General features: G+C 73.0%; 51 protein-coding genes and 1 pseudogene (2 of these 52 cut by a window edge). 29 read left to right on the top strand and 23 right to left on the bottom strand.

Annotated features, from left to right (window positions below):
- The 4 genes in view from AB0G84_RS07095 to AB0G84_RS07080 are tightly spaced (at most 16 nt apart) and all read right to left on the bottom strand, a layout consistent with a single transcriptional unit that may run on beyond the window.
- On the bottom strand, positions 1-429 hold the 5' portion of the coding sequence (locus tag AB0G84_RS07095; protein WP_361316560.1) for a SpoIIE family protein phosphatase. Its footprint begins 582 nt before the window's first position; only the first 429 of its 1011 coding nucleotides appear in the window; it begins with the start codon at positions 427-429; its stop codon lies beyond the left edge, outside the window.
- The gene (locus AB0G84_RS07090; protein ID WP_361316884.1) at positions 426-866 is read right to left on the bottom strand and encodes an ATP-binding protein; all 441 of its coding nucleotides are present in this window, start codon (positions 864-866) and stop codon (positions 426-428) included. The genes AB0G84_RS07095 and AB0G84_RS07090 overlap by 4 nt, the downstream gene beginning before the upstream one ends.
- 16 nt (positions 867-882) lie before the next feature.
- A complete protein-coding gene (locus tag AB0G84_RS07085; protein ID WP_361316557.1) occupies positions 883-1296 on the bottom strand; it encodes an STAS domain-containing protein in 414 nt (137 codons plus the stop codon).
- On the bottom strand, positions 1293-2171 hold the full coding sequence (locus AB0G84_RS07080; protein WP_361316554.1) for an STAS domain-containing protein: 879 nt from the start codon (positions 2169-2171) through the stop codon (positions 1293-1295). Before AB0G84_RS07080 ends, AB0G84_RS07085 begins: the two co-directional genes overlap by 4 nt.
- 599 nt (positions 2172-2770) lie before the next feature.
- On the opposite strand from AB0G84_RS07080, the gene AB0G84_RS07075 reads away from it, so the two are divergent.
- The 4 genes from AB0G84_RS07075 (at position 2771) to AB0G84_RS07060 (ending at position 5448) form a co-directional block, all read left to right on the top strand.
- Positions 2771-3127, top strand: coding sequence for an STAS domain-containing protein (locus AB0G84_RS07075; protein WP_361316552.1), 357 nt, complete (start codon positions 2771-2773; stop codon positions 3125-3127).
- A gap of 67 nt (positions 3128-3194) precedes the next feature.
- Entirely contained in the window at positions 3195-3536 is a 342-nt protein-coding gene (locus tag AB0G84_RS07070) for an STAS domain-containing protein (protein WP_361316550.1), read from the top strand.
- 109 nt (positions 3537-3645) lie between these two features.
- The gene (locus AB0G84_RS07065) at positions 3646-4032 is read left to right on the top strand and encodes an ATP-binding protein (protein ID WP_361316548.1); all 387 of its coding nucleotides are present in this window, start codon (positions 3646-3648) and stop codon (positions 4030-4032) included.
- A 738-nt stretch (positions 4033-4770) separates the two neighbouring features.
- Positions 4771-5448, top strand: a complete 678-nt coding sequence (locus tag AB0G84_RS07060) for a hypothetical protein (protein WP_361316546.1) — start codon at positions 4771-4773, stop codon at positions 5446-5448.
- A 91-nt stretch (positions 5449-5539) separates the two neighbouring features.
- Here the strand turns inward: AB0G84_RS07060 and AB0G84_RS07055 are convergent, their stop codons facing one another.
- Positions 5540-7804, bottom strand: coding sequence for an ATP-binding domain-containing protein (locus AB0G84_RS07055; protein ID WP_361316881.1), 2265 nt, complete (start codon positions 7802-7804; stop codon positions 5540-5542).
- Between the two features lie 407 nt (positions 7805-8211).
- Here AB0G84_RS07055 and AB0G84_RS07050 point away from each other — a divergent pair, with 407 nt between their 5' ends.
- The 5 genes from AB0G84_RS07050 to AB0G84_RS07030 all read left to right on the top strand — a co-directional run bounded on the left by AB0G84_RS07050 (position 8212) and on the right by AB0G84_RS07030 (position 14384).
- Entirely contained in the window at positions 8212-10026 is a 1815-nt protein-coding gene (locus AB0G84_RS07050; protein WP_361316544.1) for a TIGR03767 family metallophosphoesterase, read from the top strand.
- Positions 10027-10231: 205 nt separating this feature from the next.
- Entirely contained in the window at positions 10232-11203 is a 972-nt protein-coding gene (locus AB0G84_RS07045; protein WP_361316542.1) for an alpha/beta hydrolase, read from the top strand.
- Positions 11196-12365: an acyltransferase gene (locus tag AB0G84_RS07040; RefSeq protein ID WP_361316878.1), complete on the top strand. Its 1170-nt coding sequence runs from the start codon at positions 11196-11198 to the stop codon at positions 12363-12365. The genes AB0G84_RS07045 and AB0G84_RS07040 overlap by 8 nt, the downstream gene beginning before the upstream one ends.
- Positions 12366-12375: 10 nt before the next feature.
- A complete protein-coding gene (locus tag AB0G84_RS07035) occupies positions 12376-13716 on the top strand; it encodes a sensor histidine kinase (RefSeq protein WP_361316539.1) in 1341 nt (446 codons plus the stop codon).
- The gene (locus AB0G84_RS07030; RefSeq protein ID WP_361316536.1) at positions 13713-14384 is read left to right on the top strand and encodes a response regulator transcription factor; all 672 of its coding nucleotides are present in this window, start codon (positions 13713-13715) and stop codon (positions 14382-14384) included. The genes AB0G84_RS07035 and AB0G84_RS07030 overlap by 4 nt, the downstream gene beginning before the upstream one ends.
- A gap of 34 nt (positions 14385-14418) precedes the next feature.
- On the opposite strand, the gene AB0G84_RS07025 is transcribed toward AB0G84_RS07030, so the two are convergent.
- A complete protein-coding gene (locus tag AB0G84_RS07025) occupies positions 14419-16011 on the bottom strand; it encodes a N,N-dimethylformamidase beta subunit family domain-containing protein (RefSeq protein ID WP_361316534.1) in 1593 nt (530 codons plus the stop codon).
- A gap of 156 nt (positions 16012-16167) precedes the next feature.
- Here AB0G84_RS07025 and AB0G84_RS07020 point away from each other — a divergent pair, with 156 nt between their 5' ends.
- Positions 16168-17418: an aromatic acid exporter family protein gene (locus AB0G84_RS07020; protein WP_361316531.1), complete on the top strand. Its 1251-nt coding sequence runs from the start codon at positions 16168-16170 to the stop codon at positions 17416-17418.
- Between the two features lie 48 nt (positions 17419-17466).
- Here AB0G84_RS07020 and AB0G84_RS07015 read toward each other — a convergent pair whose 3' ends face one another.
- Entirely contained in the window at positions 17467-17949 is a 483-nt protein-coding gene (locus AB0G84_RS07015) for a MarR family winged helix-turn-helix transcriptional regulator (RefSeq protein WP_361316528.1), read from the bottom strand.
- Between the two features lie 112 nt (positions 17950-18061).
- Between AB0G84_RS07015 and AB0G84_RS07010 the strand changes: the two genes are divergently transcribed.
- Positions 18062-18808, top strand: coding sequence for a dienelactone hydrolase family protein (locus AB0G84_RS07010; protein ID WP_361316525.1), 747 nt, complete (start codon positions 18062-18064; stop codon positions 18806-18808).
- Positions 18809-18985: 177 nt separating this feature from the next.
- On the opposite strand, the gene AB0G84_RS07005 is transcribed toward AB0G84_RS07010, so the two are convergent.
- From AB0G84_RS07005 to AB0G84_RS06995, 3 genes are all read right to left on the bottom strand, one after another.
- The gene (locus tag AB0G84_RS07005; RefSeq protein ID WP_361316522.1) at positions 18986-19858 is read right to left on the bottom strand and encodes a CoA ester lyase; all 873 of its coding nucleotides are present in this window, start codon (positions 19856-19858) and stop codon (positions 18986-18988) included.
- Positions 19859-19863: 5 nt separating this feature from the next.
- Complete coding sequence (locus AB0G84_RS07000; protein WP_361316519.1) at positions 19864-20937, bottom strand: CoA ester lyase; 1074 nt, start codon at positions 20935-20937, stop codon at positions 19864-19866.
- A gap of 270 nt (positions 20938-21207) precedes the next feature.
- Positions 21208-22494, bottom strand: a complete 1287-nt coding sequence (locus AB0G84_RS06995; protein ID WP_361316516.1) for an MFS transporter — start codon at positions 22492-22494, stop codon at positions 21208-21210.
- A 101-nt stretch (positions 22495-22595) separates the two neighbouring features.
- Here AB0G84_RS06995 and AB0G84_RS06990 point away from each other — a divergent pair, with 101 nt between their 5' ends.
- Both AB0G84_RS06990 and AB0G84_RS06985 read left to right on the top strand, forming a co-directional pair.
- Positions 22596-23504 carry a LysR family transcriptional regulator gene (locus tag AB0G84_RS06990; protein ID WP_361316513.1) on the top strand — a complete coding sequence of 303 codons (909 nt, stop codon included), beginning with the start codon at positions 22596-22598 and terminating at the stop codon, positions 23502-23504.
- A gap of 147 nt (positions 23505-23651) precedes the next feature.
- The gene (locus AB0G84_RS06985; RefSeq protein ID WP_361316511.1) at positions 23652-24506 is read left to right on the top strand and encodes an endo alpha-1,4 polygalactosaminidase; all 855 of its coding nucleotides are present in this window, start codon (positions 23652-23654) and stop codon (positions 24504-24506) included.
- Positions 24507-24909: 403 nt separating this feature from the next.
- Here AB0G84_RS06985 and AB0G84_RS06980 read toward each other — a convergent pair whose 3' ends face one another.
- Positions 24910-25251, bottom strand: coding sequence for a hypothetical protein (locus AB0G84_RS06980; RefSeq protein ID WP_361316508.1), 342 nt, complete (start codon positions 25249-25251; stop codon positions 24910-24912).
- A 206-nt stretch (positions 25252-25457) separates the two neighbouring features.
- Complete coding sequence (locus AB0G84_RS06975; RefSeq protein ID WP_361316876.1) at positions 25458-26432, bottom strand: helix-turn-helix transcriptional regulator; 975 nt, start codon at positions 26430-26432, stop codon at positions 25458-25460.
- Between AB0G84_RS06975 and AB0G84_RS06970 the strand changes: the two genes are divergently transcribed.
- On the top strand, positions 26332-26814 hold the full coding sequence (locus AB0G84_RS06970; protein ID WP_361316893.1) for a hypothetical protein: 483 nt from the start codon (positions 26332-26334) through the stop codon (positions 26812-26814). The genes AB0G84_RS06975 and AB0G84_RS06970 overlap by 101 nt on opposite strands.
- Before the next feature lie 213 nt (positions 26815-27027).
- Here AB0G84_RS06970 and AB0G84_RS06965 read toward each other — a convergent pair whose 3' ends face one another.
- Together AB0G84_RS06965 and AB0G84_RS06960 are read right to left on the bottom strand one after the other, a co-directional pair.
- The gene (locus AB0G84_RS06965; RefSeq protein WP_361316505.1) at positions 27028-28245 is read right to left on the bottom strand and encodes a histidine kinase; all 1218 of its coding nucleotides are present in this window, start codon (positions 28243-28245) and stop codon (positions 27028-27030) included.
- Positions 28246-28424: 179 nt separating this feature from the next.
- On the bottom strand, positions 28425-29678 hold the full coding sequence (locus AB0G84_RS06960) for a S28 family serine protease (RefSeq protein ID WP_361316503.1): 1254 nt from the start codon (positions 29676-29678) through the stop codon (positions 28425-28427).
- 489 nt (positions 29679-30167) lie between these two features.
- Here AB0G84_RS06960 and AB0G84_RS06955 point away from each other — a divergent pair, with 489 nt between their 5' ends.
- From AB0G84_RS06955 to AB0G84_RS06945, 3 genes are all read left to right on the top strand, one after another.
- Positions 30168-31547 carry a M64 family metallopeptidase gene (locus AB0G84_RS06955; protein ID WP_361316501.1) on the top strand — a complete coding sequence of 460 codons (1380 nt, stop codon included), beginning with the start codon at positions 30168-30170 and terminating at the stop codon, positions 31545-31547.
- Positions 31548-31699: 152 nt separating this feature from the next.
- A complete protein-coding gene (locus tag AB0G84_RS06950) occupies positions 31700-32587 on the top strand; it encodes an aminoglycoside phosphotransferase family protein (RefSeq protein WP_361316498.1) in 888 nt (295 codons plus the stop codon).
- A gap of 166 nt (positions 32588-32753) precedes the next feature.
- Positions 32754-33050, top strand: coding sequence for a hypothetical protein (locus AB0G84_RS06945; protein WP_361316495.1), 297 nt, complete (start codon positions 32754-32756; stop codon positions 33048-33050).
- Positions 33051-33314: 264 nt separating this feature from the next.
- Here the strand turns inward: AB0G84_RS06945 and AB0G84_RS06940 are convergent, their stop codons facing one another.
- Positions 33315-35588, bottom strand: coding sequence for a DUF4132 domain-containing protein (locus tag AB0G84_RS06940; RefSeq protein ID WP_361316492.1), 2274 nt, complete (start codon positions 35586-35588; stop codon positions 33315-33317).
- A 226-nt stretch (positions 35589-35814) separates the two neighbouring features.
- Between AB0G84_RS06940 and AB0G84_RS06935 the strand changes: the two are divergent.
- Positions 35815-36156, top strand: a pseudogene (locus AB0G84_RS06935) (SDR family NAD(P)-dependent oxidoreductase); the annotation flags it as partial.
- Positions 36157-36299: 143 nt separating this feature from the next.
- Here AB0G84_RS06935 and AB0G84_RS06930 read toward each other — a convergent pair.
- Entirely contained in the window at positions 36300-37511 is a 1212-nt protein-coding gene (locus AB0G84_RS06930) for a CPBP family glutamic-type intramembrane protease (RefSeq protein WP_361316489.1), read from the bottom strand.
- Between the two features lie 225 nt (positions 37512-37736).
- Positions 37737-39575 (bottom strand): glycoside hydrolase family 15 protein, encoded by a 1839-nt coding sequence (locus tag AB0G84_RS06925; RefSeq protein ID WP_361316487.1) that lies wholly within the window; start codon positions 39573-39575, stop codon positions 37737-37739.
- A 464-nt stretch (positions 39576-40039) separates the two neighbouring features.
- Here AB0G84_RS06925 and AB0G84_RS06920 point away from each other — a divergent pair, with 464 nt between their 5' ends.
- The 3 genes from AB0G84_RS06920 (at position 40040) to AB0G84_RS06910 (ending at position 42145) form a co-directional block, all read left to right on the top strand.
- Positions 40040-41014 (top strand): trypsin-like serine protease, encoded by a 975-nt coding sequence (locus tag AB0G84_RS06920; RefSeq protein WP_361316484.1) that lies wholly within the window; start codon positions 40040-40042, stop codon positions 41012-41014.
- A gap of 230 nt (positions 41015-41244) precedes the next feature.
- Positions 41245-41739, top strand: coding sequence for an ion channel (locus AB0G84_RS06915; protein ID WP_361316481.1), 495 nt, complete (start codon positions 41245-41247; stop codon positions 41737-41739).
- 61 nt (positions 41740-41800) lie between these two features.
- Positions 41801-42145, top strand: a complete 345-nt coding sequence (locus AB0G84_RS06910; RefSeq protein WP_361316478.1) for an MmcQ/YjbR family DNA-binding protein — start codon at positions 41801-41803, stop codon at positions 42143-42145.
- A 29-nt stretch (positions 42146-42174) separates the two neighbouring features.
- Here the strand turns inward: AB0G84_RS06910 and AB0G84_RS06905 are convergent, their stop codons facing one another.
- Positions 42175-42336 (bottom strand): hypothetical protein, encoded by a 162-nt coding sequence (locus AB0G84_RS06905; protein ID WP_361316475.1) that lies wholly within the window; start codon positions 42334-42336, stop codon positions 42175-42177.
- Between the two features lie 482 nt (positions 42337-42818).
- Between AB0G84_RS06905 and AB0G84_RS06900 the strand changes: the two genes are divergently transcribed.
- The 3 genes from AB0G84_RS06900 to AB0G84_RS06890 all read left to right on the top strand — a co-directional run bounded on the left by AB0G84_RS06900 (position 42819) and on the right by AB0G84_RS06890 (position 45807).
- Complete coding sequence (locus AB0G84_RS06900) at positions 42819-44045, top strand: beta-ketoacyl-[acyl-carrier-protein] synthase family protein (RefSeq protein ID WP_361316472.1); 1227 nt, start codon at positions 42819-42821, stop codon at positions 44043-44045.
- Between the two features lie 252 nt (positions 44046-44297).
- Entirely contained in the window at positions 44298-45488 is a 1191-nt protein-coding gene (locus tag AB0G84_RS06895; RefSeq protein WP_361316469.1) for an SDR family oxidoreductase, read from the top strand.
- Positions 45481-45807, top strand: a complete 327-nt coding sequence (locus tag AB0G84_RS06890) for an acyl carrier protein (protein ID WP_361316467.1) — start codon at positions 45481-45483, stop codon at positions 45805-45807. Before AB0G84_RS06895 ends, AB0G84_RS06890 begins: the two co-directional genes overlap by 8 nt.
- A gap of 85 nt (positions 45808-45892) precedes the next feature.
- On the opposite strand, the gene AB0G84_RS06885 is transcribed toward AB0G84_RS06890, so the two are convergent.
- Entirely contained in the window at positions 45893-48199 is a 2307-nt protein-coding gene (locus AB0G84_RS06885; RefSeq protein WP_361316464.1) for an MMPL family transporter, read from the bottom strand.
- Between the two features lie 185 nt (positions 48200-48384).
- On the opposite strand from AB0G84_RS06885, the gene AB0G84_RS06880 reads away from it, so the two are divergent.
- A complete protein-coding gene (locus tag AB0G84_RS06880; protein ID WP_361316461.1) occupies positions 48385-48801 on the top strand; it encodes a hypothetical protein in 417 nt (138 codons plus the stop codon).
- A gap of 41 nt (positions 48802-48842) precedes the next feature.
- Here the strand turns inward: AB0G84_RS06880 and hemC are convergent, their stop codons facing one another.
- A complete protein-coding gene (gene hemC, locus AB0G84_RS06875; protein WP_361316458.1) occupies positions 48843-49778 on the bottom strand; it encodes a hydroxymethylbilane synthase in 936 nt (311 codons plus the stop codon).
- A gap of 136 nt (positions 49779-49914) precedes the next feature.
- On the opposite strand from hemC, the gene AB0G84_RS06870 reads away from it, so the two are divergent.
- A complete protein-coding gene (locus AB0G84_RS06870) occupies positions 49915-50571 on the top strand; it encodes a DinB family protein (protein WP_361316455.1) in 657 nt (218 codons plus the stop codon).
- Between the two features lie 153 nt (positions 50572-50724).
- Here the strand turns inward: AB0G84_RS06870 and AB0G84_RS06865 are convergent, their stop codons facing one another.
- Positions 50725-51432 (bottom strand): class F sortase, encoded by a 708-nt coding sequence (locus AB0G84_RS06865; protein ID WP_361316452.1) that lies wholly within the window; start codon positions 51430-51432, stop codon positions 50725-50727.
- A gap of 128 nt (positions 51433-51560) precedes the next feature.
- Entirely contained in the window at positions 51561-51989 is a 429-nt protein-coding gene (locus tag AB0G84_RS06860; protein ID WP_361316449.1) for a hypothetical protein, read from the bottom strand.
- Positions 51990-52037: 48 nt separating this feature from the next.
- On the opposite strand from AB0G84_RS06860, the gene AB0G84_RS06855 reads away from it, so the two are divergent.
- The gene (locus AB0G84_RS06855; protein ID WP_361316446.1) at positions 52038-52574 is read left to right on the top strand and encodes a hypothetical protein; all 537 of its coding nucleotides are present in this window, start codon (positions 52038-52040) and stop codon (positions 52572-52574) included.
- Positions 52575-53596: 1022 nt separating this feature from the next.
- Here AB0G84_RS06855 and AB0G84_RS06850 read toward each other — a convergent pair.
- Positions 53597-54322, bottom strand: coding sequence for a Mut7-C RNAse domain-containing protein (locus AB0G84_RS06850; protein ID WP_361316443.1), 726 nt, complete (start codon positions 54320-54322; stop codon positions 53597-53599).
- Positions 54323-54913: 591 nt separating this feature from the next.
- Between AB0G84_RS06850 and AB0G84_RS06845 the strand changes: the two genes are divergently transcribed.
- Both AB0G84_RS06845 and AB0G84_RS06840 read left to right on the top strand, forming a co-directional pair.
- A complete protein-coding gene (locus AB0G84_RS06845) occupies positions 54914-56110 on the top strand; it encodes a cytochrome P450 (RefSeq protein ID WP_361316440.1) in 1197 nt (398 codons plus the stop codon).
- A 284-nt stretch (positions 56111-56394) separates the two neighbouring features.
- A protein-coding gene (locus AB0G84_RS06840) for an aspartate/glutamate racemase family protein (protein ID WP_361316873.1) crosses the window boundary here: on the top strand, positions 56395-56400 show its start. It continues 693 nt past the right edge of the window; only the first 6 of its 699 coding nucleotides appear in the window; its start codon is at positions 56395-56397; its stop codon lies beyond the right edge, outside the window.

Here is a 56400-nt window from a genome sequence, read left to right as displayed (position 1 = left end):
CTGACGCTCCGCCGCCCGCTCCCCCGGGTCGAGCCGAGCCCAGGCCAGGGTTCCCGACGGCGCCACGCTGCGGATCGCGAAGGCCGTGGCGATCCGGCTGACCGCACCCAGGCCGGCGCCCAGGGTGTGGGTGGTGGTGTAGCCGTCGGCGAGGCACTGCTGGAGTTCCGGCATCCCCGGGCCCCGGTCGGCGGCGAAGATCTCCACGCCGTGGCCGAGCGGGGTCCGCTGGATGAACAGGGCGCCGTCGACCGCGTGTTTGGCCAGGTTGCTGCCGAGCTCGGAGGCGATGACCGCGGCCTGGTCGGGCAGCGGGCCGGGCAGCTCGCAGCGCCGGGCGACCGCCCGGGCGGTCTCCGCGGCCACGTGCACCGCGCTGTAGTGGTCGATGGGGATGCACGCGGTGGGCGGCGTGACGGGGAAGGTCACCGGTCGGCCCACCGGGTGGCGATCACCGTCGTCCCTCCACCGGCCGCGGTACGGATGTCGAACTCGTCCATCAGCCGCCGTGCGCCGCCGAGGCCGTGTCCGAGGCCGGAGCCGGTGGTGTAGCCGTCCGCGAGCGCCGTGGCGACGTCGGCGATACCGGGTCCGGTGTCCGCGACGGTCAGCCGGAGCCCCACACTGCCCCGCTTGGTCGGATAGTCGATGGTCAGCGTGCCCCCGCCACCGTGGACGTACGCGTTCCGGGCGAGCTCGCTGGCGGCGGTCACCACGCGGGTCTGGTCGACGATGCTGAAGCCCACTCGACGCGTGGCCGCGCGCACGGCGTGCCGGGCCAGCAGCAGATCCTGTTCGCTGCGCACGGGATGCGTCGAGGTCACGGCGTCGGCATCGGCATCGGCATGCTCGTCGTCACCGAGCACCGCGGTTCCACCGGGATCACCGAAGCCGGTCACGGCGCCCCTCTCCACCCGGTGGTCCGCTCTGGTGCCAGCCCAGGGTCGCCATGCCCTGTTCGGCGTTGAGCGCGGTCTCCACGCCGGTCAGCTGGAGCCCCAGCTCGACCAGGGTGATCGCCACCGGGGGCCGCATGCCCGCCACGATCACCCGGGCGCCCAACAGGCGTGCGGTGGTGGTGAGTTCCATCAGCGTGCGGGCCACGAAGGAGTCGATGATCTCCAGCCGCGAGATGTCGATCAGGACACCGCGGGCCCCTTCGGCGGCGATGCTCGTGGTGAGCTCGTTGGTGAAGAGGACGGCGCCCTTGTCGTCGAGTTCGTTCAGGAGTCCGGTGACCAGGACGTCCCCCAGCCGCAGGATGGGGACTCCGGTCGTCGCCAGCGGGCTGGTCATTGGCCCGCCCCGGGGGCGGCCAGGGCCGGAGCGGCGTCGGTGAGCTGGACCGCGGTGGCCAGCGCGTCGGCGAGGGTGGCCCGGGTCAGGATGGTCGACAGGTCGATGCCGAGCTGGGCGATGGTCTGCGCGATCGGCGGGCGGATGCCACTGATCACACAGTCCGAGCCCATCAGTCGGACGGCGTTGACCGTCTGCATCAGGTGCTGGGCCACCGCGGTGTCCACCGTGGGGACGCCGGTGATGTCGATGATGGCGACCAGCGCCTCGTGTTCCTGGATGGCCTCCAGGAGGTTCTCCATGACGACCTGGGTGCGGGTGGTGTCCAGGGTGCCGATCAGCGGGACGGCCAGCACCTGGCGCCACAGCCGCACGACCGGCGTGGACACTTCGAGCAGCTGTCGGCTCTGCCGACGGATGATCTCTTCCCGGCCGTCGACGTAGGTCTCGAAGGACAGCGCTCCGGCGATGTCCAGCAGACGGTTCGTCAAAACGGCCGCCGCAAAGAGCTCGTCGGTGTCCCGGGTGTGCCGCTGGACGGCTTCCAGCAGGGCTTCCTTCAGGGCGAGCACCGCCAGTGACGTGACGGTGGGGCTCACTCCGCGCTGGGCCCGGCGCAGTGACAGTTCGGTCACCGCCTGCCGCAGCTCGCGGTGGGCGGTGAACACCCGGTCCACCGGGAGGTCCCCCTCCAGCCCCTCGCGCAGCGCGCTCAGCAGCCCGTCGGCCTCCTCGCGCAGTGCGCTCTCGCCGACCCCTTGCCCGGAGGCCGCCTGCGCCAGCTGCAGCTGGACCCAGCGATCGGCGATGTCGTCCGCCTCCGCGCGCAGCGCCCCCGCGATACGGTTGCGTGCCGTCGCCTCGGTGGTACTCAACCCACAGTCCCTTCTTACGGATTGCCGGAGCGTTTCGTCCCTCGGCAGATTGCCGGGGCGGTTCGCCCCACGGCGTGCGATCCGTGCGGCCCGGTCACAGCCGCACACGATCTTCATCTGCCGCCCGGCAAATGTTAGCGAGTGCAGTCAAGTATCAGGATGCCCAGTTCACGCCGGTCCGATCGCAAGACGGAACGTTTTCCCGCGGGTCGGGGACGGAACGGGCCTTCTTGGTACGAAGAGCCGTTCCCACCGTACGCACGGTGGAGCCGAACGGCGGGCGGCGGGTGCCCACTGCACCCTCGAAAGGGAGACGGCACCCGTCCGATCGCTGACCCGAGGGTGCAGGGGGCCGCACACCGACCGCCCCCACCCCTCTGCCGATTCACCCCGAAACATCCGATACCCGTGGTTTTCTTCACCCGTTCGGCATGCCGGAAGGGACCTTCCCGGGCTCCGGGCGCCCCGGCGAAGATCACGATGATGCCTCGCTCCTCCTGCCGAGGTGCCGAGCGGCCGCCGTTCCTTCTATCGTGGGCGGCTATCCGGCCGTCCGGACCGCTGTCCACGCCTCATCCCGACGTTCACCAAGGAGCGCCGTGCCACCACAGTCGGAGGCCACCCCGCCAGCGCAGATCGCCGTGCGGCAGGACCGGGAGGCTCAGGTCATCTCCGTCGCGGGCCATCTGGACCTGGACACCGTCGGGCCGCTCGACGAGGCCCTGCAACGGGCCGCGAGCGAGGGCCCGCACCCCGTCGTCATCGACCTGTCGGGGACCGATTTCGCCGACTCCTCCGCGGTGAACGTCCTGCTGCGGGCGTACTCCACACTCGGGACCGGGCTGCGCCTGGTCGCGCCGTCCCCGTTCCTGCAGCGGCTGTTCACCCTGACCGGACTCGACGGGGTGCTGCCGCTGTACCCGAGCGTCCCGAAGGCAGTGGGCGCCGACGCCTGAACGGGCCTGCACCGCCCCGGTACCTCGCGGGACGGAGCCGCTTCCCGTGCATGGCATGCTGGCAGCCATGCCTGCTGACTCTGCGGCCGTGATCACCCACTCCGTCGAGGACGAGGTGTGGGTGATCCGGATCACCGGAAGCCTCGACCACGACAACGCCGAACTGCTCGGTGAGGCGCTGACGCACCCGGATGCGCCCCGTACCGTGGTCGATCTGTCCCGCACCGAGTTCGCCGACTCCACGTTTCTGCACGTCCTCCTACAGGCTCAGCGGCAGCACGACGGGCAGGGGCGGCGGCTCGTGGTCGCCGGGCCGTTCCACACGATCGTCCGTCGACTCTTCGAAGTGACCGGCACGGAGGGCTACTTCACGCTCGCCGAGGACGTGCCCAGTGCGCTCCGCGTCTGATCACCGGGTGCGGAACATGGTTCGGATTCGGCCACTTCGGGGTAGCGGCCCGACATACGCGGAGGCCAAGACCGGTGGCGCGCCGCACAGCACGGCTGGAGGTGAAGGCGTGACGGATACCCAGTGGGTGCCGGGCAGGGCGGCGGAGGCGCGCGACCGTGTGCGCGACCTGCTGCACTCCTGTCCCGACGCCCTCGACGACCTCGCCCTGGCCGATGCCCTGCTGGTGACCTCGGAGCTGGTCACCAATGCCCAGCGGCACGGCGGCGGGCTCGCCGGCTTCACCGCCACCCTCCACGACGGTCACCTACGCCTCGTCGTGGCCGACCACAGCCCTGCCCACCCGGTGAGCGCGCCGGACCGCACCGCGCAGGCGATCGGCGGGTACGGCTGGCCGCTGGTGCGCCGGCTCGCGGCCCGTGTGGACGTCCTGCCCACCCCGGGCGGCAAGGCCATCCACGTCGTCCTGGCGCTGCGGCGCACCCCCGCCGGCTGATCACCGAGCAGCTCCGGCGCCCCGCCCATCGGGCGGGTTCGGCGCCCTCCGGGCCGTACTGCCCCCGAGGCGGCCGGAGCCGGCCGGGCCCCGGGGAACGTGGTGGCCGACCTTGCCGTTCCATCGAGGACCGGAGCAGCGGTGCGCCTGGCCGCTCAGCGGCGAAGGGGGGGACGTACGGGGTGGTCGCTGCGTCACACGCGGCGCGGGCGGCGGTCGCGGTAGCCGGGCCAGGGCTCGACGATGTCGACCCGCACGCCCCCGCGGTGCAGTGCGGCCACCTCGTCGGCCGGGGTCCCGCGGTCGGTGACGACCCGGTCGTCGCAGGTGACGTCACCGTAGGCGTGGGTGGCGGTCTTGCCGAACTCGGTGTGGTCGACGAGCAGGAGGGACCGCGGCGATGTCCGCGCTCAACCTCGGCGCCGGGGCCAGCACCTTCGCCGGACCGGCGGTCGTCGCCGTCGCCCTAGGCCCGCCGGGGTGGCGGGCATCGTATGGACCTTCGCGGCGGCGCACCTGGCGACCGCGGTCGCGATCCGCTTCCGCACCCCGGAGCCGGAGCCGGCCCCATACTCCGGCGCACCGGCGGCCCCTGACGGCGCGTCGCTTCCGGCCGGCCGAAGCTGACCGGGCGGCGCACGCCGTGAGACTCCATGATGGGGACGTCGGGTGACCGCGCGCTCACAGCCCGCGCGGTCCCTCGTGCACCTGGGGGGCTCCGCAGCGAAAGGAACGCCCATGCCCGCTCGCCGTCTCCTCACGGCCGCCGCCGTCGCGCTGGCGACCGCCGTCCCCGCCGCCGCTGCCGCCGCCCCGGCCGGCCCCGTCCGACTCGCCGGCACCACCGAGGTCCCGGTCGAACGGGGCACCGCCCGCTTCCGGCCGTCGCCCGATCTGCGTACCGCGCTGCGGGCCAACGGGGTGGTTCTCGCCCGCATCGGCGCCGAGCGGCGCGGGGCCGCACGGCGCTCCTCCGGGGGCTTCACCCTGCGGCTCACCGGCGGAGCGGTCACCAGCGGCGGCGGCAAGCTGGGCGGTGAACTCCGGTTCGGCCGGGCCGGTATGGCGCTGATCCGGAACGGCACACCGCGGCGAACCGTACGGCTCACCCGGATCGAGGTGAACCTCGGCCAGGGCGTCCTGACCGCCGCCCGTCCCAACGGCACCCGGATCACCGTGGGCACCTTCCGCCGGCCGGCCACCGACTCCGCACTCGATGTCCGGACCCGGACGGTGCGCATGAACCTGGTCATCAGAGCCACCCCGGCCGTCGAGGGATTCGACGCGGCGCTCGGCACCCGCGCCTTCGCCGCCGGCCGGTCGCTGCTGCACGCCCGCATCGTGGCCCGACTCGACCGGACGGCCGACCTGCGCACCGCGCTCAACCTGGGCCGGAGCGGACGGCCGGCCGACTAGGAAGGTCGTACGGGCCGGGCCCCGCTCCCCGGTCCGCACCGGTCCGAAGGAGACACCCCGGTCGGGCGCCCGCCGGCGCCCGCCACCCTCCTCACTGGACGGGGCCGGCACCGTCCGGCGACGGCAGGAGGACCTCCACCCCCTCGTCCAGCCCCGCCGGCAGCGGACGGGTGTGGACCAGGCCCAGCCGCTGGGTGGCACGGGTGAGCGCGACGTACAGGTCACTGGTCCCGAGCTCGTGCGGCTCGGCCACGATCACCGCGTCGAACTCCAGGCCCTTGGCCTGCCGGGGGTCGATCAGCACCACCGGGCTGGTCAGGTCCGGGGAGGCGCCGACCGAAGCGTCGGGCAGGGCGGCCCGCAGCGCCTGGTGACAGGAGCGGGGGGCGATCACCGCCAGGCGGCCGGTGCCCGCGCTCTCCCGGGCGACCGCCTCGGCGACCGCGCCGGGCAGGTCGTCGGTGCGGTGCGCCCAGGGCGCCGTCCCCGTCGAGCGGATCGAGCGCGGGGGCCGGAAGGCGGGGTCAACGGACCGCGGCACCCGCGCCGCGACCTCCATGATCTCGGTCGGCGTGCGGTAGTTGACGCCGAGCCTGACGTGGTGCCAGCGGTCGTCGACGTACGGCGTGAGGATCTTCTCCCAGGAGCCGCAGCCGCCCGGCTCCGCGGTCTGCGCCGGGTCGCCGACCAGGGTCATCGAGCGGGTGGGGCAGCGGCGCATCAGCAGGCGCCACACCATCGGGGACAGCTCCTGTGCCTCGTCGACGATGATGTGCCCGAACGCCCAGGTGCGGTCGGCGGCGGCGCGCTCGGCCGCGCTGCGGTGGTCGGCCTCCTCCTGCCGGTCGGCGAGGTGTTCCGCGTCGACCAGGTCGTGTGCGGCCAGGACCTCGGATTCCTCGTCGTCGCGGTCCTCGAACTCCTGGGTGCGTGAGCCGTACGACAGGTCGAGCACGCCCTGTGCGTAGTCGATCAGCTTCTGGCGCTCGGCCTCGGCGGCGGCCCGGGCCGCCGCGTCGTCCTCGCCGAGGAGTTCGGCGGCCTCGTCCAGCAGCGGGATGTCCGCGGGGGTCCAGCCGCCGGCCGCCCCGTCGGGCCGACGGATCGCCGCCGCCTCGGCCTCGGGCAGGTGGACCGGTTCGGTGAGGAAGTCGGCGACCAGCTCCTGTGGGGTGAGGACCGGCCACAACTCCCCGATGGCGCCGTGCACTTCGGGGCTGGTGGCGATGGCCTTGCCGAGCTGCGCGATGTCGTCGGGGCCGAGCAGGTTCGGGCCGCCGTACGGGTCAGCGCCGAGCCGGTCCACCAGTTGCGCGGTGAGCGCGTCGATGAGGCGGAAGGTGAAGTGGGGGCGGGCGAGGTTGTGCGGCAGCCGGGTCTCGCGGGCCTGACGCCGCGCCTCGTCCGCCATCTCCTCGGTCAGCCGCAGTTCGCCCTCGTCGTGCTCGATCACCGTCTCGCCGTGGGGCAGGGTCTGCCGGTCGCGCACAAAGCGCGCCAGGGCGTCGGCCATCGCCAGCCCGCCCTTGACCGCGGCCGCCTCGGGGGTGTCGGTCGCGGTGGCGGTCACGCCCGGGAAGAGCTCGCCGGGGGTGGCGAGCAGGACGCCGGTCTCGCCGAGCGAGGGCAGCACCTCCGAGATGTACCCCAGGAAGGCCGGGTTGGGGCCGACGATCAGCACGGCCCGGCGGGCCAGTTGCTCGCGGTGGGCGTAGAGCAGGTAGGCGGCGCGGTGCAGCGCGACCACGGTCTTGCCGGTGCCGGGGCCGCCCTCCACCACCAGGACGCCGCGGTGCGGGGCGCGGATGATGCCGTCCTGGTCGGCCTGGATGGTCTGCACGATGTCGTGCATCCGTCCGGTGCGCGCGGCGTCCAGGGCGGCCAGCAGCACGGCGTCCGCATCGCTGCCCTCGTGCCCGGTGCGAACGGTGTCGGTGAGGTCCAGGATCTCGTCGTGCAGCCCGGTGATCCGCCGGCCCCGGGCGGAGATGTGGCGTCGACGGCGCAGCCCCATCGGGGTGTGTCCGGTCGCGAGGTAGAAGGGGCGCGCGACCTCGGCCCGCCAGTCGAGGACGAGCGGGGTGCGGTCCGGGTCGTCGCGCCGGATGCCGATGCGGCCGATGTGGTGGTCACGTCCGTCGCGGAACACCAGCCGGCCGAAGCACAGCCCGTTCTCCCCGGCATCGAGGGCGGCCAGCAGGGCGGACTGCTCGACGACCGACACATCGCGCTCCAGCCGCGCCTGGGCGTGGTTGCCATCGCGCGGCAGGGTCTCCCGTACCGCGGTGACGGCTCCGTACCGCATTTCGGCCAGGCGGTCATAGAGCAGGTCGGTGAATTCCTGCTCGCGGCGCAATTCCTCGTTTGACAATTCAACTCCGCTCGGATAAACTTCGGTTAGAAATTTGGGGCTATGCCTTGCAGTAGCGAGACATAGAAGCACCCAATATATGCAGAGGAATTCCCCGGACGCCAATTCGTTTCGGGGTTTTTTCATGCGCCGGGAACGCGCGGAGCCGGCCGGGCACCTTCCTCCCCACGCGCGACCGCCGGGCTCACGGGCTGGCCCTGTGTCCGGATATACCCGACATACCACCCCGAACTCCGGCCCTCCGACGCACGGACCGTACCGACGGATGATGGGCGTGCCACGTTCCGGACCCGTTCAACTGGCGGCCACACCTGGCGCGCACTCTTCGGAATGAGAGATTCCGATTGGTGACACCGCGGTGGCCGGTCCCCCTGCCATCGCACGGAGGGCCCATGGCCGGCATCGAGACCACCACCCACCGTCGTAGCTTCCTCCTCAGCTCTGGTGCCGCCCTGGCCGGCACCGCCGCCGCATTCGCGCTCCCCAGCCAGCGGCACAGCGCCACCCCGCGCCCGGGCACCGGGCAGGCACCGGCCGTAGCGCGCGCCTCCCGTGGCGGCGGACGGCGGGCGGCACCGTACGGCGTCACCACGCTCGACACCACCGCGCGGCTGACCGGCCGCGGCGGCTACCGGCACCTCACCGCCGGCCCCGGCTGGCCGCTGGTCGTACGGGGCGAACTCGCCGCCGCCGGGGGCGGGCGGCAGGACCGGCGGACCGCACTGGCCTGCTTCGTCCAGGTCACCGATCTGCATGTCTGCGACGTCCAGAGCCCGTTGCGGACCGAGTACCTGCGCGCCGGGTCGGCCGGATCCTGGCGGGCCCATGAGGCGCTGTCGGTGGCCGGCGCGGTGTCGCTGGTGGAACAGGTCAATGCGCTCCGGGGCGGCCCGCACACCGGCCGGGCGCCGGCGTTCGTGATGTCCACCGGCGACAACATCGACAACCACTCGATGGTGGAACTGGAGTGGTTCCTCACCCTGATGAGCGGCGGCCGGATCACCCCCAACACCGGCGACCCGACGTCGTACGAGGGCGTGCAGAACAGCGGTCTACCGCTCTACTGGCATCCGGACGCCCCGCTGCGCGACCAGGACAAGAAGCGCGGCCTGCCGCGGATCCCCGGGTTCCTCGACGCCGCGATACGCCCGGTCACCAGCCCCGGGCTACGTATCCCCTGGTACTCCACGCCCGGCAACCACGACGACCTGCCCGGCGGCTGCCTGGCCCCCAACGACCCCGTGCTCGGTGACTACATCGTCGGCGCGCGCAAGCTGTTCTCCGTACCGGACGCCGATGTGGCGGCGTTCAACCAGGTGCTCAACACCGGCGACGACCCCAAGAGCACCGTTCTCAAGGAGATCCTGCGACGTAACGCGGCCGGAGCGCGGACGGTGACCGCCGATGAGCGACGGCGGCTGGTCACCCCGCACAGCTACCTCCGCGCCCACCTGGACCCGGCGTTCGCCGGCGCGGGGCCGGCCGGCCATGGGTACACCGAGAACCACCTCGACAGCGAGCGGATGTACTACACCTTCCCGATCGCGGACGGCGTCCTCGGCATCAGCATCGACACCACCTACCGCAGCGGCCACTTCGAGGGCTCCCTGGGCACCGAGCAACTCCGCTGGCTGGAGCGGACCTTGGCCGCGCACAGCGCCCTCTACTACGACGCGGACGGCAGACCGGTCCGCAATCCGGCGGCCGACGACGCGCACGTCCTGGTCTTCAGCCACCACCACAGCCCCAGCATGACCCGGCGCCCGGACGCGGCCCGCACGGACGAGGTGCGGCACGACGGCGCCGAGGTCATCGCCCTGCTCAACCGCTTCCCCAACGTGGTGGCCTGGCTCAACGGGCACAGCCACATCAACCGCATCACCCCGCACCCCCACCCCACCCCCGCACGGTCCTTCTGGGAGGTCAACACCGCCTCCCACGTGGACTATCCGCAGCACGCCCGGCTGCTGGAACTCGTCGACAACCACGACGGCACGCTCTCCCTCTTCACCACCCTCGTGGAAGCCGCCGCCCCCTACCGCGGGGACTTCGACGACCTGTCGTCCGTGGGCTTGGCCTCCCTCTACCGAGAGCTGTCCTACAACACCCCCGGCCTCGCCACCGGCCTGCCGTCCGGCGGCATCCACGAGGCGATGGCGGGCCGGCCGGCCGACCGCAACACCGAGTTGCTGGTGCGCCGGGCGTGACGGCCTGACAGTCGGGCCGAAAGGTTCCCCCCACACCGGCCCGGCGCGCAGCGGGCCGGTGGACGCCGACCGGCCCGCCCCCTACCCCCCTACCTGAGAGCCAGTCGGCACATGCGCTCCTCAGTGGGACGCGGGGCAGGGAGGGTGATCCCTAGCTTCGGTACCGGAAGCACCACCGGCTTCCGGTACGGAAGGAACCCACCCCATGGCGTCCCGCCTGCGTCCCCCACGTCTGCTGCGCACCCTGCTCGCCGCGCTCGTCGCCGCCTCGGTGGCCGTACCCGTCGCGGGTGCGGCGCGTCCGGCGGCCGTTCCGGCGCCGGCCCCGGCCGTGCTCGCCCCGCTGCGGGACGCCACCGCATCCGCACTGACCGCGCGGTACGCGGCCAACCGCGAGGGGATCCGCGCGGCCGAGCGGACGGCCGCCCGGCACGGGGACCGGGCGCGGGCCGCCGCACTGCGGGCGATGACCGCTCCGGCACGGCGGTTCCTCACCTTCGACGGCCGCGGCGGGGGCCGCACCGCCGAGGTGTTCGGCGACCTGGCGCGGGCCGGGCGGATAGCGGTCCTGGTGCCTGGCTCCGACACCAGCCTCGACCGCTACGAGCGCCTGTGGGCCGGGGCGGAGGCGCTGCACCGGCGGCTGGGCGACCGGGCCGCCGTCATCGCGTGGCTGGGGTACGAGACGCCGGGCACCCTGAGCGCCGATGTGGTGACCCCGGCCCGCGCGGACGCCGCGGCGCCTCAACTGCGCAGGTTCATCGAGGAGTTGCGGACGGCTCGGCCCTCGGCCCACCTCGCCGTGCTGTGCCACTCCTACGGCTCCGTCGTGTGCGGCCGGGCCGCGCCGGGCCTGGCGGTGGACGACCTCGTGCTGTACGGCAGCCCCGGTGTCGGCGTCGACAGCGCCGCCGCGCTGCACACGCGGGCCCGGGTGTGGGCCGGGCGGGGCGGCTCCGACTGGGTGGCGCACGTACCGCACGGTCGGCTCGAACTCCCCTTCGGCACGCTGGGGCTGGGGGCCGACCCGGTCGCGCCGGCGTTCGGCGCCCGGGTCTTCCCGGCGGGCTGCGGCGGGCACAGCGCCTATCTCTCCCCCGGTTCACTCTCCCTGGCCAACCTCGCGCGGATCGTCACCGGTCAGGCCCCGGTCGAGGAGGGCCGCCGTGCTGCGTGACCTCGTCCGGCGGATCGACGCCGCGACCCCGACCAGCCGGGACCGTGCCCTCGACGCGCTGCGGGCATGCGCCATCCTCGGCGTGGTGCTCGGGCACTGGCTGGTGACCGCGCTGATTTCCGACAGCGGGACGGTGCACGTCGCCAGCCCGCTGCACTATCTGCCGCAGCTCACCCCGGCTTCCTGGGTGTTCCAGACGCTGGCGGTGTTCTTCATGGTGGGCGGGCTGGTGGGGGCGCGCGGTCACGCCGCGGCCCGCGCCCGGGGCACCACCTATCGGACGTGGCTGGCCGCTCGGTTGTCCCGGCTCTTCCGGCCGGTTGCGGCCGTGCTGGCGGTGTGGTGCGTGGTCGCGGTGGCGCTGCTCGCCTCCGGGGTGGGCGTGGCGACCGTCCAGACGCTGGGCAAACTGGTGCTGTCCCCGATGTGGTTCCTGCTGGTCTTCGCGGCGTTGACGGCCGCGACACCGCTGGTCGCCCGGCTGCACCCGCTGTGGCCACTGGCCGTCGTCCTCCATGTCGATCTGGTGCGCTTCGGCCTGGGCGGGCCCGCCTGGCCGGGCTGGATCAATGTGGCCGCCGGGTGGCTGGTCCCGTACTGCCTGGGCGCGGCCCGGGCGCGCGGGAGTCTGCGGGACCGCCGGACCGGGTGGGTGCTGCTGCTCGGCGGCGCCGCCACCACCGTCGCGCTGGTGCTGTGGGGCGGCTATCCGGCCTCGATGGTCGGGGTACCGGGGGCCGCGGTCTCCAACCTCAACCCGCCCACGCTCGCTTCCGCCACCTTCGGGCTGGCCCAGTGCGGGGCGGCGCTGCTGCTCCTCGGGCCGCTGCGGCGGATCCTGCGGCGCCCTGCGGCGTGGGCAGCGGTGGCGCTGCTGAACCTCTCGGCGATGACGGTCTTCCTGTGGCATCAGACCGCGATGATGGCGGTGACCGCGGTCGGTCTCCTCGCGGGCGCACCGCTGCCCGGCCTGCACACCGTGCCGGACGGCGGCGGCTGGGTGCTGGCCCGGCTGTTGTGGCTGCCGGTGTTCGCGGGGGCCCTGCTGGTGTGCTGGGCGGCGTTCCGGATCCACGAGCAGGGGCGGCGGCACCGCCGCGGCCGCACCCGGGTCGTGCGGGAGGGTCGCCCCGCCACCGCGGCGGGAGCCGAGCGTGTCTAAGGTGACCTCCATGATCACGGGGGATAGGAGAGGGCCGTTGACACGGCTGGGGGCGGGCCTGCGGGCGTTGCCGCGTACCCTGCGGCAGGACCTGTGGACGACGGCGGGCGCACCGCTGCCGCGGATACCGGAGCCCAGTTGGCTGGACTGGCTGCCGGCGTTCGGGGTGTTGTGGGTGCTGTCCACCTGGGTGGTGACCGTCTTCGAGGTGAACGTGCTCACCGGGTGGTACGGACTGGGGCCGGGCCAGGCCGTGCTGCTGAGCGTGGGGCAGGCGGTGGCGCTGATCGTCGCGATGTTCCGGCCGGTGCCGGCCTGGTGGGTGGTGACCGTCGCCATGGTCGTCATCGCACGGGTCTCGGAGGCGGGTGTCGCGCCCGATGAGGCGTACCCGTGGCCAGTCACGGAGGTCGCCATGCAGGGCGGGGTGCTGTTCCTGCTGGCGTTCCGGCACCGTCCCCGGGTGGCGGTCGAGGCGCTGGTGATCAGCGTGGCGGCCGGACTGGTCTGCGGCGCCTTCACCACCGGGCCGCACAACACCGACACCGGCTGGGTCGTGCCGGTCCTGCTGGGGACCGTGGTGGTCGGGAGCGCGCTGCGCGGCCGCTGGGTGGCCCGGGCCAAGCTCGCCGAGCAGGAGGTGCTCACCGCCGAGGAGCGGGCCCGGCGCACCCTGCTGGAGGAGCGCAGCCGGATCGCCCGCGAGCTGCACGACGTGGTCGCCCACCACATGTCGGTGATCTCCATCCAGGCCCAGGTCGCCCCGCACCTGGTCGACAACCCGTCGGACGAGCTGCGGGAGAACCTCGCCGGCATCCGTGAGAACGCCGTCGAGGCGCTCGCCGAACTCCGCCGCGTCCTGGGCGTGCTGCGCTCCGAGGACGCCGTGGCACAGGGGGTGCGCCATGCGCCGCAGCCGACCCTCGACCGGCTGGACGAGCTGATCGGAAAGGTGCGCGGGGCCGGGGTGCGGATCTCCGCCGAGACGGTGGGGACGCCGCAGCCGCTGGCACCGGGCGTGGAGCTGTCGGCCTTCCGTATCGTGCAGGAGGCGTTGAGCAATGCCATGCGGCATGCTCCGGGGGCGTCGGTGCGGGTGACCCTGGGCTACCACGGTGCGGGACTGACGCTGCGGATCGCCAACTCCGCGCCGGACGGCCCCGTTCCGCCCGCCCCCGGCTCCGGGCACGGGCTGCTGGGGATGCGCGAGCGCACCGCCATGCTCGGCGGTGAACTGGCCGCAGGCCCGGTCCCGGACGGCGGTTTCGAGGTGACCGCGTTCCTGCCCGCCGACCCCCCGAAGCCGGCCGCCGCTCCCCTGTCTCCCGCCCCTGCCGAGGATTCCCGATGACGACCGTCCGGGTGCTGATCGCCGACGACCAGATGATGGTCCGTCAGGGATTCACCGTGCTGCTCAACGCCGAACCGGACATCGAGGTGGTGGGGCAGGCCGTGGACGGTCTGGACGCCGTCGCCAAGGTCGCCGAACTCGCCCCGGACGTCGTCCTGATGGACGTCCGGATGCCCCGGCTCGGCGGCATCGAGGCGACCCGCCGGATCACCGGGCCGGCCGGCGCCACCGTCAAGGTCCTGGTGCTGACCACCTTCGACCTCGACGAGTATGTGTACGAGGCGCTGCGCGCGGGCGCCTCCGGCTTCCTGCTGAAGGAGGCCTCGGCCGCCGAACTCGCCCATGCGGTACGGGTGGTGGCGTCCGGGGAGGCGCTGCTCGCCCCTAACGTCACCAAGCGCCTGATCGCCGAGTTCGCCCGGGTCACCCGCTCCCCGCGCGCCCCGGTCCGGGCGCGGGTGGGCGAGCTGACGGAACGGGAGACCGAGGTGCTGTCGCTGATCGCCCAGGGGCTGTCGAACGGGGAGATCGCCGGGCGACTGGTGGTGGCGGAGCAGACGGTTAAGAGCCATGTGGGCCGCATCCTGGTGAAGCTGGGCCTGCGCGACCGGACCCAGGCGGCGGTCTTCGCGTACGAGACGGGGCTGGTGCGCCCGGCCGGGTACTGAGCCCGGCGCCGCGCCGTCCGGGGGCGGGCTCGGCTCATACCCGGTAGACCTGGTGGACGTTGGCCCTGGGCGCCGGCCGGGATTGCGCTGCCGGTCCCTCGGCGAAGGCCCGGAGCAGGTTCTCGGTGGTGCGGGTGACGAAGGCCGCGGTGCGAGCGTCCATCCCGTGGTCACGGCCGTCGTCCGGCCCCCCGGCCATCAGGCCCTCGACCCAGCGCATCGTCCCGGAGGAGAACACCCCGGCGCCGCTGGGCACGGTGTAGTACGCGGAGTCCGCGTGGCTGCTGCGGCCCCCGCAGACCAGCGGGGAGTGGGCGATGATCTCCAGCGGGGCGGGCGTGGGTGCGCCGGGCGTGACCCGGTCGTACTCCACCCCGACGAGGTGGTCGAAGGAGTCGCCGCGCCGGGCTCCGGTGCCGGCGAAGAGCCAGTGGTCGGCGTTGTGCACGACATAGGGGGCGTCCGTGGGGTAGCCCTCGTAGAAGACGCCGGTGAGGGCCGACTCCGGGGCGGCGGCGGGCGGTTGGCGGAAGTCGTGGGTGGGCTGGTCGCGGTGGGCGGCGAAGTACGGGTCGTCCTGGTAGGCCGTCTTGTAGCAGACCACGGTGCGGTGCGCGCCGGCCGGGCCCGGCTCCAGCCGGACCCGGCGGAAGCAGGCGTTGGCGCCGAGGAAGGCCAGGTTGGTGCCGGCGTCGCGGGCCCGGGTGACGTGCTGGCGCTGCTGCGGGGTCCAGTACTCGTCGTGGCCGAGCGAGATCGCGGCCCGGGCGCCCCGCAGCGCCGACGGGGCCAGGTGAACGTCCACGCCGGTGGTGTAGGCCAGCGGGAGGCCCAGGCGCTCGGCGAGGACCACCATGGCGCGCTCGTAGACCAGGAACTTCTCGGCGCCGTTGGCGTCGTAGGGCCGGTCGAAGCTGACGGCCAGCGAGCGGGTCGGGTATCCCCCGTCGCCACCCGTGTAGAGGTTGTAGCCGCCCCAGCGGTTGTACGCCTGCCAGGTCGTCACCGCGTGCATCAGGACGGTGCGGCCCGTGGTGTCCGGGGAGCGGACGATCAGGGGCACATAGCGCTGGTGGCCGTGGTCGGCGTCCAACCGGAGCAGGTAGGCGCCCGGCGGCCAGTCGTCGGTGGCCACGGCGAGGGTGCGCGGCCAGTCGGCCCGTACGCTGCGGGTGGCGGGCAGCAGGTGCGGGCCGCGCAGGCGGCGTCCGGGCACCCGGCCCGAGCGCCACACCAGCCGGGCCTGGGCCCCGCCGTACCAGCCGACCCGGTAGGCCGAGACCCGGAATCCGGGGGCGGTGGTCGAGACGTGGAGTCCGAACCCCTCGCCCGGTAGCACGCTGACCTTGTCGGTGTAGCCCTGGACGGCGTCGGGCGGGCCGGTCGAGCGCAGGCGCCAGTCGGGGCTGCCCGGCCGTTTGCGTTCCGCGGCGAGGCCGGACGGGTCGGGGCCGGTGGAGCCGGGGTTCCGCTCCGGGGTGCCGTCGCAGCCGGCGGTCAGGCCGAGGGCGAGGCCGGCCGTGCCCGCGGCGGCGGCCCCCAGGAAGTGCCGGCGATCCAGGCCGCCGCCCGGCCGGTCGCCGGGGACGCCCTCGCGGGGTGCGCCGTGCTCCGCGCCGTCGTCCATCGAACCGCTCCCGTGCGCTTGCGCTGCCGTCGTGCCGTCGTGCCGTCAGAACGATCCTGCGGTGCGGTGCGCGGCCGGACGAGCCGGGGGAGCCGAATGCGGGTACGGCGGGCGTCGATGTTGCCTCGGGTGCGTATAGGGGGAAGGGGACAGGGAGTGCGTGAAGTTACCGATCCGCTGTTGGATCTCGTCCGGCGGCACAGTGAGCCCGTGGTCGCACAGACGGTCCGGTCGACCGTTGCCGCGGTGATCTCGTATGTCGTCGCGCTGCTGCTCAGTAATGAGCCGGCCCCGATGACCGCGCCCCTGACCGCGCTGCTCGTCGTCCAGGTCACGCTGTACACCACCCTGACCACCGGGGTGCGCCGGGTGAATGCGGTGGTGGTGGGCGTGGTCATCGCGATCGGCTTCAGTTCCCTGGTGGGGCTGACCTGGTGGAGCCTGGGTCTGATCATCCTGGCTTCGCTGGTCATCGGACGCTTCGTCAAGGCCGGTGAGTTCGTCCCCGAGGTGGCGATCAGCGCGATGCTGGTGCTGGGGGTGACGTCGACGCGGGTGGCGGCGACGGCCTGGGACCGGGTGCTGGAGACGCTGATCGGGGCGGTGGTCGGGCTGCTGTTCAATGTGCTGTTCGTGCCGCCGGTGTGGGTGCAGCCCGCCAGCGAGGCCATCGAGGGGCTGGCCGATCGGATGCGGAGCCTGCTGCTGCGGCTCGGCGACGAGGTGCGCGGCCACACGACCGTGGCGGAGGCCGCCGCCCGGCTGCACGAGGCGCGGCGGCTGGACCACGACATCGTGGAGGTGGAAGCGGCGCTACGGCAGGCGGAGGACAGCCTGCGGCTCAACCCCCGGGTCAAGGAGGGACTGCTCTCCCGCATCGTGCTGCGCACCGGACTGGACGCCCTGGAGATCTCCGCGGTGGTACTGCGGACGGTGTGCCGCACGCTGACCGATCTGGCCAAGGCGCGTACGGACGAGCCGCTGTTCACCGCAGACATCGCCGCCGCCCTGCAGGAGCTGTTCGCGCATCTGGCCCGTGCGGTCGGGAGCTTCGCCGTGCTGATCACCACGCAGGTCAGCGCGAACGCGGAGCAGGCGGAGGAGCAGCTGGTCAGGGAGCTGGCGGCCGGCCGCGCCAGCCGCGAGACGGTGGCGCACCTGCTGCTGGACGGGGTGCGGGCGCACCCGCGCCAGTGGCAGCTGCACGGGGCGCTGCTCGCCGAGATCGACCGGATCCTGGACGAGCTGGATGTGGCGAAGCGCTCCGAGCGGCTGGTGGAGGAGCTGAACCGGCAAGCGCGCGAGCAGCGGGAGAAGTACCCGCTGGTGGACAAGCTCCGGGGGCGGCTGCGGCTGAGCCGAGGCGATGCCTCCGTCGATGCCCATGAGACGGCACGGACGGAGTGAGGGGCAAAGCCCGGGGGAAGGGCGCGAATTCGAGGGGGCAGGACCGGGTCAGGAGGTCCGGGTGTGGTGGTCCAGCAAGCGGTTGAGCAACTGCACGAGCTGGTCGCGTTCGGCCGGACCCAGCGGCGCGAGCAGCTCGTCGTGCAGGTCGTCCAGGACGGTGTCGAGGCGGCGTAGGTGACGGCGGCCTTGGGCCGAGAGGGTGATGATGTTGCGGCGCCGGTCGTCGGGATCCGGCGCCCGCTCGACGAGGCCACGCTCGGCCAGTTCGTTGAGCACGCCGACCATGTCGCTGCGGTAGATCCCGCTGCGCCGGCTCAGCGTCGCCTGACTGCCGGGCCCGTACTCCTGCAGTGAGGCGAGCACGGCGTAGTGCCACTTGCGGGCGTCGACCTGGGACAGCCCCTCGGTGATCAGCCGGTCCGACTGCGCGGACAGCTGTGACAACAGTCGACTCGCCCGTCGACGCAGCCGGTCGGGCGTCTGGGGCGCGCCGCCGTCGGGCACGTCAGCGGCTTCGGCTCTGCTCATGGCGACCATCCTACCCATTGCGTTAGTCCCACTAACGATGTACGTTGCACCCGCACTCCAAAAACGTTAGTCGAATAAACGTTGGTGGAGTGAACCTCAAGGAAGGAAGAGCTTGCCCACCAAGACCCTGCAGATTCCCACCGCGGACGGCCAGGCCGACGCTTTCGCCGCCTACCCCGACCACGGCGAGCGGCACCCGGGAGTGCTGATGTACGCGGACGCCTTCGGCATCCGGCCCGTGCTCCGGGAGATGGCCCGTGAACTGGCCGGCCACGGGTACTACGTGCTCGTCCCCCACTTCTTCTACCGGCACGGCCCGGCACCGCTGATCGAACTTCCCGAGCACATCGGAGAAGAGGTCCGGCCCGCGCTCGTCGCCCAGCTGATGCCCCTGATCGAGGCGCACACCACCGAACGCATACTGCGCGACGCCGACGCCTACCTCAGGTTCCTCACCACCCAGCCCGAAGTCACCGCCGGACCGGTCGCGGTGACCGGCTACTGCATAGGCGGCCTCCTGGCGATGCGCACCGCCGCGGCCCACCCCGACCAGGTGGCCGCCGTCGCCGGATTCCACGGCCCCGTGGGCGCCGACGGGCCCGACGGCCTGCGCCGGCTCCTCTCCACGCTCACCGCCCAGGTCCACCTCGGCCACGCCGAAACCGATATGACGCCCGAGGCCCTCGGCGAGCTCAACCAGGCCCTGGATGCCGCAGGCGTCGGCCACACCTCCGAGATCTACCCCGGCACCGTCCACGGCTTCACCATGTCCGACACCGACGCCTTCAGCCCCTCAGCGCTGCAGCACCACTGGGACCGCCTGCTCCCCCTCCTCGACCGCACCCTGGCCCACAGCTGAGGCTCCGGCTCGGGCACCACACCTGACGCACACGGCTCCGAGCCCCTCACCTCGAAGGGCTTGCGGACCGGGTTCATCCCCCGTGGCGGCACGGCTCGCCCGACGCGACGGTGCCCGGTGCGGGTCCTTCCGCACCGGGCACCGCCCTTCTGCCGACGGGCCGTCAGGCCCGGCCGTTCACCGGCCGGCGACCGCCTCGGCCAGGGCCAGGATCCGCCGGGCGTCCTCGACGTGCAGGTTCTCGATCAGCCGACCGTCCACGGTGACCACGCCACGCCCCTCCCGGGTGGCCTCGTCAAAGGCGTCGATGATCTTGCGGGAGCGCTCGATCTGTTCGGCCGACGGGGCGAACAGCCGGTTGCATGGCTCGAGTTGCGAGGGGTGGATCAGCGTCTTCCCGTCGAACCCGAACTGCCGCCCCTGGACGCACTCGTCCTCGAAGCCCTGGGCGTCCTTCACGTCGTTGTAGACGCCGTCCAGGATCACCTTGCCGGCCTCGCGGGCGCCCAGCAGCGCCAGCGACAGCCCGGTCAGCAGCGGGGCACGGCCGGGCACGTGCTCCGCGTGCAGCTCCTTGGCCAGGTCGTTGGTGCCCATGACCAGGACGGTGAGGCGTTCGCTGGCGGCGGCCACCGCACGGGCGTCCAGCATCGCGCGCGGGGTCTCCACCATCGCCCAGATGGCCGTACGGTCCGGGGCGCCGGCCGCCTCCAGGGCGCGCTCGACCTCCCGGACGGTGTCGGGCGAGTCCACCTTGGGCACCACGACCGCGTCCGGGCCGGCCTCGGCGGCGGCCCGCAGGTCGTCGGCGTGCCACTCGGTGCCGGGCCCGTTGACCCGGATGGTCACCTCGCGGTAGCCGTACTCCCCGGAGGCCGCGGCGGCCGCGACCCGCTTGCGGGCGTCGGCCTTGGCATCGGGGGCGACGGCGTCCTCCAGGTCGAGGATCAGCGCATCGGCGGGGAGCGACTTGGCCTTCTCCAGGGCGCGTTCGTTGGCGCCGGGCATGTAGAGCACGGAGCGGCGCGGCCGCAGGGTCGCGTCGGTCATGGGACTTACTCCTCGTTCTGCCGGGACGCGGCCGCTGCGTAGGCGTCGCGCAGTTCGGGGTCGCGGGCGGCCAGGTCGTCCGCGAGCCGGGCGACGACCTGACACTGCTTGTACGTGGCGTCGTCCTGCATCTTGCCGTCGATCATCACCGCGCCGGTGCCGTCGCCCATGGCCTCGATGACCCGACGGGCCCAGGCGACGTCGGCCGGGGCGGGCGAGAACACCCGCTTGGCGATGTCGATCTGCACCGGGTGCAGGCTCCAGGCGCCGACGCAGCCGAGCAGGAAGGCGTTGCGGAACTGGTCCTCGCAGGCGGTGGTGTCCTTGATGTCGCCGAACGGCCCGTAGTACGGGAGGATGCCGTGCGCCGCGCAGGCGTCGACCATCCGCGCCAGGGTGTAGTGCCACAGGTCCTGCTGGAAGGTGGCCCGCGGCGCGGTGCCGTCCGCGCCGTGCGGGTCCTCGCGGACCAGATAGCCGGGGTGTCCGCCGCCCACCCGGGTGGTCTTCATCCGGCGGCTGGCGGCCAGGTCGGCGGGGCCCAGCGAGATGCCCTGCATACGGGGGCTGGCGCCGGCGATCTCCTCGACGTTGGCGACACCGGTGGCGGTCTCCAAGATGGCGTGCACCAGGATCGGCCGGGTGATCTGCGCCTTCGCCTCCAGCTGGGCGAGCAGCCGGTCGACGTAGTGGATGTCCTCCGCGCCCTCCACCTTCGGCACCATGATCACGTCGAGCTTGTCACCGATCTCGGTGACCAGCGTCAGCAGATCGTCCAGCGCCCAGGGCGAGTCCAGACTGTTGATCCGGGTCCACAGTTGGGTGTCGCCGAAGTCCGTGGCCTTGGCGATCTTCACCAGACCCGACCTGGCCGCCTCCTTGCGGTCGGCTGCGACGGCGTCCTCCAGGTTGCCGAGCAGTACGTCCACGGTGGGCGCGATGGCCGGCACCTTGGCCGCCATCTTCTCGTTGCCGGGGTCGAAGAAGTGGATCATCCGGGACGGCCGGAAAGGCACTTCACGCACGGGCGTCGGCGCGCCGACCGCCAGCGGGCGGAAGAAGTCCTTCGGAGAGCGCATGCAGTCTCCCTGGTCGGATCGAGGGGTGCGGGGCCGCCGCCGGGTACCCGGCGGCGCCATCCGCCTCACTTTAGGCCCGCACAACGGTAACGCTACTGATCAGTACGTGTGCCGTTGGTCACCGGCGCGGCAAGGGGCGGACATCGGGGGACGGAAGGTACCGAGGTGACGGCCCGCGGCGTTGACCTGCTGCACGGCCTTCCAGCCGGTACCGGCAGTGGTGAGGGTGGCGGCGTACGTGGGCGTGGCGGCGTGAGGTCGGCGGGACGCTCACGAAGTGGCCGTCCGGCGCCCCCGGTTGAGCAGGCCGATGAGGAGGGTGACCAGCACCGCCAGCACTGCGCCCACGCGGAGCAGCACGGGCACCCCGAACCTGCCGGACAGCGCGCTGAGGACGTACGGCGTGACCATGCCGGTATAGGCGAGCGTCCAGAACAGCGAGGTCAGCCGGGCCAGGTGGGCGCGCGGCGCGAGGGCGGCGACCTCGGTGAGGCCGAAGCTCAACACCAGCCCGTAGCCGGCGCCGAGGACGGCCGTCGCTGCGAGGGCGAGCCAGGGGCGCGCACCGGCCGCGGCGGACGCGGCGAGGGCGAGCCCGGCGGCGATCGCCAGGAGCCCGGCGAGCCCACCGGCCATCCGGTGCCGGGCGGTCAGCAGGCGGGCCAGCGGCTGGACGGCCAGCCCGGCGCCGGGGGCCAGGGCGGTGGCCACGCCGGCGTAAACGGTCCGCCACCCCGTCAGGCCGCCGTCGACCAGACCGGGCAGGGTGGCGAAGCCGATCGTCGGGGCCGCGAAGACCCAGGGAGCCAGCGGCAGCACCCCGCGCCGGAACCGCGCCCACTGCACCGGCGGTTCGGGCGTCCCGGACGGTGTCGCGCCCGGGCCGCACGGCCGAGTTCCGGCCGGGCTAGTCTCCGGTGCGCGGCGGGCCGCGACGCCCGCACCGACGGCCAGGACCAGGTGCGGGAGGTACGCGGTCAGCATCGGGTACGGCGCCCACTGGGCGATCAGCGCGGCGACCAGCCCGCCCGAGGCGAAGCCCGCGGAGACGAACAGCCCCGCCCGTTTGGCGGCGACGGCAGCCGGCGTGACCGGGTCGTACGGCGGCGAGGACAGCTCCTTGACCCAGGCGGTGCCGGCGGCCAGCAGCGCGCCGGCCCCGACTCCGGTGAGCCAGCGTCCCGGCAGCAGCCACCACGGGGCGACCGAGCCGGCCATCAACAGACCGGTCGACAGCAGGTTGAGGCCCAGCGCGGTGAGCGCCACCGGCCGGCGCCCGTACCGATCGGCAAGCGGCCCACCGACCAGCAGGCCGGGTATCAGTCCCACCACGTAGACCGCGAACAGCCCGGTCACCGCGGTCGAGGTCAGCCCCGCCTGGCTGCGATAGGCGCCCAGCAGGGCGGAGAACTGGTTGGCGCTCCAGCCGGAGGCGGTCATCGTCCACGCCACGCGCATCCCGTAGCGGGGGCGCGGCGGCGGACCGGGAGGGGCGGCCGAGCGATCGTCGGCCGGGAAGGGGCCGCACTCGGCGGAGTGCTTCACAGGGGTGCTCATGGCGGCCACTCTCAGCGGTGCCACCCCCGCGCCGCCGCCCGCGTTCACGATTCCTGAACGGCCGTACGAGCCGTACCGCGCCGCCCCGTAAGGTGCTGGGCATGGACCTTCGTCTGCTGTCGTCCTTCCTGGCGGTGGTCGAGGAGGGGCACTTCAAACGGGCCGCGGCCCGGCTGTTCCTCTCCCCACCCGCAGTGACCCAGCACATACGGCAGCTGGAGAGCGAGCTGGGCACCCCGCTGCTGCACCGTCACCCGGTCTCCCCCACCCGGGCCGGAGCCCGGCTGGCCGGGCACGCCCGCACCCTGCTGGCCGCCGCTGACGCCGCGATGGACGACATGGCCGAGGTGATACGGGACGCGCCCCCGGACGCTCCCCGCCCGTTGCGGATCGGCATCATGGGCCACGGCTCCGCGGAGCTGACGCCCGCCGCGATCAACGCCTTCCGGCGGGCCCGCCCCGAGGTGCCCATCGAGCTACGGCAGTTGGACTTCACCGAGCACGTCACCGCGCTGACCGAGGACCGGGTCGACATCGCCTTCGTCCGGCCGGCCCCGGACGACGACCGGATCTCGGTGGACGTGCTCACGACGGAGCAGCGGATCGTGGCCGTGCCGGAGGGGTCCACGCTCGTCGACGCCAGGGCGGAGGGGGTGCGGGTGGCCGACATCCTCGACCTGCCGTTCGTGCAGGTGCCGGGGCATACGCCAGCCGCCTTCACCGACTACCTGTACTTCAACCACGAGGCCCAGCGGCGCGGCCCCGACTTCGCGCTGACGCCGCAGGAGGTACTGACGGGTGTGGTCGCCGGGCGGGCGGCCGGCTCGGGGCTGAAGTCCTTCGCCCGCTACTACGCGTGGCCCGGAGCGGTGTTCGTCCCGGTGCTGGACGCGCCCTGGGAGAGCAGCTACCTCGCCGTACGGGCGGACGAGACCGATCCGGAGGTGAAGGTGTTCCGCGCGCTGACCATGGCGCTCGCCCCGGAACTGCGCCCCCGCATCGGAAGGTGACCCCGTACCGCACCGGCTGCACCGCTCCCCCACTGCCGGACCACATCGTCCGCACCGCTTCCTTACCACCGCACCGAACCGCACCGACTGCACCGCTCCCCCGCCACCGCACCGCGCCGGCCGCCCCGCTCCCCATAGGCTCCCCCCGTGCCCCCTTCTCGCCCCGTTACCGCCCTCGCCGGGCTGCTGGTCCTGGCGTTCGGCACGGCCTGCTCCCCCACCGCCTCCGCCCCCTCCACCCCCTCCACCTCCTCCGCCCCTTCCACATCGGGCTCCGACAACTCGGTACGGCCGCCGGCCGCGGATGCGGCATTCGACTACCAGCTGGGCGGTGCGTACCCCCCAGCCGGACCGGTCCGCGTCGTCTCCCGCGACCGCACCGCCGAGCCGGCCGCGGGCCGTTACAACATCTGCTACGTCAACGCCTTCCAAGCCCAGCCCGAGGGCGTGGAGTTCTGGCGGAAGCACCACCCCGACCTGCTGCTGCGGGACGGCCGGGGAGAGCTCGTCATCGACGAGGACTGGAACGAGCCCCTGTTGGACATCTCCACCGCGCCCAAACGCAGGGCACTGATGGGCGTCGTCGGCCCGTGGATCGACGGCTGCGCCAAGGCGGGCTACGACGCGGTGGAACCCGACAACCTCGACTCGTACGAGCGCTCCGGAGGCCGACTGACCGCCCGGCAGGCGGCCGCCTTCGCCCGGCTCCTGGCGCGCCGCGCCCATCAGCACCAGTTGGCCGTCGCTCAGAAGAACACCGCCGATCTGCTGCCCCGGCGCAAGGGCATCGGCTTCGACTTCGCCGTCGTCGAGGAGTGCACGCGCTACCAGGAATGCACCGACTTCGCGGACGCTTACCACGACAGGGTCTTCGTCGTCGAATACACCCGGCGGGACTTCACCGCCGCCTGCCGCTCCTGGGGCGGCCGGCTGTCCCTCACCCTGCGCGACCGCGATGTCCGGCCCGCCGGTGCGGCCGGACATGTCGAGCAGCGCTGCTGAAGGGGACACACCTCGGGCAGTCCGCGCCGCACGGTCTGCACGGCGCAGACTGCACCGCGCGGCCCGGCGTTTCGTCGTGGTGCCCGCGCGGCCCGGGGAGAGCACCCGCCAGCTCATGTATGATCATCATGTAGCTGCGGCTCGCTGACGGCGAGTCGGTGGCGATGCGTCTGTGGTCCAAGGAAAGACGTCCACCAACCGGTGGGAGATGCAGGTGCAAGGCCTGCCGGGCGCTCCATTCAAGGTCCCTTCCCCTCAGGGGGGAGGGACCTTTTGCCTGTCACGGGGGGCCGCCGGGCCCGCCTCTGACCGCCCCGGCGGCGGAGCGTGCGGGCGGCGTGGACCGCCGCCCACTCCGCCACCGCACACTCCGCCCTCACATGCTGCGCCGTGCCGTCACGCGCTACGCCGTCTCATGGCCGACGCCTCCGTTGATCTTCTCGATCGCCTGCCGGGCCTGCTCCTGCGGGGAGCGGGCGGCGGGCAGCGGCGAGACGGTGGTGGAGGCCACGGCGGGCTGCGCCCGCTCCTGCGTCACCATCTTGGTATGCGCCGCGGCGGCCCGGATGCGGAGTCGGTGGCCGGCCGCCTCGTCCAGGCTCACCGGGCGCTTGAACCGGGCGGCGAGCCGGGCGGCGTCCTGCCCGAGCGCGGCGACATCCTCCCACTGCAGCCGGACCACCAGCGACACTTCGGCGTCTCCGTCCGGCATCGCCTGGATCTGCTGGGTACCGGGCTCCGTCATGGGCCCTCCTCACATCGTGGACGAACCCCCAGGGGGCTACGAGGAGATACGGGCCGGCGGCCGCTGCCGTTCAATTCCCGTTCCGCCCGTCAGGACGAAGACGGTGGTCGTCGCCCCATCGGGTCGTTCCGGCCCGCACCGGGCCGGGCGCCACTGGACCATGCCAGGGGCGCATTCACCGTGTTCTTTTCACGCCCTGCCGGTCGTCACTCCCAGCAGTCACCATGGGTGCAGAAGCCCACAACCGGCTTGGAGGCCGACTGATGGACGCAGGTCACCTCACCCGACTCAACAACGCCCACTACGAGCAGCTGGTCCTCGACAACGCCCATCCGCCGGCACGCGATCCCGAGGTCTGGGCGGTGCTGGTCGATCCCCTGCTGATCGACCGGACCCGGGAGGCCCTCAACACGCTCTTCCAGCGCAACTCCTCCGTCCTGCGCAAGCGCCGCGAGGAGCGCGAGAAGTTCCGGCTGGAGTGCTTCGCCCGGGGGGCGGCCGGCAAGGAGGAGTGGTTCGCCTCGAAGCGGGAGTACGACGCGTGGCGGCATCGCGCGGCGAACTTCAGTCGGACGGTGCAGAACGCGCTGTCGGAGATCAACCGGGCGAAGAAGGAGATCAACCGGTCCATCAACCACCAGGTCGCGCAGAACCACCGGGACCGGCTGCGGGACCTCGCCCTCGCGGTGCACAAGCACCAGGCGGCGCACGCCAGATCCGGCGGCGTCGCCGAGCAGGCCGACTACGAGTTGTGGCACGCGCTGGACCAGATCACCGTGCCGATAGGTCCGACGAGCGAACCGACGTCGCTGCGGACGATGCTCGACATCTACTGGACCGATGTGACACCGGTCGACGATGCCGAGGAACGGCGGGCCCGTGCGGAACGGTCGATGCGTACGGCCCCGGCCGGGCAGGCCGCGCGGTTCAGCGGCGTCCCCAAGGCGCGGCACGTGGAGAACGGAAAGCACCTCGCCTGAACCGGGGCGGGGCGGGCGCGGCGACGCCGGGCCAAGGCCCCGCCAGGCCACCGTGTGGAAGAGGGCCGCGGCTTCGCCCCGCGACCCGACGCCCAGCTTGGTGAGGATCTTGGCGACGTGGAACTTCACCGTCGACTCGCTGATGTGCAGCTCCTGCGCGATCGCCCGGTTCCGGTGCCCGAGCGCCAGCCGGGCCAACACCTCCAGCTCCCGTTCGCCCAGGGTGGTCAGCGGGTCGGGCGCCGGATCCTGGGACACCCGCAGCGGGATCGTCGCCGACACCGTGGTCCCCCAGCCGAGCACGGCGTCGACGTCCAGCCGCCCGTCGAGCACATCGAGCCGTTCGTGGACCCGGCCGGGTGCCAGGGCTTCATGGGTGAGGGTGCCGGGCCCGTCGCCCCGTACCGTCGCCCGCAGTGCGTCGTCGGTGATCTGCCAGCCGATGTGCACCCGGGTCACCGACTCCTGTTCCAGCGCATTCAGCAGCACCGCCCGGACGATCATGCGCGCGGAGTGCGCCACGTCCGCGGCCACGGTGCGGCCGGAGTCCGGCGCGCCCCACTCCAGCCGTACGGGGCGGTAGCGCACCAGCGGCCGCAGTGAGTCGGCGAGCCGGGCGAAGGCCTGCCCGGCCGGCTCCTCGGCGATCTCCTGGTCCCGCTCCGCGTCCGCGCGCAGCTCCACCAGGGCCGAGACCGCCAGCTCGGTGGCGGTGGCACGGGCCGCCGCATCGTCGAAGGTACGGCTGCGCAGCACGCCCAACACTCCGGTGAGAGCGGCATGTGGTCTCCCTGGATCATCGCAGCGGCAGTTCGATGTGCAGCAGCCACTGGCCGCCCTCTTGTCCCGCTCGGGCCCCGCCTCCCAGCAGTGCGGCACGCTCACGGATCCCCCGCAGCCCACTGCCACCCCCCGTGCCGGCCGCCGAAGGTGCCGCAGCGGCCAGCGGATTGCGTACCTCAAGTCGCAGTCTCGCCTCCTCCACGGCAATGCGCACGGCGATCTGGACGGGGCCCGCGTGCCGTAGCACGTTGGTGAGACCCTCCTGGAGCATCCGGTAGGCCTCACGGGAGATCGGCCCCGGCAGGCGCTCCAGTCGCCCCGTCACCTCGGCGTCGACCTGCGCGCCCGACGACCGCGCGGAATCCAGCAGGCGGTCCGTCGTTGCAAGATCGGGACGGCTGCCCGTCGTCCGTCCCGTATCGCGCAGCAGGAGCAGGACGCGTTCCAGGTCTTCCAATGCGGACCGTCCGGTCTCTTCGACGGCCTCCAGGGCCCGGTCGGTGAATTTGGGGTCAGCCGCTGCCCGGGCGGCACCGGCCTGCAGCACGGCCAGGGTGAGCGCATGGCCAAGGGAGTCGTGCAGCTCCCTCGCGATGCGGTTGCGTTCGAGGAGCTGCTCGGTGCGCTCCTCCAACTCGGACAACCGCTCTTCGACGGACGGCCCGAGCAGTCGGCGGGCGGCCCGAGCGATGAGCGCGCCCGCCCCGGTGGCCGCCGTGACCAGCACCACCAGGGGCACCAGTGCCCACAGGACGTACACCCAGCTCGCACCGGTGTCGGGCAGGACCGGGACAGCGACGCCAGGATCCCCGGCGGCCGCTCCGGCGAGCGACAGCGAGAGGGTCATCAACCGCTCCGTCATCAGCGCGACGGCAAGTCCTGCTTCCAGACGGAGAACCAGCCAGACACCGGTTCTGGCCCGGTCGGTCCAGGAAGCGGACGGCACGGCGGAGACGTCGGGGATCGCGTACCTCTTCGCGTGGGCATGAGGAACGGGAAACAGCATCAGCTGCGCCTGCAGCCCCTCCGCCCGGCGCACCGAGGGCACCATGGCGACGGCCAGGGCCAAGGGGACCGGGAGGGCTGCGATCAGCACCCAGTCGCCTGTCGACAGGCCGCTCAGTCCCGGATAGACCATGGCGCAGCAGAGCGGCACGATCGCTCCCACCACCAGGTGTAGCCAGCGGGTGTAGGTGACCGCACGTGTCAGCGGCAGCAGCAGGCTCAGCATGCCGTCATGCTGGCAGACCCCGGAGAGGTGGTGTCTCCCCCGCTGGGGAAGACGGTCTCCGCCACAGGGGGACGTCCCCGTGTGCGGACGGCCCTGGCGTGGCCGTCCGAACAGCGTCGGCGTCAGAGACTTCACGTGGGTGCGGGCAGTCGCGCCCCCGACCGTGCTGCGCACGGATGTCAGCCGTTGCCGGTCCATCGGGTGAGCAGGCTGACGGCCTGTGCGCGGTCGGTGGGGCGGAGATCGGCGAGGGTGGCGCCGTGGTTGGCTCCGGGGGCCCACATCAGGTGGGAGTCGCGGGCGCTCGGGTGGAAGGGTTCGGCGACGGCGGGGTCGTGGGCGCCGTTGATGAAGAGCATGCGGTCTCCGTGGTGGCGAACCCAGTGGTCGATATCAGGCATGACGTCGGGGTCGAAGCGCATGGGGATGTCGCGCGGGACGAACGTACGGGGATCCATGGCATCCGGATAGCGCAGAAGGCCGGACAGGTGCCCGGTGGGGACGTCGAAGTACCCCAACTGGGTGCCGAGTTGGTAGAAGTACGGGATGAAGCGCCGCGCGACGGTGTCGGCGTAAAGGGCCAGGCCCGCGACGTCGTCGAGCCAGGCGAACAGCTCGTCGGCGCCCGCGTCCGGGCCAGGAATGGCAGCGCGGTCCGCGGGGGTGCCGTACTGCCAGAACATGAACGGGGCCCGCAGCACGGCGATTTCCAGGGCCTTGTCGACACTGCCGACGATGCGGAAGGTGGCCTTGTGGGCTCCTGCCCAGGCCTTGTAGCGGGCGACCATCTCCGTACGTCGGAGCAGGATCCGGCGCTGCGCCGTCCTGAGGGCGTCCCGGCAGGCGGCGCTACCCACACCGGCCAGGAAGCGGAGGTAGGCACCGTCGTCATGGTCGTCCACGTTGTTCGGGGCGGAGTAAGCCACGGTGGCAGCCACGTCACGGGGGTGGAAGCGGCGGTGATAGACGCTGGTCATACCGCCCTTGCTGCTGCCGGTGGAGATCCACGCACCGGGGTACAGCTGGCGGAAGAGGCGGACGACCCGGTGGTGGTCGTCGGCGGCCTGACGGATTGTCAGGTGGGAGTAGTCGGCGCTCGGCGGGCGTGAGGTGCCGAAGAAGCGGTGCTCGACCTGGAGTTGGTTGCCGCCCAGCAGCACAGTGGGTTCAGCTCGCCGCGGGGTGAGCCCTGCTTCATATCCGGTGCTGAAGAGGACGGTTGGCCGGTCGGCGGAGGTGTGCAGCAGGGTGAGGCGCTGCTCGAAGCTGCCGGCCGCGGGGTTCGTGTGGTCGACCGGCTGGCGCAGCCCGAGCACGAAGAACCGGTATCCAGGCTCGGCGCTCGGCCGTTCCTCGATCAGCCTCAGTCCTGGCAGGGCCAGCAGGGCTTCACCGAGGGCGTCCCTTCCGAGGCGGCGAGCCCCGCCGGTCACTGCCGCGGCCGCCCCCGCGGGGACAGCCGCGGTGGCAGCAAGGCCTCCTGCCAACGCCGCGGACGTCAGAAGACGTCGCCTCGTCCACATACGCATCGTGATCGCTCCCGTGCTCACCGCCGCGCCGGTGGTCCCGAACCCGATGTGGCGCAGCGGTCTTCCCTGTGAGTAGCTGACCGCTCCAGTACATGTGCCGGGTGCCACGGGCGGGATCCCGCGCGTGGGGGGAGCGTCTCCCCCGGGCGGGGGAGACGGAGCCGGCTGTACGGATGCGCCGCGGGCCCCGGCCACGTGCTGGTGAGCGAACGGATGATCCGAACGAGGCGGCGGGTCCAGTCCAGGGCGGCCCTCCTCCTGTCCATAACTCGGCGCATAAATACGTCACTTGTGCCTCATTCGTTGCTCCGGCCCTCCATAGCCCTTACGTTGAGCGCGCCTGACCACGGCTCAACTCGCCGCCCCGGCGGCGGGCTTCGGAAGGAACCCCCCATGCACAGACGCAACTCCGTACGCGCCACGGCGCGGGCCGCCGGCTCCCCCACCCGGCGCGTCTCCCTCCGCATCTCCATACGTACCGCGGCCGCCGCCGGAGTGGCGGTCGCCGCGTTGGCCGCCACGACCGCGGTGGCGGCCACGGCCCAGGGCGCGACGGCCGCGCCCCCCTCCGCGCACGCCGGACGCACCCAGCAGGTCGAGTACTTCACGGGCGCGGACAGCCACCCCCGGCACACCACCGTCCCGGCGTCCGCCCCGCTCTCCCCGTCCCACAAGGCCGCGATCGCCGCCGGCGACGGCGATGTCACCCCGATCGTGCAGAACGGTCCGGTCGGCAGCAAGCTCGACGTCGTCTTCGTCGGGGACGGCTACACGGCCGCCCAGCAGGAGGACTTCCACGCCGACGTCCGCGCCAAGTGGGCGAAGATCTCGGCCGTTGAGCCCTACGCCTCCTACACCGGGCTGTTCAACGTCTGGGCGGTGGACGCCGTCTCCCACGACTCCGGTGTCTCCGGCGACCCCACCAAGGACGTCGTCCGCGACACCGCGCTCGACTCCGCCTTCTTCTGCGACGGCACCGAGCGGCTGTTGTGCGTCGACACCGGCAAGGTCGAGTCGTACGCCTCCAAGGCCCCGGGCGCCGACCTCGTCGTCGTGCTGTCCAACTCCACCAAGTACGGCGGTGCGGGCTACAACGACATCCACTCGCAGGTCGGTTACGACGGGATCGCCACCGCCTCCTCCGACAACGACCGGTCCGACCAGATCGCGGTGCACGAGACCGGGCACTCCCTCGGCAAGCTCGCCGACGAGTACGACTACGGACAGTCCGGGACCTACACCGGCCCCGAGCCCGCGCAGGCCAACCTCAGCAAGCTGAACGCCGACGAGATGGCCGCCCAGCAGCAGAAGTGGTACCGCTGGCTGGGCCAGCAGTCGCCGGACGGCGGCACGGTCGGCGCGTACGAGGGCGGCGGCTACTACCAGTACGGCCTCAACCGCCCCACCGACAACTCGATCATGCGCACGCTCGGCCGCGAGTTCAACCTCCCCGGCCGGGAGGCGATGATCGCCGCCTTCTACCGCCATGCCAGCGCGCTGAGCAGCCCGGTGGCCACCGACCGGGCGGTGCGCCGCGGGGACCGGATCCGGGTCACCGTCCCCGCCTCCACCCGGGTGACGTGGTACGTCGACGGCCGGGAGCAGAAGGCCGCCCGCGGGCGGACCTCGGTGGTACCGCGCGCCCTCGGCATCCCGTCCGACGGCCGTCGCCACACCGTCACCGCCCGCGCCACCGACCGTACCGACGCGGTCCGGGACCCCGCGCTGCGCAAGCTGCTGAGCGGGGCACTGAGCTGGCGTATCGCGCGCTGACGGCGGTGACTTGAGCGCCTCGGTGTCCCATTGGCGCCGGGCGGGCCGGCTTCTTCCGCCCGCCCGGCGCCGGCCGCCGAAAATGACGGTGCACCCCGGGCCCCGCCGTGGCACGCTCACCGGACAGTCCGCCCCGTCCGGAAGAGGCGCCCATGCCCGGTCGCACGATGCATGCCGACGAGATCCCCGTCGACGTACCACTGGTCCGCCGCCTCCTCGGCGCCCGGTTTCCGCAGTGGGCGCCCCTCCCGCTCACCCCGGTCGACTCCGTGGGCACCTCCAACGTCATGTACCGGCTCGGCGCGGACAAGGTCGTACGGCTTCCGCGGATGGCGGGGGCCGCCGAGGACGTGGCGAAGGAGCACCGGTGGCTGCCACGGCTCGCCCCGTCGCTGCCGGCCGCCGTCCCCGAACCGCTCGGCGAGGGGGCGCCCGCCGACGGCTACCCCTTCCCGTGGTCCGTCTACGGCTGGCTGGCGGGCGGCCACCCGGTCATCGGTCGACTCGCCGAACCGGTCCTCCTGGCCGGGGATCTGGGGGAGTTCGTCGCCGCACTGCACCGCATCGACCCGACGGACGGCCCACCGTCGTACCGCAGCGAGACCCTGGCGGCGCGCGACGGCATCACCCGCGCCGCGCTCGGTGAACTGCGCGGAACCATCGACGGCGACGCGGCAACGGCCGTCTGGGACGAGGCGCTACGGGCCCCCGGCCGGTCCGGCCCGCCCGTCTGGATCCACGCCGATCTGCAGCCGGGAAACCTGCTGCTCACCGAAGGCCGGCTCAGCGCCGTGATCGACTTCGGGTGCCTGGGGGTGGGTGATCCGGCGGTCGATCTGATCGTGGCGTGGTACGTACTCCCCGAGCGGGCCCGGCAGACCTTCCGCGCGGCGGTGGAGGCCGACGACGCGATGTGGACCCGCGGGCGCGGCTGGGCGCTGTCGGTGGCACTCATGGAGTTGCGCTACTACCGGGACACCAACCCGGCGATGGCCGCCACCGCACGGCACGTCATCCAGGAACTCCTCGCGTCCCGTTGAGGGCGAGGGCCGGGAGCGCAGCGGGCAGTTCGACAACGGGTGGGGGAACCTTCCACCCGACTGTGACTCAGGTCACAGAAAGTGCTGTCATGCGGCGAAGGCCCCTTCTCCGTGTAGGGAGCGACGGGCCCGCACGGGGCCCGAAGCTACGGGGAAAGGAAATCACGTGCGTAACAGGCGAATTCTCACCACCGCACTCGCTGCCGCGACACTCACGGTCCTCGGACTGAGCGGAGCCGCTCAGGCCCACGCCACGACGGCCGGGGCCACACAGCCGGCGGCCCACACGCAGCAGGTCAAGCCGATGGACGGTCCTCCCGGAACGGTCTGGACCGGCAAGAAGTTCTGGACCCTCAGCGGATGCCAGGCCGCCGGCACCGACCTGGTCAGCAGCGGCAAGTGGGCCGACCCGTTCTGCGACGGCGGCGGCCTCCAGTGGGACCTGTGGGCGCGCCCGCTGTAAACCGCTCGGGCGCATCGAGGAGCAACGGTAGAGGCAGCGGCGCGCGCCCTCACGGGTAGGCGGCCCGTCCCCGCGCAGATCCGCGGCTGCGCGGGGACAGCCGTCCGGTGCGGTGCGCGGGGACAGCCGCACCGGACGGCTCCGCCGCCGCCCTCATCGGCCTTGAGGCGCCCCCGGAGGCCAGCGCCACTTGAGGCCGGCGCCCTCAAGTCGGATAGCACACCTCATTACTGACGTCTCATCAGCTGAGCCCTCTCCACACCGTCAGGCGGCCATCAGATGCCCCACGGTCCGCACGACCCGTTCCAGGAGCTCTTCGTCATACGGCAGGAAGGGCAGTGGAGCGGCTCGGCGGCCCGTGGGCAGGTCGATGGCGACCGGGTCGCCGTCACGAGTGACCCGGCCGGTGGCCAGGTGTACGGCGTACCCGTCCAGGCGCAGCTGGCGGTCGCCCAGCTCGATGCGGCCGGCGGTGATCTGGTCGGCGAGGATGCGGCGCAGCGCCGCACGCCGCAGGCGGGCGGTCCGCCCCAGGGGCTGGTCGTAGAGGCGGTTCATCCGCTGCCGGTCTTCGGGGGCATGGGCGTGACGGTCGCACCAGGCGAAGCTGCCGGCACTGACGAGCAGGTCGACGGAGCGGAGCAGCTCGGACAGCCGTACGGCATCGACGTCGGCCATCGGCTGCGGGCTGCCGTCGGCACGGCGGAGGGTGACGCTCCCGGCCTCGGCCCAACCGGTGGCGCCGGGGTAGAGGTGCCCGGCCAGGTCGAACCGGGCGGTCATCCCGCCCATGGGCAGGGCGAGTTCCCCGTCGTCGATGTGCCAGCCCTGGCGCACCGCCAGTCCGAGGACCGCTTCGAGCCGGACCACATGGCCGTGGAACAGGTCGGTGGTGTGACCGGTGGTGCCCGAGGGCCGGTAGTGCTCGCGGTAGGCCTGGCGGAAGGGCTGCCGCAGCCGTAGCTCCGCGATCCGGTCGCGCCAGTGGCGCCGCTCGGCGGACGTGGCGCGGGCCGGGTGCCAGAGCCGGACCGCGGCGGCGGGATCGGGAACGGGGAAGGGGGGAGACACGGGGGCCGTGGCCGCGGGATGCCCGCCGGGCGTTTCGGCCGCGGGGAGGAATGCCTGCCAGTCGCCGGGGGCCCGTTCCACCTCCCAGATGAGGCGGCGGGCGGTGCCACGGGCCAGGGGGTGGGCCGCCAGGTCGTCGCGCCAGCGGTCGTACCGGTGGACGGTGCCCTCCGCACAGCCGCCCTCCAGGCTCCGTATCAGGGTGCGGAGCCTGGTCCGGGCCTCCCCCAACAGGTCGCGTGCCGCGGCCACGTGGTCGGGGTGGTCACGGCGGGCCGCGGACGGGACCGACTTCAGAGCGGTGCCGTCGGCGCGTTCCCAGGTGAGCGCGGCCTCGTCGGTGACGGTGAGCACGGCGGTGTACGCACCGCAGGGCAGGCGCCGGGTGCCGTCGGGGCCGAGGCCGAGGTCCGGGAGACGGAGGGCGCACTCGGGACGGCGGACGAGGTTGCGTTCGGCGCGGCGCAGCAGCCGGTCGAGCTTCTTGGTCACCCCGGCGTGCCGTACGACGCGGCAGGCCTCGCGCAGCGCGGCGATGGACTCGGGTGTCGGCCACTCCTCGACGGCCTGAGCCAGGACGATACAGGCGCTCTGGGAGGGCAGGGTCCTGGCGCTGGTGGGGGCCACCGCGAGCCGTGGCAACACGGCGGTGAGCAGCTCCCCGGCCCAGGGTTCGTCGCGCCGCAGCGACAGCCGGGCGGCCCGGCCCAGGGTGTCCGCGTCGGCCGGAGTGAAGGCCTTGTCCGCGGCGTACGGGGTCTCCCCCGCGTGGAGGGCGGCGAGCTGGTCGGCGGCGGTGTGCAGGACCCGGTGGGCGAGTTCGACATGCAGCGCATCGGCCGCCCGCAGTTCGGCCAGGGCCGTGAGCGGCGGCCAGGCACCGAGCGCGGGTCCGTACCGCTGGTCCTCGGCGAGCAGTGCCCGCTCGCGCGGTCCCGTCGCAAGGGCCACCTCGATCTCCGCGCGCCGCAGCGGGCTGTCGGCGAAGACCGTACGCAACAGGGCGGCGAGGGAACGCTCGGTGTCCGGGCCGGCCAGGGCCGCCACCGCCAGCGCGGCGTCGGCGGTCCGATCGGCCCGCTGCCGCGCCGCCGCCACCAGGACCGCCGCGTGCCCCGCCAGTGCCCGCTCGTCCCACGGCTCGCTGCAGCGCAGCAGTCCGGCCGCCGCGTACTGGACGTCGGTGGGGCGTGCCGACTCGGCGAGCGCGGCGTAGAGGTCGGTCAGGGCAGCGGCGGTGAAGGACGGCTGCACCCGGGACCACGTCACCTCGCGGGCGACGCGACGGGCGTGGTCCGGGGCCTGGTCATCGGCGAGGGTGCGGTACGCGTCCGGGAGTAGCGCGCCCAGCTCGCTCGGGGTCAGCCGCGCGCAGGCGGCCGCGGTGCCGCCGGACCACTCGGCGTCCTGCTCGGGCCCGGCCATCGCGGCGCGCAACTGTGCGGCGTGGGGTGACAGTTCGTCCATGACCACAGACGGTAGCGGCGGGGTCTGACAATGCCGGTTGCTCGTGTACGGGGCCGTCGCAGGGCCGTCGGTGGGCCGCCCCGGTGCGGCGCCCGCCCGGGTGGGCCGCGGGTCCGCGCCGTTGGCTTCCGGACCGGGTTGACTTAGAGCGCGCTCCAACTGATGGGATCCCCTCACTTCCGAACTTCCCCACACGTCTGTGGAGTTCGGGTGACGGACGTCCCATGCATCGGCACCATCTGCAAAGGAGACCCGGGGGCGGATCGTGCTGATCGGCAGTGTCGCCGGCTTCGTCTACACTCCGGGCAACCTCTACGGGGCGACCAAGTGGGCGGTGACCGGGCTCGCGGAGAACACCCGGCGCATGGTGACCGCGGACGGCATCGGCGTCACCCTGATCGCCCCGGGGCGGGTGGAGACGCCGTTCTGGGAGGGCTTGGGCGGGCTACCGGAGGGGCTGTTGCTGACGGCTGATCAGGTCGCCGACTCCGTCGTGTGGGCCGTCGGGCAGCCGCGCGGGGTGGATGTCAACAACGTCATCATCCGCCCGCTCGGCCAGCCCGTGTGACTCCCCCTTGGCGGGCGGGCCCGGCGCGGCTCCGCCCGCCGCCGTACGGAGCGGTCAGCGGCGCGGCCGTACGGCGCCAGTCAGCGACACGGGGGGGCGGGGGGGCAGCCGCGCGGGTGGACGGCGCGGGTCAGCGGCGCGGGTCAGCGGCGCGGCTGTTCCGGGCCGCTCGGCCGTTCCGGGCGGCCCGGCCGCTCCGGCACCGGCCCGCCGCCCCTGACCGGCCCGTACGGGCGCCCCGCCGGACCACGGGCCCAGGCCCTTACGGCCGGGGCTGACAGTGCGCCGCCCCCGGCCCACCCCCCGACGGTGCAGGTGGTCGCCCCGGACGGCTGGGTGAGCCGCCGACCGGCCGGGTGCGGTCGCGGTCGGCGCGCGGCGGCCGGTGCCGGTGCGGGCCGCGCCTCAGGCGCCAGCCGCGCCTCAGGTGCCAGCCGCGCCTCCGCTACCCGCTGCGCCCGGCGCGACGCCAGCAGCCGGGCCCCGGTGAACACCGCCGCGGTCGCGGCCAGATAGCCGAGTTCCAGGACCGCGGCGTGCACCGGGGCGACCTCCGCGGACCAGCCCGCGTCCCGCCGGTCGCCCTGGAACACCACCCGGTTGACGGTCAGGAACGCCAGGTGCGTACCGATCGCCGCCCAGAGCGGTGCCCGCCCGGGCGCGGTCCGTGCCGCGATCAGGGTGAGGCCGAAGACCGTGAGCAGCACCAGATAGGCGACCGGGTCCTGGCCTGCGGGCACCGGCCCCATCGGGGGCGCGGCCACCCCCGCGGCCCGCGCCACCCCGGCCTGGACCACCGTCGAGGCGGCCGGCACCAGCAGGAAGACCGCCGTCGTGCCCAGCGCCGACACCGCCCCGCCGAACCGCTCGCGCAGCGAGGTCCAGGCGTGGCCGCGCAGCGTCGTCTCCTCCGGCAGCGCCTCCAGCAGCAGCGCCACCACGGCGTTGCCCACCAGGAACGCCAGCAGGTCCGCCGGCCGGGGACCGGACCAGCGGACCCAGCCGAGCGCCGTGCCGGCGCCGAGCACCAGGGCCGCGCCGGCCATGGTGACACCGAAGCCGCGGAGCAGTCCGTACGCCGCGGCGGACCGGGGCCCGAGCCCCAGTGCCGGCCGCCGCGCCCGCCGGCCGGCCCGTAACACCAGCACCACGGGTACGGCGAGCGCGCTGACCAGGGCGGCGGGCAGCAGTTGCCGCGGAAAGCCGTCGATGCCGAACCGCTGGACCAGCGCGGCCCCCAGCGCATTCCCCGTACCCAGCGCCCCGGCCATCACTGCTCCGCCGGCCAGCGCTCTTCCCCAGGCCCGCCAGGCGCTCCCCCGCTCCGTCGTCGTCCTGTCGTGGTGCGTGGCCATCAGCCCGTCCCTCCCGCGCTCCTTCTCCCGCTGCTTCCTCGAGCCCTACGTGTGCCCGGGGCACGGAGGACGAAGCGGCGGGCAGGGCCGCGCGACACGGACGGCGCGTCAAACCCTCCTGCGGTACGACTCGACGCGGACGGGGCCTACGCCGTTGGTCGTCCCGCGGTTGGCCCTGGGCCCCGGTACGGGCCGCCGTTCGGGGTACCTATCGGGCCGGTGCCGTCACCCCAGGGCCCGGTCGAGGTTGAAGGCGGCGCTGATCAGGGCGAGGTGGGTGAAAGCCTGCGGGAAGTTGCCGATCTGCTCGCCGGTGCGGCCGATCTCCTCGGCGAACAGGCCGAGGTGGTTCCCGTAGGTCAGCATCTTCTCGAAGGCGAGCCGGGCCTCGTCCACCCGGCCGGCGCGGGAGAGCGCCTCGACGTACCAGAAGGAGCAGATCGAGAAGGTGCCCTCCTCGCCGCGCAGTCCGTCCGGGCTGCTGCGCGGGTCGTAGCGGTAGACCAGGGAGTCGGAGACCAGTTCCCCGCCGAGCGCGTCCAGAGTGGAGAGCCACTTGGGGTCGGTGGGGGAGATGAACTTGGCCAGCGGCATCATCAGGACCGCGGCGTCGAGGACGTCATCTCCCTCGTGCTGGACGAACGCCTTCCGCTCCGTGGACCAGCCACGGTCCATGATCCGGCGGTAGATCGCGTCCCGGGCCCCCGCCCAGCGGGCCATGTCCGCCGGCAGCCCCCGATGCCGGGCGATCCGCATCGCGCGTTCGATCGCCACCCAGCACATCAGCTGGGAGTAGAGGAAGTGCTGGATCTTCCCGCGGGTCTCCCAGATGCCCTCGTCGGGCTGGTCCCAGTTGTCGCAGACCCAGTCGACGAGGGTGCCGACGGTGTCCCAGTGGTCGCTGGAGAGCGGCTCGCCCCATTTGTCGTAGAGGTAGAGGGAGTCGATGAGGGCGCCGTAGATGTCGAGCTGGAGCTGGTTGACCGCGTTGTTGCCGACCCTGACCGGGGACGAGCCCAAGTGGCCCTCAAGATGGGTGAGTTCCTCCTCGGGGAGTTCACTGCGGCCGTCGATGCCGTACATGATCTGCAACGGGCCGTCGGCGTCGGCCTTGAGGCAGACGTTGCCGGACAGGAAGCGCACGAAGGCCTGCGCCTCGTCGGTGAAGCCCAGCCGGAGCAGTGCGTAGATGCAGAAGGCGGCGTCCCGCACCCAGGCGTAGCGGTAGTCCCAGTTCCGCTCGCCGCCGATCTGTTCGGGCAGGCTGGTCGTGGGCGCGGCGACGATGGCGCCGGTCGGCGCGTAGGTGAGGAGCTTGAGGGTGAGCGCCGAGCGGTGCACCATCTCGCGCCAGCGTCCCCGGTAGCGGGACCGGGAGAGCCAGGTCCGCCAGTACCGCACCGTGGCCTCGAACAGCTCCTCGGCCTCCAGTACCGCACAGGACCGCGGCTCCACCCCGCCGCCGATCCGGTCCAGCGCGAAGACCGCGGCCTCGCCCTCGTGCAGCGTGAAGGTGGAGCGGGCGTCCGGGCCCTCGATCCCGACCGGGACGCTGGAGGTCAGCGCCAGGGAGAGCGCCGGTGAGTCGAAGACCGTGTGGCCGTGCTCGGTGCGCACGGTGTGCGACTGCCGGCCGTAGTCGAACCGGGGCGCCACGCGGACGGTGAACGGCAGCGATCCGCGGACGCACAGCACCCGGCGGATCAGCCGGTGGCGGTCCGCCTCGCGTGAGTCGTCGACGATCGGCATGAAGTCCTGGACCTCGCCCACGCCGTTGTCCGCGAAGAAGCGGGTGATCAAGATGTTGGTGTCCGGGAAGTAGAACTGCTTGGTCCGGGCGGGCACGTCCGGCCCGAGCTCGAAGGCACCGCCGCGGTCGGCGTCCAGGATCGCGGCGAAGACGCTGGGGGCGTCGAAGCGGGCGCAGCAGTACCAGTCGATGGTGCCGTTCGTCCCGACCAGGGCAGCCGTCCGCATGTCGCCGATCAGGCCGTGCTCGGCGATGGGCAGGTAGCGGGGCGCATCCGCCTTGCTGGGGCGGAGGCTCTCACACGCGGCGGTCATGGGACCTCCCTGCGCTGAGGAGCAGGAGCACTCGCTTCAGGTTACCTCCGGGTCGTTTCCGGCGGCGAACGACGGTTCCGGCGCGAACCGCCGCCCGCGCCCCGGCCCCGCAGGGGACCCGCGCCGGCCGGAGCGCGCGGTCATTCCGGCCGGGACTCTCGCCAGATACTGCCTCCCCGTAGGACCATGGCTCGCCCGCCTCTCGCATGTCGCGCACCCCGGTACGCCCTGCCCTCGTCCCGCCCGTCCCGGTCTTTCGTTCCGTACGTCCAGGTCACCGTTCCGCGCGTCGCCGTCCCCCGGTGCCGTCCGCCGTCCTTCACTGTCCTGCGCTGCCTTCGCTCTCCGGCCTTCGTTCTCCGGCCTTCGCTCTCCGCCCTTCGCTCGTTGTCCTTCGATCGCTGTCGAGCGCTACGCCTGTGCCGCTCGTTCCGTACGCCGTGCCTTGGGGAGGACCCCTGACCATGAGCAGACCGATCGCCGTACGCCGCCGCATGCTCCTGCTCGCCACCCTGCTGCTGGGACCGCCGCTCGCCGTCCCGGCCGGACCGCGTGCCTACGCCGCGGGCCCGCCCGGCCCCACCCCGGCCGCAGCCGCCGACGCGTACTGGACCCCGGCGCGGATGCGGGCCGCCGAGCCGGTCCGCACCCCGGCAGGGCACGGGACCGGTGCCACGGGCGGCGCGCCGACGGCGGATCCGGTGCCGCCCAGCCACCCCTTCGACGGCATTCCCCAGGTGGGGACGTTCTTCTGGACGGACGGCAGCAACACCGGCCGGTTCTGCGGCGGCACGGTCGTCCGCAGTCCGCACCACGATCTGGTGGTCAGCGCCGGGCACTGCCTGCGCTCGCCCGACCCCCGGCGCCATCTGTCGTTCGTGCCGCAGTACCACGACGGGCTGAAGCCGCACGGGATCTACCCCGTCGACCGGATCTATCTGGACCAGCGCTACTACGACCTGGGTACGGCGGCCGGTGCCCGCTGGGACTACGCCGTGGTACGGCTCGGGGCCCGGGCGGACGGGGCCGAGGCCGAGGAGGTGACCGGCGGTGTCGACCTCGTCCCGTACCCGGGATACCGCCACCAGGAGGTACGCCTCATCGGCTACCCCGGCAACAGCGACACCACCCACCCCAAGCCGCTGGACTGCACCTCGTCCACCCACCGCTACACCAGCACCGACCCGGCGGCTCCCGGTGACTTCCTGGAGATCGCCTGCGCCGGCTACATCGGCGGCACCTCCGGCGGGCCGTTCCTGGTACGGGACTTCACCGGTGACGCCCTGATCGGCGTGATCGGCGGCTACCACACGGGGGGCGACGTCCCGGACATCTCCTACAGCTCGTACTTCACGATGGACACCCTGGCGCTCTATCTGCACGCCGTCCGCGGGGACACCCCCGCCGGGCCACGGCAGGGCATGCCGTCCCCGAGCTGACCGCGGACGCAGACGCGGACGCTGCACGAGGGGCCGGCCCGCTCCCGGGGCGGCCGGCCCCGCTCCGGTACGGCATTTCCGGCCGGTGAAATGCGCTACACCGGCACCGCACGCCAGCACCACCGGAATTTCCGGGCATTACGCCGGCCCCTGTTAATCTCGGCGGATTACGGGACAGTCCTCAGGGAAAGCCGGTTGCCCACCAGATCCGCAGCGGAAGGTGACGCCCGTTGGTACCGTCGTTTCTCGTCTCCGCACTGAATCGCCTCTTTCGAAACGAGGCTTGGCGCCGGCTGCACGCCCGGGCGGCGTTCTGGGTGACCCTGGTGATGGTCGTGGTACTTCTCGGTGGTGCCGCGCTGGTCGTGGTCGCCGAATCGGGAGCGCGGAACGCGAATATCACGTCGTACCCGAAGGCATTGTGGTGGTCGTTTGAGACCGCCACCACGGTGGGGTACGGGGACTTCTATCCGGTGACGCTGTGGGGCCGGATCATCGCGGTGCTGCTGATGCTCAGCGCCATCACCGCATTCGGGGTGATCACGGCGGCGCTGGCCACCTGGTTCGTCGGCCAGGCGGAGCGGGACGTGGCCCGGCTCGGCAGGGCGGTGGGGAACGCCGCACGGGAGGACGCGGAGGCGCTCCGCTCGGAACTGCACACCCTGCACACCCGCTTCGACCATGTGGAGAACCTGATCAAGGACCGTGGTTCCCGCGCCTCCTGAGGCCCGGTGCCCGTGCTCCCGGACAGGGGTACGCCATGCCCGGCGCCCGTAAAGTGGTCACGTGATCGATTCAGCCGAAGTCCGCCGTATCGCCCTCTCGCTGCCGGAAACGGTGGAGAAGGAAGCCTGGGAGATGCCCACCTTCCGGGTCGCCGGGAAAATGTTCCTGACGATTCCCGACGATGAGACGTCCTTCGCCGTGCGGTGCCCGGTCCACGAACGGGCGGAGCTGATCGCAGCGGAACCCGAGAAGTTCTGGGTGCCGCCGCACGAGGCGAACTCCGCCTGGGTGCGGGTCCGGCTGGCGGCACTGGAGGACGGCGACGAACTGCGGGACATCCTCGTCGACTCCTGGAAACAGGCCGCTCCGACGCGGCTACTGGATTCCTTTTCCGATCCGGACTGAATTCCCGCAGCCGCAGTACCGGCTTTCCCTCACGGGTGACGGCGGCGCAGATCGCTCCAGTCCAGGGCCTGGGAGGCCTTCCGCTGGGAATGCTCCGCTGCCTCGCGCGTCTCGGCGAGGACATCGCCGTGCTTCTTCACCATCTCTTCGTAGATGGGGGTGCGGCCGGAGGTGGGCGTCGCGGTCGTCATGGCTGTGGTCCCATTCCCGTGTCTGATAGTGACTGCGGCTCAGTAGGTTTCGCCGCCCCGGGAAAAGGGAGCACCTCAGGTTGGTCGAACTCGTGGTGCGCTAAGGGAGGTTGTCCCCACTCGTGTGCCGCTCCCCCGTGCGGCCCGGCACATCCTGTCATGTGCGTGGCGAGCACGCAAAAGATCACCCCAGAGCCGGAGACCCCTATGGGATATTGAGGGTTGTTGCGGGGCATTGGGGATTACTGAGTACCGTTCAGGGAAGTTCACTCCTTCATGCCGGATGTAACGACCACGGGCGAGTTCGTAGAATTCACGACATTGGTGCGGCATTCATGGAGTACACCGACCGACGTGACCCAAGCCCGGCTGCGCTGGTCGAGGGACCGAACGGCTCGGCGCCCCGGGGGCGGGAGAGCAGCTGCCGATACTGGGGCAATGCCGGAGAACACGGAGGCAGCTGCGCTGGCAGTGGGGGCACGATGAGCGCCCGGGCGGTGGCCGTCACGGGGCTGGGGCTGGTCACCCCCGCGGGAGTGGGGGTGACCGCCACCTGGCGAGGGGTGCTGGCCGGCACCTCCTGCGCGCAGCGCGATCCGGCGCTGGCCGGCCTGCCGGTGGACTTCAGCTGTCGGGTGCCCGGCTTCGACGCGGCCGAGCGCCTGGGGCGGCGGCTCTCCTGGCGGCTGGACCGGTGTGCCGCGATGGCGCTGGTAGCCGCCCGGGAGGCGGTGACCGGGGCCGGTCTGGACGCGGACAGCTGGGACCCCGTACGGGTGGGGGTGGTCCTGGGGGTCGGGACGGCGAGCATGGAGCGCTACGAGGCGGAGTTCGCCAAACTCGCGGACGGCCGGGCCACCGAGATCTCCCCGCTGGCGATTCCGCGCAGCGTGCCGAACATGGTCGCCGGTGAGGTGGGGCTGGATCTGCGGGTCCGCGGCCCGAACCTGACGGTCAGTACGGCCTGCGCCTCGGGTGCCACGGCGCTGGGGACGGCGCGGCAGCTGCTGCTCGCGGGGGCCTGCGACGTCGTGGTGGCCGGCGGCAGCGAATCGCTGTGCAGCCGCATTCCGGCCGCGTGCTTCCACCAGATGGGCGCGCTCTCGCGCCGCGGCGACGACCCGGCGGGCGCCTCCCGCCCCTTCGACGCGGACCGGGACGGCTTCGTCCTGGCGGAGGGCGCCGGGGTGCTCGTACTGGAACGGACCGAGCACGCCCGGGCCCGCGGAGCCCGGATCCGGGCCCATCTCGCGGGGTACGGGGCGTCGTGCGACGCCTACCACTTCACCGCTCCGCACCCGGAGGGCCGGGGAGCGGCCGAGGCACTGGCCGCGGCACTGGACGACGCGGGGACGGAGCCGGAGGACATCGGCCACATCAATGCACACGGCACCTCGACGGTGCTCAACGACCGAGCCGAGGCAGCGGCGCTGCGCCGGGTGTTCCGCCGGCCGCCGCCGGTGACCGCGGTGAAGGGGACGCTGGGACATGCGGCCGGCGGCGCCGGGGCGATCGAGGCGGCCTGCACGGTGCTGGCGTTGGAGGACCAGGTGGTCCCGCCGACGGCGAACCTGCGGCGCCCGGACCCCGATCTCGGCCTGGACGTGGTCGGCAAGGTGCCGCGGCCGGTGCGGATGGCGGCGGCGGTGAGCAATGCGTTCGGCTTCGGCGGGCAGAACGCGGTGCTGGTGTTCCGCGCGGTGCCGTAGCACCGGACGGCGGGGAGGCAGAACGCCGGACGGCGGGACGTCGGGGCACCGGACGGCTGGGCGTCGAGCACCGGCCGACTTCACGCGAATGCCTGGCTTTCGCCTGTGCGCCGGTGCCCGTGTCACCAAACACTTCGACATACTGCAACGAACTGTTCATAAGTCGGACAATCGTCCGTACGTGGGTGCTCTGGTGCGGGGCTCGGCGGCGCTGCCGCGTCGTGACCGGCACGCCGTCGAAGGAGTGATGCGTTGATCACGGTCACCGGTGCCACCGGCTTTCTCGGCGCACATCTGCTCGCCGCCCTGCTGCGCAGGGACGACCGTCCGGTCAGCGCCCTGGTCCGGGACGATCCGGAGGAGGCGCGGGAGCGACTGCTCCGGGCGGTGCGCAGTACCGGCGCCCACTGGGAGGCGGCCGCTTTCCACCGGCGGGTGACGCCGGTACGGACCGAACTGACCGCACCGCGGCTGGGACTGTCCGCCGCAGACCACACCACACTGGCAGGGCGGACGCAGGAGCTGTGGCACTGCGCCGCGGACACCAGCCCCTTGGGCCGGGCGGCGGCGCTGCACCGCACCAACGTCGAGGGCACCCGGCGTGTCCTCGCATTGCTCGACGCCGCCGGGCGCGACGCCCGCCTCTGCCACCTCAGCACCGCGTTCGTGGCCGGGAAGCGCCGCGAGGGCGTGGTGCCGGAGGACGCCCTGGAGGAGCGGTACGGCTTCGCCACCGCCTACGAGGAGTCCAAGTACCGGGCCGAGGAGCTGGTCCGGGGCTGGGCACGGGACAACGCCCGGGCGGTGGCGGTGTTCCGGCCGAGCCTGCTGGTCACCGACCGGCCGGCCGGCCCGGACGAACCGCGCCACTGGCTGGCGGTCCAGGCCGCCAGGACCAGCCTGCTGGGGCGGCAGGACCGCGAGCTGGTGCTGCGGGCGGCCGGGCTGTCACCGGAGGACGTCGCTCTCCCCTACTCGGCGCGGATGCCGGGCCGGCCCGATGCCGTGGTCAATCTGCTGCAGGTGGACTGGGCGGTGGCCGCGATGCTGCGGTGCGCGGCGGCACACCCGCGCTCCGAGTACCGGACCTTTCATGTGACGCACCCTCAAGACCGCTCAGTTCCCTGGCTGTTGAGGATCGCTCTGGAGTCCTGCGACTGGCTGGAGGTCGAACTCGACCCGGATCTCACGCCGGAGCGAATGCGGCCGCTGGACCGGTCCCTGATGCGGCTGGCCGCCGGACTGACCCCGCACTGGTGGTCCCGACGTCGCTACGACCGCGCCGGGCTGGTCGCCGCGACGGCCGGTCTGGCGCCGCCGGCGGAGCTGTCGGCGTCGTACGTGCGCTCCGGCATGACCGACGCCCTGCCGCCGATGTCGTCAACCGCCGGTCCCGCGGGGGCCGGTTCCGCACCGAAGGGAGCCGTGAGCGCTCATGTCTGATGCCGCCGTCACCCCTGGATCCGGCCCGGTCGACGGGGCGTACGCCGCGCTCTGTGCGGCCCTGACCGAGACCTTCGGCGTGGAACAGCACGACCTTCGCCCCGACGCGACGTTCGAGGAGCTGGACGTCGACTCGCTGGCGCTGCTGGAGTTCGCGCTGGTGATGGGCGAACGCCTCGGGGTGAGCAGCAAGGACGCCGAGCTACGCCCCACCATGACGCTGGCGGAGGCCGCGGCTTATGTCCAGGCGCTCCGTTCGGGGGCCGGCGTGCCGGGCTGCGCGGCGCAGGGACAGGCAGCGGGCTCCCCGACCGCCTGACGCGCGCTCCCCCGCTCTTCCGGACACCCGCTCTCCCCTCGGTCACCGGCCCCTCGTTCCGCCCCGGTCCTTGATCCGCCGTTCCTTATCCGGTCCGGCCGGCGGCGGGCAGGTCCTGCACCGCGTCCGGCGGGGCCGTCGGGGTGCCGCCGGCAGGGGCTCCCGGCGTGGCCGGGCCGCCGCTCCGGGGCGTACGGGCCGTGGGACCCCACCAGTTGGCGCGTCCCGCCAGCCGCATCACCGCCGGTACCAGGACCCCGCGTACCACCGTGGCGTCCACGATCACGGCCAGCGCCAGGCCGAACCCCAGCTCCTTGAGGAGCAGGACGTCCGACGAGGCGAGGGCGCCCATCGCCACCGCGACGGCGAGCGCGGCCGCGGTGAACAACCGGCCGGTGCGGGCGATGCCGTGGACGACCGCCGCCGTGTTGTCGCCGGTGGCGCGGTAGTGCTCCTGGATACGGGAGAGCAGGAACAGCTCGTAGTCCACCGAGAGCCCGAAGGCCACGCTGAACAGCAGCAGCGGGATGGTCATATCGAGGGTCCCGGCGGGGGTGAAGTCCCCCAACAGCCAGCGCAGGCGCCCGTTCTGGAAGACCTGGACGGTGCCGCCCAGGGCCGCGCCGAGGCTGAGCGCCGCCACGGCCAGGACCTTCAGCGGAATCAGCACGCTGCGGGTGAACAGGAACACCACCACCGCGGTACCCGCGGCGATCAGCCCGGCCGCCAACGGCAGCCTTCCGGACAACACCGCCCGGGCGTCGACGACTTGGGCCGCCCACCCGGCCAGGTGGGCGGGGCCCGGCGCCGGCAGGGCCCGGACCTCGCGCACCAGCCGGGCGGCCCGCTCGGACTGTGGGTCGGACGTCATCGTCAGCGTCGCCACGGTGCCCCTCCCCCGCCCACCGACCGCGGCCGGCGGCGCCCCGCCCACCCGACCACCGCCCTCGTACCGCCCGGTCGCGGTGACCGCCCCGCGCACCCCGGCCAGCGCGGAGAGCCGTCGCCCGTACGCATCGAGGGCGGCCCGGTCGGCGGCCGGGGCGGCCCGGGGCAGCACCACCGTCAGCGACCCCGCCGCGGGCGTCCCCCACTCCCGTCGGATGAGGTCGGCGGTCGCCGGGGACCCGGTCCGCGCCGGCAGGATCCGTTCGTCGGCCAGCCCCAGCCGCGCCTGCCCGAACGGCAGCACCAGGAGAACCAGCAGACCCAGGCAGCCCGCTCCCCACCACACGGGGCGCCGGGTGACCCCGCGGGCCACCGCGCGCCACAGCGGGCTGTCCCCGCCGACCGTTGATGCCGGTGCCCACCGCAGCCGCCCGAGCGGATCCAGCGACTCCATGCGCGGCCCCCACTGCGCCAGGACGGCCGGCAGCACCAGCACCGCCGCCAGCGCGGCCAGGACGACCACCGCCATCCCCGCGTACGCCATCGAGCGCAGGAAGGAGAACGGGAACACCAGCAGCGCGGCCAGGGCGGCGGTGACGGTCGCCGCCGACACCGCGACCGTACGGCCGGCGGTGCGCACACTGGCCTCGGCGGCGGCCGGCGGCGCCAGCCCCCGCGCCCGTTCCTCCCGGTACCGGGCGACCAGGAACAGTGCATAGTCCACCGCGAGGCCGAAGCCCAGCGCACCGACGAGGTTGACGGCGAAGACGGAGACGTCGGTGACGGCGGTGAGCACCCTCAGCACCGCCAGCGTGCCCACCGTCGCGACCCCGCCGACCAGCACCGGCAGCAGTGCCGCCGCCAGCGACCGGAAGGCCACCGCCAGGATCGCGAAGGTCAGCGGCGCCGCGATCAGCTCGGCCCGCACCAGGTCCCGGTGGGCCCGCTCGGTGGACTGCGCCAGCGTCCATGCGGGCCCGGTGGCACGGACGGTGAACGGGCCGGACCGGGCGGTGTAGCGCGGTACCAGCCGCTGCGCCGTACGGGCCGCCTCGGTCTCATCGCCGCGCAGGTCGGCCCGGAGGAGCGCGAACCGGCCGTCGGAGGAGCGCAGCGAGCGGTCCCCGTCCGTCCAGTACGAACGCGCCCGCCGCACCCCGCGCTCCGCGGCCAGCTGCTCCGTCGCCCGCCGCCCCGCCGCGCGCACCGACGGGCTGTCCACGGCGAGCCGGGCGTCGGGACGCAGCACCAGGACGAGGTCGGGGCTGCCGGCACCGAGGCGGACGGCTCGCTCCTCGGCCCGCGCGGAGAGGGTCCCGGACGCGGCGAACCCGCCGGCGGAGAGCCGCTCGCCCAGCCCGGAGGCCATTGCGCCGCAGACCAGGCACAGCATTCCGGCCAGGATCAGGACCCGTCGTGGCGCCCGTACCGCCCGCTCGCCCCAGGAGCGTCGCCGCGCCTTCGCGCTCCCGTCCCTGTTGCCGTCCGTACGCGTCGCCACCATGATCCCGATGTTCCGGCCGTCGCCTCCGCGGGCAGGAGTGACGCGCCGTCAGTGCGGTGGTGGGTGGAGCGGATGGCGCAGGCCGCGGCGGGCGGGCCGGGAACCGACGCCGCACGGCACCCACCCCCCCCGATGACCTGGCAGACTCGCCGCTTCGGACCGGACGGGCGAAGGGGAGCGGGCAGGTGGGCGACACCGTGTACGTGAGGTTCCAGGGGACGGAGCGGAGCCCGAGGGGGCACTTCCCCGGCATCTTCGGGCTGGCCAACGGCCTGGCCCGGGACGGGAAACTGAGCGAGGAGCAGCACCGGTTCTGGCGCGCCGGCAACGACTGGTACGACACCCACTACACCAACCCGTCCCTGGTCGACCCCACCGTCTACGACCCCGAGGCGAACCCGGGGGCGGTGGCCTGGTTCAAGTCCACCGCGGTACACCTCCTGGTGCGGGTGGACGGCTACCTCGACCTGCTGACGACGCACGCCGTCGACCACGAACGGGTCGAGACCACCGACCCCGGCCGGATCGTCTACGAGGACGAGGACCAGGTCATCGCGGTGCCCTGGCACCCCGACCGGCCGGTCTGCGGGCCACGGCCCTGATCGGACCGTGCCCCGTGTGGCAGCGCCCCCCAGGCGCCGCCTCAGTGCGCGATGCCGTCGATCAGCTCACGCGCTCCCTGGCGCAGCAGGGCGACGGCCACGGAGGTGCCCAGGGTCTCCGGGGTGAGCGGGCCGGCCCACTCGTGTGCGTTGAGGACCGTCTTGCCGTCCGGGGTGAACACACAGGCCCGCAGGGAGAGTTCGCCGCGCCGGTCGGTGCTGGCCCAGCCGGCGATCGGGCTGTTGCAGTGGCCCTGCAGGACGTGCAGCAGCATCCGTTCGGCGGTGGTTTCCTGGTGCGTCGGGGGGTGGCCCAGTGCGCTGACCGCGTCGATGGTCGCGGCGTCGTCCTCGCGGCACTGGAGGGCCAGCACGCCCGCGCCGATCGGCGGGCACATCTCGTCCACGGACAGGATCTGGGTGATCACATCCGTCCGGCCGATGCGCTCCAGCCCCGAGACGGCCAGCAGCAACGCGTCCGCCTCGCCGGCCGCGAGCTTCTCCATGCGGCGGTTGGCGTTGCCGCGCATCGGCACGCACTGCAGATGGGGGTGGGAGGCGGCGAGCTGGGCGATCCGGCGGACCGAGGAGGTGCCGATCCGGGTGCCCGCGGGGAGTGCGTCGAGGGCCAGTCCGCCCGGGTGGATGAGTGCGTCGCGGACGTCGTCGCGCTTCAGGAAGGCCGCGAAGGTGGTACCGGCGGGCAGCGGGCGGTCACCGGGGATGTCCTTGACGCAGTGCACCGCGAGGTCCGCCTCGCCGGCGAGCAGGGCGGCGTCGACCTCCTTGGTGAACGCCCCCTTGCCCTCCACCTGGGAGAGCGCCCCCATCCAGCGGTCCCCGGTCGTCTTGACCGGGACGACCTCCGTGACGATGCCGGGGTGGAGCGCACCGAGTTCGGCGCGGACGCGCTCCACCTGGGCCAGTGCCATGGGCGAGTCGCGGGAGACGATGCGGATCAGTTCTGGGGCGGACATGCGCCCACGATAGACCGTCACTTCGGTGCCCGCGGACATCGGCCGGGCCGGCGACCGATGTGGCGCAGGTCCGGCGGTTCGGCGCCGGACGGGCCCCCGCTCCGGCGGTCTCCGCCCGTGGGAGTACCGTCCCGGCATGTCCCGATCATGCGATCCCGCAGCACCGCCGCCGCCCGTCACCGCGGACGACCTCGACCGTGCGGTCCAGTTGTCCGTCGCCGTCCTTCGCCGGGCGCCTGTGGAGGCGTGGCAGGAAAGGGCCGGTGCACTGGAGTGGAACTGCTGGGAGACCGTCGAGCACCTCAGCGACGACCTGTTCGCCTATGCGGCTCAACTGGGGCCCAGGAAGCCGCCGTTGGACGGCAATGTGCCGTTCGTCTGGGAGCCGAGGCGGCCCGGTGGGCCGGCGAACGCGGTGCACGCCGACCGTGCGGCGGGGCCGGCCGGGTTGCTACAGGTGCTGGAGGCGAGCGGTGCCCTGCTGGTCGCCATGGTGCGGACGACGCCGCCGGAGGTGCGGGCCCACCATGTGTTCGGGGTGTCGGACGCCGAGGGGTTCGCCGCGATGGGCGTCGTGGAGACGCTGGTGCACACCCACGACCTGGTGCAGGGCATGGGGCTCACCTGGGACCCGCCGGCCGAGTTGTGCGTCCGGGGGCTGGCCCGGCTGTTCCCGGACGCTCCCGGGGGCGCCGCGCCCTGGCCCACCCTGCTGTGGGCCACGGGCCGCGCCGAGCTGCCGGATCACCCGCGCCGCACCGCCTGGCGCTGGGACGCACGGGTCCGCCGGTAGCAGCGACGGCGTGCGGCGGCGGTCCGCACACCGGGCACGTCGTGGGTCCGTACGACATGACGAGGCCCAGGCCGAGCGGTGCGGCCTGGGCCTCGTCCGGTTGCGCCGGGGGGAATGCGCGGTAGCGTCCGCGCCGTGCGGGCGCCGGTCCGCTCAGGCGCGTCGGAACGATGCGAGGTGGGCGAAGACCACGATGTTGTCGACGTAGTCCCGCACCTTGCGGTCGTAGGCGCCGCCGCAGGTGATGATGCGGAGTTGCGCGGTCGGCTCATCGGCGTAGACGCGGTCGTTGGGGAAGTTCTTCTTGCTGAACGTCTCGATCGAGTCGACCCGGAAGGTCGCGATCATGCCGTCCTCGCGGGTGATGTTGACCGAGTTCCCGGGCTTGAGCGATTCGAGTTGCATGAACACCGCGGGTCCGGTCTTGGTGTCGACGTGCCCGGCGATGATGGCGGAGCCGCGCTCACCGGGCGTGGCACCGTCCTTGAACCAGCCGACGAGGTTCCGGTCCCCGGCGGGCGGGGCGTCGAGCTGTCCGGTCGGGCCGATGCCCAGCTGGGTGAAGGGGGCGTCGACGGCGATCTGCGGAATCTGCACCCGCTTCGGCAGCGAGCGCGGCATGAACAGGCCGGGGGCGGCCGGGGAGGAGTGGGGGGTCGCCCGCGGCGTACTGGACGCCGCGACGGCGCTGGGGGACTGCGGCTTGGGGTCTGCCGAGGTGTCCACGGAGTTGTAGACGAGCAGGGAGCCCAGCAGAAACACTGCCGCGGACCACAGCAGGCCGCGGCCCACGGGACGGGTGGCTGCGGCGGTCCGGGACGGGTGGGGATTCGGCTGGGGTGGCGACTGCTGGGCGGTCATGTGCGGATGCCTTTCATCAAAGGTGCGGCGTTGCGACGTGCGGGGGCTGCGGAACGCAAGCGCCGCGGCCACCGTCCGCGAGGAACGGTGGCCGCGACGGCGCAGCGGCCTCCGTGGGAGCAGCCTGGTCAGGCCGCCGTGGAGCCCGAGGTGTTGCGACGGCGCAGCATGTAGGCGCCGGCGCCGAGACCACCGAGCATCAGCACGGAGCCGGCAGCCATACCGCCACCGGTCGCCATGCCGCCGCCACCGGTGTGGATGCCGCCGTGCGGCTTGCGGTAGCCGCCGTACCCACCGCCGTCGTAGCCGCCGCCGTCGTAGCCGCCGCCGCGGCCGTAGCCACCGTCACGGCCGCCGTCACGGCCGCCATCACGGCCACCGCCGCGGCCGTAGCCACCGTCGCGGCCACCGTCACGCCCGTGGTCCCGGCCACCGTCCCGGCCGCCGTCCCGCCCGTGGTCCCGGCCACCGCCTCGGCCGTGGTCGTCGCCGTAGCCGCCGCCCTGGTCCCAGTCGCCGGCGACGGACTTGGCCAGGAAGCCGCCACCGGTGTGCACGCCACCGCTCGGCTTCTGGTTGCGGTCGCGGCAGTCACGGTCCCAGCCGTGGCCCCGGCCGTGGTCCCGGTACCGGCCGCCGTCACGACCACCGTCACGGCCGCCGTCACGACCACCGTCGCGACCGCCATCACGACCACCGTCACGGCCGCCATCACGGCCACCGTCACGGCCGCCATCACGACCACCGTCACGGCCGCCATCACGACCACCGTCACGGCCGCCATCACGGCCGCCATCACGGCCACCGTCCCGGCCACCGTCCCGGCCGCCGTCACGGCCACCGTCGCGGCCACCGTCGCGACCGCCGTCCCGGCCGCCGTCCCGGCCGAAGCCGCGGCCGAAGTCACGGCCGTGGTCCCGGTCGCAGTTGCGGTCGCGGTCGTTGCTGGAGGGCGAACCCGTGTTCGCAGCGATGTCCTCCATGATCATGGCGTGTGCAGCAGGAGCGGAGATGGCGAGGGCCGCCGTGATGGCCGCCGAAGCAAACAGAGTGCGGGCAGTGCGCATGGGGACATGTTCCTTTCGGCACGACTGCGAAGGCTGACTCTTTGTCGGCACATCGGAATCGCAGTAGCGACGTGATCACCGTCGGCCGAATCGCGACCTCGCACCACCGGAGAACGTCGCATTCGAGGTACCCCCTCCGCTCTTCGGGTGGCGGAAGGCGGCGGATTCACCCGTTGGACGGCGCGCGTCGTCGGCGTGTCGCGCAACGAGTGGGCTAGGGGGGCTCGAGGGCGCCTCACCACGGACGTGATGCAGCGCTCAACAACTCCGGAATCCCGGCTCCCACCACGACACGCCGGCCGGAATCCCGGCTGCCACCGCGACACGCCGAGGGGACGCACCACGGCGCAACGACGGGAAAGGACCCGCTCTGGCCCTCCGGCGCGGAGCGCCACAAGGGGCGCCTGGTGTACCACCGCCGACCCCGCAGAACGCACGACCGCCCAACCCCCGGACGGAGCGGGGTAATCAGCAATGGCCTTGCGCTAGTGACCTGTTGGGGCTGCAGCGTGGACCTTCAAGCACGCGCCGTGTCGAAGTGACAGCAAATGCGGGCAGGTTGCGGACACGGCGATGGCGACCTCCACGGGTGGGCAGGTCGACGGATCGATGGGCCAATGGGCCGAGTGGGTCGATGGGGCGAGTGGGTCGATGGGCCGACAGGTCCGGAGCCTCCGTGCGGGGCCCGGACGCCGGGGCCCCGGACGCCGGGGCCCGGGTCGGGCCGCGCCAGGCCCTCCGGCACCGTAGACACGACGGGCGCCGGGCCGCCGGGCGCCGGGCCGCCGGGCCGCGGGCCGCCCAGCCGCCGAGTGTCGGGGCTGCCGGCCGCCGGAGCCGCTCTGTGTCGAGGCCGCCGGCCGTCGGGACTGCCGGGTCGGGCCTCACCTGCATGTCCGGGACCCGCATCACCCGGCTCACGGGACTACCGTCCGCCGGCCGGGTGATTCGGGTGGCGGCCCGACGCTCCCTGTGGGAGAGCGGGACCGCCCTGCGCGGGATCAGCCCGCGCACTCAGTCCGCGGTGGTCAGGCTGCGGTGGTCAGGCTGCGGTGGTCAGGCTGCGGTGGTCGGGCTGCGGTGGTCGGGCTGCGCTTTCAGCCCGCGCTGTCCTTCAGCGCCTGCTCGACGATCGCCTCCAGCCGGGCGTGGTGCGCACCCCGCCAGTACACCCGGCCGCAGGCGGTGCACTGGGCGAAGACGTCGTAGGTCCGCTGGGTGCCGTGCTGGAGGTGCTCCCGCACCGAGTCCTTGTCGGCGTCTGTCAGCGGTCCGTTGCACGCGGTACAGCGGGTCCACGGGGCGAGGCTGGGCGCGAAACGCTCCAGTACGTCCCGCAGTTGGTCTTCGGGCCGGTCGCTGTAGATGAACGCGCCCGCCCAGATCTCCCGTCGGCGCAGCAGCCCCCGGTCCCTGGAGAGCAGCACCCGCCGCTCCTGCGCCGAGAGCGTGGCCAGCGCGGCGTCCCCGGGGTCCTCGTTGGTGTACGCCGCGTCGACGCCGAGCAGCCGCAGCCGGCGCGCCAGCGTGCCGAGGTGGACGTCGAGCAGGAACCGCAGTGGCGCGCCGGGGACCCGCTGCGGACGCTCGACGCCGTACACCTCGATGCTCTCGCCGGCTCCGGGGATGTGGGAGACGGTGACCTCGGTGCCGTCCGCGACGAGCCGTCCGGCCTCGGTGAGCGGGACACCGAGCGATTCGACGAGATGACCGAGCGTGGATGACCCGTCGGTCACCACCGGCGTACGGGGGGCGGTGCGCTCCGCCGCGACGAAGAGATGCAGCTCAGGGGCGAAGCTGAGGAGGATTTCGGGACCGTTCACGCCGGACAGCATGGCACTGTGCGGGCTGCGCCAGCCACCCCATTCCTGCCGGTCAGCGGTGTGCCGCCGAGAAGGACCGCATCGAGCGGGACCTGGCGGCGGTGGGCGTGGGCGGCGGGCGTCCATGGCCGGCTCGGGGCGGGCACCGAGGGCTGCCTCGCCACCCTCGCCCGGCCCCGGTCCCGGCCCCGGCCCCGATCCCAATCCCGGCCCCGATCCCGGCCCTGATTGCGTCTCCGTCTCCGGCTCCGGTTGCGTCTCCGGCTCCGGCTCCGGTCCATCGCCGTCCCCGCCCCGTTCCGCACCGTTCCGCCCCGTCCCGCCCAGGTGGATGCGTTCGCCGCGGACATCACGGCGCACGCCCCCTACTGCGGTCCCGGTACACCACACGCCCCGCCTGCGCCCCCATTACACCACAGGCCGACGGCCGTCGTGCACCGCGCAGGCGGTACCCGACGCCCTGCACCGGGAGTACTCGCCGTCCGCCGCCTCCTCCGCACGGCGGATGCCGACGCCCGGGCCCGGTACGTACGGTGCTGGTGAGAGCCGGGCGACGGCCCGGACGGAATCGTCGAGAGGGACGGACCACGCATGCCGGAGATGGTCGATCTGGGCGCCTACGGTGCGGACTTCACCGTTGACCCGTACCCGTACTACGCCATGCTGCGCTCCCAGGGGCCGGTGCACCCCGTGCGCCTGCCCGGCGGTGAGGAGGCATGGCTGGTCGTCGGGCACGAAGCGGCCCGGAGCGCGCTCACCGACCCCCGGCTCAGCAAGAACTGGCGCGCGGTCGGCCAGCCGGGCGAGGTGAGAGACGAATCGGCGCTGTTCACCAGCATGCTGGACTCGGATCCGCCCCAGCACACCCGGCTGCGGAAGCTGGTGGCGAGGGAGTTCACCGCACGCCGGGTGGAGGCGCTCCGGCCACGGGTGCAGCAGATCACCGACGAGCTGCTGGATGCGATGCTCGCGGCACCCGACGGCCGTGCCGACCTGGTGGAGACGCTCGCCTTCCCGCTGCCCATGACCGTCATCTGCGAGCTCATCGGCGTCCCTGCCCTGGACCAAGAGGCATTCCGCGGCTGGTCGAACGAGATCGTCGCACCGACCGGCCCGGAGGCCATGCAGAAGGCCATGCTCGCCATGTCCGAGTACCTCGGCGGCCTCATCGAGACCCGGCGCGACAATCCGGGTGAGGGCCTGCTGAGCGCCTTGATCCGCACCAGCGACGAGGACGACGACCAGCTCTCCCGCGACGAGCTGGTCGGCACCGCGTTCCTGCTGCTGGTCGCCGGGCACGAGACGACCGTCAGCCTGCTGACCAACGGTGTGCGGGCCCTGCTGCAACACCCCGCCCAACTGGACGTCCTGCGGGCCGACTTCTCCCTCCTCGACAACGCGGTGGAGGAGATGCTGCGCTACGACGGGCCGGTGGAGACGGCCACCTGGCGCTACAGCGCCGAGCCGATCGAGATCGGCGGCACCACGATCCCGGCCGGCCAGAGCGTACTGGTCTCACTGGCCGCCGCCTCTCGTGACCGTCAACGCTTCGGTGCAGCCGATGACTTCGACATCACCCGGGACCCCCGCGGGCACGCCGCCTTCGGCCATGGCATCCACTTCTGCCTCGGCGCTCCCCTCGCCCGTCTGGAGGCGCGGATCGCCATCCGCTCCCTGCTGGAGCGCTGCCCCGAGCTGGCCCTGGACGTGGCTCCCGAGGAACTGCGCTGGCGCACCGCGATGCTCATCCGGGGCACGGAGCACCTGCCGGTGCGCTGGACGGGGTAAGGAGGCCGGTCGCTGAGGCGGGTGGGCGGGCGGCCCGTGGTGGACCGTGGTGGCCGGTCGCATGATGGACCGGCCCGTGGTGGACCACCTTGTGGTTGCCCGGTCCGCGGTGGCCCGAGGTGGACCGTGGTGGACCGGCTTGTAGTGGCCCGGTCCGAGGTGGCCCGAGGTGGACCGTGGTGGACCGGCTTGTAGTGGCCCGTGGTGACCCGCCCGGGGCAGCCCGCCCCGGGCCGGGAAAACACCGGGTGAATGCCGCATGCCTGTGCGAGAGTGCCGGCATGATGCAA

Origin of the sequence: Streptomyces sp. NPDC020742 (assembly GCF_040641675.1) — a bacterium.
In the GTDB taxonomy this organism is placed as follows: domain Bacteria; phylum Actinomycetota; class Actinomycetes; order Streptomycetales; family Streptomycetaceae; genus Streptomyces.
Note: the sequence above shows the minus strand (reverse complement) of the source record. Positions and strands in the feature narration are given on the sequence as shown.

What these genes read in the sequence shown, in the direction of transcription:
- AB0G84_RS07085 (WP_361316557.1), bottom strand. Translation starts at nt 1,296, where the DNA reads ATGACCAGCCCGCTGGCGACGACCGGAGTCCCCATCCTGCGGCTGGGG.
- AB0G84_RS07070 (WP_361316550.1), top strand. Translation starts at nt 3,195, where the DNA reads ATGCCTGCTGACTCTGCGGCCGTGATCACCCACTCCGTCGAGGACGAG.
- AB0G84_RS07060 (WP_361316546.1), top strand. Translation starts at nt 4,771, where the DNA reads ATGCCCGCTCGCCGTCTCCTCACGGCCGCCGCCGTCGCGCTGGCGACC.
- AB0G84_RS07050 (WP_361316544.1), top strand. Translation starts at nt 8,212, where the DNA reads ATGGCCGGCATCGAGACCACCACCCACCGTCGTAGCTTCCTCCTCAGC.
- AB0G84_RS07045 (WP_361316542.1), top strand. Translation starts at nt 10,232, where the DNA reads ATGGCGTCCCGCCTGCGTCCCCCACGTCTGCTGCGCACCCTGCTCGCC.
- AB0G84_RS07035 (WP_361316539.1), top strand. Translation starts at nt 12,376, where the DNA reads ATGATCACGGGGGATAGGAGAGGGCCGTTGACACGGCTGGGGGCGGGC.
- AB0G84_RS07030 (WP_361316536.1), top strand. Translation starts at nt 13,713, where the DNA reads ATGACGACCGTCCGGGTGCTGATCGCCGACGACCAGATGATGGTCCGT.
- AB0G84_RS07025 (WP_361316534.1), bottom strand. Translation starts at nt 16,011, where the DNA reads ATGGACGACGGCGCGGAGCACGGCGCACCCCGCGAGGGCGTCCCCGGC.
- AB0G84_RS07015 (WP_361316528.1), bottom strand. Translation starts at nt 17,949, where the DNA reads ATGAGCAGAGCCGAAGCCGCTGACGTGCCCGACGGCGGCGCGCCCCAG.
- AB0G84_RS07005 (WP_361316522.1), bottom strand. Translation starts at nt 19,858, where the DNA reads ATGACCGACGCGACCCTGCGGCCGCGCCGCTCCGTGCTCTACATGCCC.
- AB0G84_RS07000 (WP_361316519.1), bottom strand. Translation starts at nt 20,937, where the DNA reads ATGCGCTCTCCGAAGGACTTCTTCCGCCCGCTGGCGGTCGGCGCGCCG.
- AB0G84_RS06995 (WP_361316516.1), bottom strand. Translation starts at nt 22,494, where the DNA reads ATGAGCACCCCTGTGAAGCACTCCGCCGAGTGCGGCCCCTTCCCGGCC.
- AB0G84_RS06990 (WP_361316513.1), top strand. Translation starts at nt 22,596, where the DNA reads ATGGACCTTCGTCTGCTGTCGTCCTTCCTGGCGGTGGTCGAGGAGGGG.
- AB0G84_RS06980 (WP_361316508.1), bottom strand. Translation starts at nt 25,251, where the DNA reads ATGACGGAGCCCGGTACCCAGCAGATCCAGGCGATGCCGGACGGAGAC.
- AB0G84_RS06965 (WP_361316505.1), bottom strand. Translation starts at nt 28,245, where the DNA reads ATGCTGAGCCTGCTGCTGCCGCTGACACGTGCGGTCACCTACACCCGC.
- AB0G84_RS06955 (WP_361316501.1), top strand. Translation starts at nt 30,168, where the DNA reads ATGCACAGACGCAACTCCGTACGCGCCACGGCGCGGGCCGCCGGCTCC.
- AB0G84_RS06950 (WP_361316498.1), top strand. Translation starts at nt 31,700, where the DNA reads ATGCCCGGTCGCACGATGCATGCCGACGAGATCCCCGTCGACGTACCA.
- AB0G84_RS06940 (WP_361316492.1), bottom strand. Translation starts at nt 35,588, where the DNA reads ATGGACGAACTGTCACCCCACGCCGCACAGTTGCGCGCCGCGATGGCC.
- AB0G84_RS06930 (WP_361316489.1), bottom strand. Translation starts at nt 37,511, where the DNA reads ATGGCCACGCACCACGACAGGACGACGACGGAGCGGGGGAGCGCCTGG.
- AB0G84_RS06925 (WP_361316487.1), bottom strand. Translation starts at nt 39,575, where the DNA reads ATGACCGCCGCGTGTGAGAGCCTCCGCCCCAGCAAGGCGGATGCGCCC.
- AB0G84_RS06920 (WP_361316484.1), top strand. Translation starts at nt 40,040, where the DNA reads ATGAGCAGACCGATCGCCGTACGCCGCCGCATGCTCCTGCTCGCCACC.
- AB0G84_RS06905 (WP_361316475.1), bottom strand. Translation starts at nt 42,336, where the DNA reads ATGACGACCGCGACGCCCACCTCCGGCCGCACCCCCATCTACGAAGAG.
- AB0G84_RS06900 (WP_361316472.1), top strand. Translation starts at nt 42,819, where the DNA reads ATGAGCGCCCGGGCGGTGGCCGTCACGGGGCTGGGGCTGGTCACCCCC.
- AB0G84_RS06890 (WP_361316467.1), top strand. Translation starts at nt 45,481, where the DNA reads ATGTCTGATGCCGCCGTCACCCCTGGATCCGGCCCGGTCGACGGGGCG.
- AB0G84_RS06885 (WP_361316464.1), bottom strand. Translation starts at nt 48,199, where the DNA reads ATGGTGGCGACGCGTACGGACGGCAACAGGGACGGGAGCGCGAAGGCG.
- hemC (WP_361316458.1), bottom strand. Translation starts at nt 49,778, where the DNA reads ATGTCCGCCCCAGAACTGATCCGCATCGTCTCCCGCGACTCGCCCATG.
- AB0G84_RS06870 (WP_361316455.1), top strand. Translation starts at nt 49,915, where the DNA reads ATGTCCCGATCATGCGATCCCGCAGCACCGCCGCCGCCCGTCACCGCG.
- AB0G84_RS06865 (WP_361316452.1), bottom strand. Translation starts at nt 51,432, where the DNA reads ATGACCGCCCAGCAGTCGCCACCCCAGCCGAATCCCCACCCGTCCCGG.
- AB0G84_RS06845 (WP_361316440.1), top strand. Translation starts at nt 54,914, where the DNA reads ATGCCGGAGATGGTCGATCTGGGCGCCTACGGTGCGGACTTCACCGTT.